The sequence below is a fragment of the Curtobacterium sp. MCBD17_032 genome, assembly GCF_003234855.1.
Classification (GTDB): domain Bacteria; phylum Actinomycetota; class Actinomycetes; order Actinomycetales; family Microbacteriaceae; genus Curtobacterium.
Genome location: NZ_QKTO01000004.1, coordinates 115343 through 171533, shown reverse-complemented (window position 1 = coordinate 171533; position 56191 = coordinate 115343). Strand labels below are relative to the sequence as shown.

56 protein-coding genes and 1 tRNA gene (2 of these 57 cut by a window edge) are annotated in these 56191 nt (G+C 71.7%); 18 read left to right on the top strand and 39 right to left on the bottom strand.

Annotation, left to right across the window (positions count from 1 at the left end; genetic code table 11):
• A protein-coding gene (locus tag DEI91_RS08425) for a bifunctional (p)ppGpp synthetase/guanosine-3',5'-bis(diphosphate) 3'-pyrophosphohydrolase (RefSeq protein ID WP_258374356.1) crosses the window boundary here: on the top strand, window positions 1–301 show its end. It extends 2054 nt beyond the left edge of the window; the window shows 301 of its 2355 coding nt (coding positions 2055–2355); its start codon lies beyond the left edge, outside the window; it ends in the stop codon at window positions 299–301.
• Here DEI91_RS08425 and DEI91_RS08420 read toward each other — a convergent pair.
• The 3 genes from DEI91_RS08420 to deoC form a co-directional block, all read right to left on the bottom strand.
• Window positions 280–855 carry a type IV toxin-antitoxin system AbiEi family antitoxin gene (locus DEI91_RS08420; protein ID WP_181439535.1) on the bottom strand — a complete coding sequence of 192 codons (576 nt, stop codon included), beginning with the start codon at window positions 853–855 and terminating at the stop codon, window positions 280–282. The genes DEI91_RS08425 and DEI91_RS08420 overlap by 22 nt on opposite strands.
• 55 nt (window positions 856–910) lie before the next feature.
• Entirely contained in the window at window positions 911–1858 is a 948-nt protein-coding gene (locus DEI91_RS08415) for an ROK family protein (protein WP_111051851.1), read from the bottom strand.
• A 146-nt stretch (window positions 1859–2004) separates the two neighbouring features.
• Window positions 2005–2736: a deoxyribose-phosphate aldolase gene (gene deoC, locus DEI91_RS08410; RefSeq protein WP_111051850.1), complete on the bottom strand. Its 732-nt coding sequence runs from the start codon at window positions 2734–2736 to the stop codon at window positions 2005–2007.
• 42 nt (window positions 2737–2778) lie between these two features.
• On the opposite strand from deoC, the gene DEI91_RS08405 reads away from it, so the two are divergent.
• From DEI91_RS08405 to DEI91_RS08395, 3 genes are all read left to right on the top strand, one after another.
• Complete coding sequence (locus DEI91_RS08405) at window positions 2779–4311, top strand: SDR family oxidoreductase (RefSeq protein WP_111051849.1); 1533 nt, start codon at window positions 2779–2781, stop codon at window positions 4309–4311.
• 25 nt (window positions 4312–4336) lie between these two features.
• A complete protein-coding gene (locus DEI91_RS08400) occupies window positions 4337–4789 on the top strand; it encodes a DUF6804 family protein (RefSeq protein WP_181439534.1) in 453 nt (150 codons plus the stop codon).
• Between the two features lie 93 nt (window positions 4790–4882).
• Complete coding sequence (locus tag DEI91_RS08395) at window positions 4883–6445, top strand: stealth conserved region 3 domain-containing protein (RefSeq protein ID WP_111051931.1); 1563 nt, start codon at window positions 4883–4885, stop codon at window positions 6443–6445.
• A 146-nt stretch (window positions 6446–6591) separates the two neighbouring features.
• On the opposite strand, the gene DEI91_RS08390 is transcribed toward DEI91_RS08395, so the two are convergent.
• The 5 genes from DEI91_RS08390 to DEI91_RS08370 all read right to left on the bottom strand — a co-directional run bounded on the left by DEI91_RS08390 (window position 6592) and on the right by DEI91_RS08370 (window position 12007).
• Window positions 6592–7551: a phosphodiesterase gene (locus DEI91_RS08390; protein WP_111051848.1), complete on the bottom strand. Its 960-nt coding sequence runs from the start codon at window positions 7549–7551 to the stop codon at window positions 6592–6594.
• A gap of 192 nt (window positions 7552–7743) precedes the next feature.
• Window positions 7744–9435: a cytochrome bc complex cytochrome b subunit gene (locus tag DEI91_RS08385; protein ID WP_111051847.1), complete on the bottom strand. Its 1692-nt coding sequence runs from the start codon at window positions 9433–9435 to the stop codon at window positions 7744–7746.
• Window positions 9432–10499, bottom strand: coding sequence for a ubiquinol-cytochrome c reductase iron-sulfur subunit (locus DEI91_RS08380; RefSeq protein ID WP_111051846.1), 1068 nt, complete (start codon window positions 10497–10499; stop codon window positions 9432–9434). The genes DEI91_RS08385 and DEI91_RS08380 overlap by 4 nt, the downstream gene beginning before the upstream one ends.
• A gap of 33 nt (window positions 10500–10532) precedes the next feature.
• A complete protein-coding gene (locus DEI91_RS08375) occupies window positions 10533–11348 on the bottom strand; it encodes a c-type cytochrome (RefSeq protein WP_111051845.1) in 816 nt (271 codons plus the stop codon).
• A gap of 20 nt (window positions 11349–11368) precedes the next feature.
• Entirely contained in the window at window positions 11369–12007 is a 639-nt protein-coding gene (locus DEI91_RS08370) for a heme-copper oxidase subunit III (protein ID WP_110824950.1), read from the bottom strand.
• Window positions 12008–12077: 70 nt separating this feature from the next.
• Between DEI91_RS08370 and trpD the strand changes: the two genes are divergently transcribed.
• Window positions 12078–13142, top strand: a complete 1065-nt coding sequence (trpD, locus tag DEI91_RS08365; RefSeq protein WP_111051844.1) for an anthranilate phosphoribosyltransferase — start codon at window positions 12078–12080, stop codon at window positions 13140–13142.
• A gap of 180 nt (window positions 13143–13322) precedes the next feature.
• Here trpD and glpK read toward each other — a convergent pair whose 3' ends face one another.
• Together glpK and DEI91_RS08355 are read right to left on the bottom strand one after the other, a co-directional pair.
• Window positions 13323–14834: a glycerol kinase GlpK gene (gene glpK / locus DEI91_RS08360; RefSeq protein WP_111051843.1), complete on the bottom strand. Its 1512-nt coding sequence runs from the start codon at window positions 14832–14834 to the stop codon at window positions 13323–13325.
• A 120-nt stretch (window positions 14835–14954) separates the two neighbouring features.
• The gene (locus tag DEI91_RS08355) at window positions 14955–15680 is read right to left on the bottom strand and encodes an MIP/aquaporin family protein (RefSeq protein WP_110824953.1); all 726 of its coding nucleotides are present in this window, start codon (window positions 15678–15680) and stop codon (window positions 14955–14957) included.
• Between the two features lie 344 nt (window positions 15681–16024).
• On the opposite strand from DEI91_RS08355, the gene dhaK reads away from it, so the two are divergent.
• The 3 genes from dhaK to dhaM all read left to right on the top strand — a co-directional run bounded on the left by dhaK (window position 16025) and on the right by dhaM (window position 18477).
• A complete protein-coding gene (gene dhaK / locus DEI91_RS08350; protein ID WP_111051842.1) occupies window positions 16025–17026 on the top strand; it encodes a dihydroxyacetone kinase subunit DhaK in 1002 nt (333 codons plus the stop codon).
• Window positions 17027–17107: 81 nt separating this feature from the next.
• On the top strand, window positions 17108–17734 hold the full coding sequence (dhaL, locus tag DEI91_RS08345) for a dihydroxyacetone kinase subunit DhaL (RefSeq protein WP_111051841.1): 627 nt from the start codon (window positions 17108–17110) through the stop codon (window positions 17732–17734).
• Window positions 17731–18477 (top strand): dihydroxyacetone kinase phosphoryl donor subunit DhaM, encoded by a 747-nt coding sequence (gene dhaM, locus DEI91_RS08340; RefSeq protein WP_111051840.1) that lies wholly within the window; start codon window positions 17731–17733, stop codon window positions 18475–18477. The genes dhaL and dhaM overlap by 4 nt, the downstream gene beginning before the upstream one ends.
• 56 nt (window positions 18478–18533) lie before the next feature.
• Here the strand turns inward: dhaM and DEI91_RS08335 are convergent, their stop codons facing one another.
• Entirely contained in the window at window positions 18534–19370 is an 837-nt protein-coding gene (locus tag DEI91_RS08335) for a helix-turn-helix domain-containing protein (protein ID WP_111051839.1), read from the bottom strand.
• A 117-nt stretch (window positions 19371–19487) separates the two neighbouring features.
• Here DEI91_RS08335 and DEI91_RS08330 point away from each other — a divergent pair, with 117 nt between their 5' ends.
• On the top strand, window positions 19488–20168 hold the full coding sequence (locus DEI91_RS08330) for an SDR family NAD(P)-dependent oxidoreductase (RefSeq protein WP_111051930.1): 681 nt from the start codon (window positions 19488–19490) through the stop codon (window positions 20166–20168).
• Between the two features lie 102 nt (window positions 20169–20270).
• On the opposite strand, the gene DEI91_RS08325 is transcribed toward DEI91_RS08330, so the two are convergent.
• Together DEI91_RS08325 and DEI91_RS08320 are read right to left on the bottom strand one after the other, a co-directional pair.
• Complete coding sequence (locus DEI91_RS08325; RefSeq protein WP_111051838.1) at window positions 20271–21146, bottom strand: pentapeptide repeat-containing protein; 876 nt, start codon at window positions 21144–21146, stop codon at window positions 20271–20273.
• Window positions 21147–21192: 46 nt separating this feature from the next.
• On the bottom strand, window positions 21193–21624 hold the full coding sequence (locus DEI91_RS08320) for a MauE/DoxX family redox-associated membrane protein (protein ID WP_111051929.1): 432 nt from the start codon (window positions 21622–21624) through the stop codon (window positions 21193–21195).
• A gap of 401 nt (window positions 21625–22025) precedes the next feature.
• Here DEI91_RS08320 and DEI91_RS08315 point away from each other — a divergent pair, with 401 nt between their 5' ends.
• Entirely contained in the window at window positions 22026–22439 is a 414-nt protein-coding gene (locus tag DEI91_RS08315; protein WP_111051837.1) for an arsenate reductase ArsC, read from the top strand.
• Between the two features lie 37 nt (window positions 22440–22476).
• Here DEI91_RS08315 and DEI91_RS16245 read toward each other — a convergent pair whose 3' ends face one another.
• From DEI91_RS16245 to DEI91_RS08300, 4 genes are all read right to left on the bottom strand, one after another.
• Complete coding sequence (locus DEI91_RS16245; protein ID WP_181439533.1) at window positions 22477–22638, bottom strand: hypothetical protein; 162 nt, start codon at window positions 22636–22638, stop codon at window positions 22477–22479.
• Between the two features lie 116 nt (window positions 22639–22754).
• Complete coding sequence (locus DEI91_RS08310; RefSeq protein ID WP_146244235.1) at window positions 22755–23033, bottom strand: DUF4190 domain-containing protein; 279 nt, start codon at window positions 23031–23033, stop codon at window positions 22755–22757.
• A 146-nt stretch (window positions 23034–23179) separates the two neighbouring features.
• Window positions 23180–23632, bottom strand: a complete 453-nt coding sequence (locus tag DEI91_RS08305; protein ID WP_111051835.1) for an NUDIX hydrolase — start codon at window positions 23630–23632, stop codon at window positions 23180–23182.
• A gap of 58 nt (window positions 23633–23690) precedes the next feature.
• Window positions 23691–24452, bottom strand: coding sequence for an SDR family oxidoreductase (locus DEI91_RS08300; RefSeq protein WP_111051834.1), 762 nt, complete (start codon window positions 24450–24452; stop codon window positions 23691–23693).
• A gap of 251 nt (window positions 24453–24703) precedes the next feature.
• On the opposite strand from DEI91_RS08300, the gene DEI91_RS08295 reads away from it, so the two are divergent.
• Together DEI91_RS08295 and DEI91_RS08290 are read left to right on the top strand one after the other, a co-directional pair.
• The gene (locus DEI91_RS08295) at window positions 24704–25177 is read left to right on the top strand and encodes an NfeD family protein (RefSeq protein ID WP_258374355.1); all 474 of its coding nucleotides are present in this window, start codon (window positions 24704–24706) and stop codon (window positions 25175–25177) included.
• Entirely contained in the window at window positions 25174–26379 is a 1206-nt protein-coding gene (locus tag DEI91_RS08290; RefSeq protein ID WP_111051832.1) for an SPFH domain-containing protein, read from the top strand. Before DEI91_RS08295 ends, DEI91_RS08290 begins: the two co-directional genes overlap by 4 nt.
• A gap of 65 nt (window positions 26380–26444) precedes the next feature.
• Here DEI91_RS08290 and DEI91_RS08285 read toward each other — a convergent pair whose 3' ends face one another.
• The 9 genes from DEI91_RS08285 to DEI91_RS08245 all read right to left on the bottom strand — a co-directional run bounded on the left by DEI91_RS08285 (window position 26445) and on the right by DEI91_RS08245 (window position 36773).
• Window positions 26445–26795, bottom strand: coding sequence for an RNA polymerase-binding protein RbpA (locus DEI91_RS08285; RefSeq protein ID WP_111051831.1), 351 nt, complete (start codon window positions 26793–26795; stop codon window positions 26445–26447).
• A 159-nt stretch (window positions 26796–26954) separates the two neighbouring features.
• Complete coding sequence (gene lnt / locus DEI91_RS08280; RefSeq protein WP_258374354.1) at window positions 26955–28535, bottom strand: apolipoprotein N-acyltransferase; 1581 nt, start codon at window positions 28533–28535, stop codon at window positions 26955–26957.
• An 11-nt stretch (window positions 28536–28546) separates the two neighbouring features.
• The gene (locus tag DEI91_RS08275) at window positions 28547–30985 is read right to left on the bottom strand and encodes an RNA helicase (protein WP_111051830.1); all 2439 of its coding nucleotides are present in this window, start codon (window positions 30983–30985) and stop codon (window positions 28547–28549) included.
• Window positions 30982–31734, bottom strand: a complete 753-nt coding sequence (gene tatC / locus DEI91_RS08270; protein WP_111051829.1) for a twin-arginine translocase subunit TatC — start codon at window positions 31732–31734, stop codon at window positions 30982–30984. Before tatC ends, DEI91_RS08275 begins: the two co-directional genes overlap by 4 nt.
• A 94-nt stretch (window positions 31735–31828) precedes the next feature.
• Window positions 31829–32800: a YafY family protein gene (locus DEI91_RS08265; RefSeq protein WP_111051927.1), complete on the bottom strand. Its 972-nt coding sequence runs from the start codon at window positions 32798–32800 to the stop codon at window positions 31829–31831.
• A complete protein-coding gene (locus DEI91_RS08260) occupies window positions 32793–33890 on the bottom strand; it encodes a YafY family protein (RefSeq protein WP_111051828.1) in 1098 nt (365 codons plus the stop codon). Before DEI91_RS08260 ends, DEI91_RS08265 begins: the two co-directional genes overlap by 8 nt.
• A gap of 24 nt (window positions 33891–33914) precedes the next feature.
• The gene (locus DEI91_RS08255) at window positions 33915–34829 is read right to left on the bottom strand and encodes an FKBP-type peptidyl-prolyl cis-trans isomerase (protein WP_111051827.1); all 915 of its coding nucleotides are present in this window, start codon (window positions 34827–34829) and stop codon (window positions 33915–33917) included.
• Between the two features lie 43 nt (window positions 34830–34872).
• On the bottom strand, window positions 34873–36003 hold the full coding sequence (locus DEI91_RS08250; RefSeq protein WP_258374353.1) for a tRNA (adenine-N1)-methyltransferase: 1131 nt from the start codon (window positions 36001–36003) through the stop codon (window positions 34873–34875).
• Window positions 36000–36773 (bottom strand): HAD family phosphatase, encoded by a 774-nt coding sequence (locus DEI91_RS08245; protein ID WP_258374352.1) that lies wholly within the window; start codon window positions 36771–36773, stop codon window positions 36000–36002. The genes DEI91_RS08250 and DEI91_RS08245 overlap by 4 nt, the downstream gene beginning before the upstream one ends.
• 155 nt (window positions 36774–36928) lie before the next feature.
• Here DEI91_RS08245 and DEI91_RS08240 point away from each other — a divergent pair, with 155 nt between their 5' ends.
• Window positions 36929–37861, top strand: coding sequence for a proteasome assembly chaperone family protein (locus DEI91_RS08240; protein WP_110825207.1), 933 nt, complete (start codon window positions 36929–36931; stop codon window positions 37859–37861).
• Window positions 37862–38011: 150 nt separating this feature from the next.
• Here the strand turns inward: DEI91_RS08240 and mshC are convergent, their stop codons facing one another.
• The 3 genes from mshC to DEI91_RS08225 form a co-directional block, all read right to left on the bottom strand.
• A complete protein-coding gene (gene mshC, locus DEI91_RS08235; protein ID WP_111051826.1) occupies window positions 38012–39253 on the bottom strand; it encodes a cysteine--1-D-myo-inosityl 2-amino-2-deoxy-alpha-D-glucopyranoside ligase in 1242 nt (413 codons plus the stop codon).
• Window positions 39250–40077 carry an undecaprenyl-diphosphate phosphatase gene (locus DEI91_RS08230; RefSeq protein ID WP_111051924.1) on the bottom strand — a complete coding sequence of 276 codons (828 nt, stop codon included), beginning with the start codon at window positions 40075–40077 and terminating at the stop codon, window positions 39250–39252. The genes mshC and DEI91_RS08230 overlap by 4 nt, the downstream gene beginning before the upstream one ends.
• A gap of 62 nt (window positions 40078–40139) precedes the next feature.
• Window positions 40140–41438 carry a M20/M25/M40 family metallo-hydrolase gene (locus tag DEI91_RS08225; protein ID WP_111051825.1) on the bottom strand — a complete coding sequence of 433 codons (1299 nt, stop codon included), beginning with the start codon at window positions 41436–41438 and terminating at the stop codon, window positions 40140–40142.
• A 165-nt stretch (window positions 41439–41603) separates the two neighbouring features.
• Here DEI91_RS08225 and DEI91_RS08220 point away from each other — a divergent pair.
• Window positions 41604–41689: transfer RNA gene (locus DEI91_RS08220), tRNA-Leu, on the top strand.
• 223 nt (window positions 41690–41912) lie between these two features.
• Here DEI91_RS08220 and DEI91_RS08215 read toward each other — a convergent pair.
• The 7 genes from DEI91_RS08215 to DEI91_RS08185 form a co-directional block, all read right to left on the bottom strand.
• The gene (locus DEI91_RS08215) at window positions 41913–42509 is read right to left on the bottom strand and encodes a hypothetical protein (protein ID WP_258374351.1); all 597 of its coding nucleotides are present in this window, start codon (window positions 42507–42509) and stop codon (window positions 41913–41915) included.
• Between the two features lie 20 nt (window positions 42510–42529).
• Window positions 42530–43669: a zinc-dependent alcohol dehydrogenase gene (locus DEI91_RS08210; protein WP_111051824.1), complete on the bottom strand. Its 1140-nt coding sequence runs from the start codon at window positions 43667–43669 to the stop codon at window positions 42530–42532.
• 158 nt (window positions 43670–43827) lie between these two features.
• The gene (locus DEI91_RS08205; protein WP_111051823.1) at window positions 43828–45156 is read right to left on the bottom strand and encodes an NAD(P)/FAD-dependent oxidoreductase; all 1329 of its coding nucleotides are present in this window, start codon (window positions 45154–45156) and stop codon (window positions 43828–43830) included.
• Between the two features lie 110 nt (window positions 45157–45266).
• Entirely contained in the window at window positions 45267–45473 is a 207-nt protein-coding gene (locus DEI91_RS08200) for a hypothetical protein (protein WP_111051822.1), read from the bottom strand.
• Between the two features lie 7 nt (window positions 45474–45480).
• Complete coding sequence (locus DEI91_RS08195; RefSeq protein ID WP_375537677.1) at window positions 45481–47319, bottom strand: DEAD/DEAH box helicase; 1839 nt, start codon at window positions 47317–47319, stop codon at window positions 45481–45483.
• 87 nt (window positions 47320–47406) lie between these two features.
• On the bottom strand, window positions 47407–48669 hold the full coding sequence (gene dinB / locus DEI91_RS08190; protein WP_111051821.1) for a DNA polymerase IV: 1263 nt from the start codon (window positions 48667–48669) through the stop codon (window positions 47407–47409).
• Window positions 48670–48703: 34 nt separating this feature from the next.
• Window positions 48704–49870, bottom strand: a complete 1167-nt coding sequence (locus tag DEI91_RS08185; protein ID WP_111051820.1) for an acyl-CoA dehydrogenase family protein — start codon at window positions 49868–49870, stop codon at window positions 48704–48706.
• A 24-nt stretch (window positions 49871–49894) separates the two neighbouring features.
• On the opposite strand from DEI91_RS08185, the gene DEI91_RS08180 reads away from it, so the two are divergent.
• Window positions 49895–50680 (top strand): SGNH/GDSL hydrolase family protein, encoded by a 786-nt coding sequence (locus DEI91_RS08180; protein WP_111051819.1) that lies wholly within the window; start codon window positions 49895–49897, stop codon window positions 50678–50680.
• Window positions 50681–50715: 35 nt separating this feature from the next.
• On the opposite strand, the gene DEI91_RS08175 is transcribed toward DEI91_RS08180, so the two are convergent.
• Both DEI91_RS08175 and DEI91_RS08170 read right to left on the bottom strand, forming a co-directional pair.
• Window positions 50716–51975 carry a D-alanyl-D-alanine carboxypeptidase family protein gene (locus DEI91_RS08175; RefSeq protein ID WP_181439532.1) on the bottom strand — a complete coding sequence of 420 codons (1260 nt, stop codon included), beginning with the start codon at window positions 51973–51975 and terminating at the stop codon, window positions 50716–50718.
• A 112-nt stretch (window positions 51976–52087) separates the two neighbouring features.
• On the bottom strand, window positions 52088–52903 hold the full coding sequence (locus DEI91_RS08170; protein WP_111051817.1) for an RNA methyltransferase: 816 nt from the start codon (window positions 52901–52903) through the stop codon (window positions 52088–52090).
• A gap of 129 nt (window positions 52904–53032) precedes the next feature.
• Between DEI91_RS08170 and DEI91_RS08165 the strand changes: the two genes are divergently transcribed.
• From DEI91_RS08165 to DEI91_RS08155, 3 genes are all read left to right on the top strand, one after another.
• On the top strand, window positions 53033–53947 hold the full coding sequence (locus DEI91_RS08165) for an NAD-dependent protein deacetylase (protein ID WP_111051921.1): 915 nt from the start codon (window positions 53033–53035) through the stop codon (window positions 53945–53947).
• Window positions 53944–54582, top strand: a complete 639-nt coding sequence (locus DEI91_RS08160) for a histidine phosphatase family protein (protein WP_111051816.1) — start codon at window positions 53944–53946, stop codon at window positions 54580–54582. The genes DEI91_RS08165 and DEI91_RS08160 overlap by 4 nt, the downstream gene beginning before the upstream one ends.
• Window positions 54583–54673: 91 nt before the next feature.
• Window positions 54674–55438, top strand: coding sequence for a hypothetical protein (locus tag DEI91_RS08155; protein WP_146244234.1), 765 nt, complete (start codon window positions 54674–54676; stop codon window positions 55436–55438).
• Window positions 55439–55636: 198 nt separating this feature from the next.
• Here DEI91_RS08155 and DEI91_RS08150 read toward each other — a convergent pair whose 3' ends face one another.
• Window positions 55637–56191, bottom strand: the 3' portion of a protein-coding gene (locus DEI91_RS08150) for a glycosyltransferase family 1 protein (RefSeq protein WP_111051920.1). The gene runs 528 nt beyond the window's last position; the window shows 555 of its 1083 coding nt (coding positions 529–1083); the start codon falls outside the window, past its right edge; its stop codon occupies window positions 55637–55639.

Here is a 56191-nt window from a genome sequence, read left to right as displayed (position 1 = left end):
GCTCATGAACGAGCCCGATCGGATGATCGAGGTCGAGTGGGCGCCGTCGTCCAAGTCGGTGTTCCTCGTGCAGATCCAGATCGAAGCGCTCGACCGCTCGGGCCTGCTCAGCGACGTGACCCGCGTGCTGACGGACCACCACGTGAACATCCTGTCCGCCACGGTGTCGACGTCGTCGGACCGGCTCGCCCTGTCCCGCTTCGTCTTCGAGATGGGCGACACGACGCACCTGGACCGGGTGCTGAACGCGGTCCGCCGCATCGACGCCGTGTACGACGTCTACCGCGTCAGCGCGGGCTGACCGCCGTCGGCCTCGAGCCCGGCCTCGCGGAACCGCCGCTGCGCCTGCCGCCCCATCGGCAGCCGCCCGGACGCCGCCAGCAGGGTCGAGAGGTGCCGCGGGTCGACGAGCGACGTCGCGACCAGGCCGCGGACGGCGTCCGCGTCCGCCGGGCCGAAGCCGCGGCGGTCGCGGAGCAGGTCGAGGGCGGTCGCATCGGGGCCGAGGACCCGCACCCCTGCCAACAGGACGACGTCCGCCGGACGGAGCGCGATCTCCCGCACCCCGGCCCAGGCTCCGCGTCGGCGGGACCGCTCGCCGGCTGGGACGCAGCTGTCGTGGGGGAGCGGCGGCCGGGAGCACGCGCCCCAGATCCACGCGGCGGTCCGTCCCGCTGCGACGAGCGGCACACCGGAGACCGACCACGCGTAGGACGCCGCGCGCAGCGCCACGTCCTGGGGTTCGGCGACGGAGGCCCAGCACGCACCCACCGGGACGAGTTCCCCGGCGAGGACCGCTGCGTGCAACTCGGCTGCCGGCCAGTCGTCCGTCGTCACGAGGCGGGAGGAGGGCACACGGAGATGATGCCCGATCACACCGCCCGGACGACGCCGGTGTGGAGAAGCCGGATCAGCGCAGCACGTCGGCGCGGTGCACGAGCGCGGCCGCACCGATGAGGGGGCCGTCCTGGGACAACCCCGTGGGGACGATCCGCACCTTCGTCACGAAGGGGAACTCCACGCGCTCGGCGACGGCCTGCCGCGCGTACTCGAACAGGTCGGGGGAGACATGCGAGAAGCCGCCGCCGATGGCCACGACCTCGAGGTCGACCAGGCTCGTCGCCGCGGCGATCGCCTGACCGAGGGCCCGTCCGCTCCGCTGCACCGCTGCGACCGCGATCCCGTCGCCGGCGGCGTAGGCGGCGGCGAGCTCCTCGCCGGTCGTGCCGGCGAACCCCTGCCGTCGCGCCCAGGCGACGGTCTTCGGGCCGCTGGCCACGGCCTCCAGGCAGCCGGTGCCGCCGCAGGCGCACGGGTCGTCGTAGCCTCCGCACTCGACGTGGCCGATGTGCCCGGCGTTCCCGGTGGGACCGCTGACGGTCCGTCCGTGCAGGATGAGGCCGCCGCCGACGCCCGTCGACACGATCATGCCCATCACGTGGTCCGAGCCCTGCGCCGCGCCGACCCAGTGCTCGGCGAGCGTGATCGCGAGTCCGTCCATGCGGAGCGTCACCGGCACGCCGTCCGGCACGTGGACGGCCACGCGGTCGCGGAGCGGGTACCCGCGCCAGACCGGCATGTTGAGCGGTGACACGAGCCCGTTCACCTCGTCGACCGGTCCAGCAGACCCGATGCCGACGCCGACCAGGGTCGCGTCGGTGGGGAGCGCCGCGAGCGCGGCGACCACGACCTCGTCGACCGCGGCCTGCAGCTCGTCCGAGGTCCGTCCGGGCCCGGTCGGGCTGCGGTGTCGTGTGCCCGGCAGGACGACGCCCTGGTCGGTGACGAGCGCTGCTTCGACCTTGGTGCCACCGAGGTCGACGGCGAGGGCGAGGGACGAGGACGTGGTGCTGGACATGCGCACTCCGGTGTGGCGGTCGGGAGGCCCGGCAGCGGTCCGCGACGCTGACGTCGCGTCCGGCGCAGCCGACCCGGGGAGGGGATCGGGTGGGAGGTCAGGGGACGGAGCCCCGGAGCCGTGGCCCCTACCGGGGCCGACGGCCGTCAGTAGGACGAGGTGTCGTCGCCGCGGTCGGAGGAGGAGCCGGTCGCGGCGCGGTGGGCGACCTCGTCGAGGATGCGTGCCGAGGCGCTCGTGCCGATCCGGTCCGCGCCCGCCTCGACCATCTCGAGCAGGGTGTCGAGACCGCGGACGCCGCCCGACGCCTTGACGCCGGTGTCGGGGCCGACGGTTCCGCGCATGAGGCGGATGTGCTCGGCCGTGGCACCGCCACCCGCGAAGCCCGTCGAGGTCTTCACGAACGACGCTCCGCCGGCGACCGCAGCGCGGCTGGCGGCGACGATCTCGTCCTCCGTGAGGTAGGCCGTCTCGAGGATGACCTTCACCACCGTGTCGCCGGCTGCCTCGACCACGGCGCGGACGTCCCGCTCGACCCGCTCCCAGTCGCCGGACTTCGCGGCGCCGATGTCCTGGACCATGTCGAGTTCGAAGGCGCCGTCGGCCAGGGCCTGCAGCGACTCGGCGACCTTCGTGGCGGTCGTCGTGGTGCCGTGCGGGAAGCCGATCACGGTGCCGACGCCGACACCGGTGCCCTGGAGGCGCTCGACCGCGTGGCGGACGTCGCTCGGACGGACGCACACGCTGAACACGCGGTACGTGGCGGCCTCGTCGAGCTGTGCGTCGACGGCTGCGCGGTCCAGCTCCGGCTTGAGGATGGCGTGGTCGATGAGCCGACGGACGGCCTCGGCGGTGACGGGGAACGATGCGTTGTCCACCCGGCAAGCCTACTGGCAGGCGCACGGCGTACCGTTCCGGCCATGCGCGTCCTCGTCACCGGAGCCACCGGGTACATCGGTGGCCGACTGGTCCCCAGACTCCTCGACGCCGGACACGACGTCCGGGTCCTCGTCCGCAACCCGCAGAAGCTGCAGGACGTCCCGTGGAACGACCGTGTTGCGGTGTCCGAGGGGGACCTGCAGGACGCCGACGCCGTCCGGTCGGCGGTGGACGGGATCGAGGCCGTCTACTACCTGGCGCACGCCATGGGCGCCGACGGCGACTTCGAGCAGGCCGAGCGCGAGGCCGCCCGGACGATGGCGCGCGTGGCTCACGAGTCAGGAGTGCAGCGGTTCGTCTACCTGGGCGGCCTGCACCCGGACGGCGAGCTCAGCAAGCACCTGCGCAGCCGGAAGGAGGTCGGGGACATCCTCCTCGGCTCCGGCGTGCCGACGGTCGCGCTGCAGGCCGGCGTCGTCATCGGCAGCGGGAGCACCTCGTTCGAGATGATCCGGCACCTCACCGACGTCCTGCCGTGGATGCCGGCGCCACGGTGGGTCCGGAACCGGATCCAGCCGATCGCCGTCCGCGACGTCCTGTACTACCTGGTCGAGGCCCTGACCATCCCCGCGGACGTCAACCGCACCTTCGACATCGGCGGGCCCGACGTGCTCCGGTACGGCCAGATGATCAACGGGTACGCGGTCGAGGCGAAGCTGCCGCAGCGTCCGATCTCCGTCCTGCCCGTGCTGACGCCCCGCCTGGCAGCGCACTGGTTCAACGTCGTCACGCCGATCCCGCGCAAGCTCGCGACACCGATCATCGAGTCGCTGCAGTTCGAGTGCGTGCAGCGCGAGCACGACATCGACGACGTCGTGCCGCGGCCCGAGGGCGGTCTCACGTCCTACCGGCGCGCGGTCCGTCTCGCCCTCGCGAAGATGCGGTCGGGCGAGGTCGAGACGAGCTGGCGCAACGCCACCCTGTCGAGCGGCTCGGCCGACCCGCTGCCGAGCGACCCCGACTGGGCCGGACACACGGTGTACGTCGACGACCGCAAGCGGCACTCCTCGGCGCCGCCGGAAGCCGTCTGGAGCGTCGTCGAGTCGATCGGCGGCGAGAACGGCTGGTATTCGTTCCCCCTGGCCTGGGTCGCGCGCGGGTGGCTCGACAAGATCGCCGGCGGTGTCGGGCTGAATCGCGGCCGCCGAGACCCGAAACGCCTGGAACAGGGGGACGCCCTCGACTGGTGGCGGGTCGAACGGCTCGTCCGCGGCCGCTACCTCCGGCTCCGCGCCGAGTTCAAGTCGCCCGGTCGGGCCTGGCTCGAGATGACCGTCACGCCCGCGGACGACGGCGGCAGCGACTACCACCAGCGCGCGATCTACTTCCCGCAGGGGCTCGCCGGACGCCTGTACTGGTACGGGATCCTGCCTTTCCACGGTGTGATCTTCCCCGGCATGGTGGAGCGCATCACGGCCCGTGCCGAGCGGGAGGCGCACCGCACCGATTCGACGCAGCGCAACTCCACGTACCAGGATGACGTCGCGCAGCCCGCGCACGAGGAGACGGCATGATCGACGACGGCACGGCACGGGGACGATGACGGCACGCAGGGGGCGACCGCCCATCGGGTCGTCGCAGCAGCGGGGCGGCGCTCGTCCGCAGACCGCAGCGCGAGCGACGGATCCTCGCCGCGCCTCGGCGTCCGGGTCCGGTCGGGGCACGGGCGCGCTGCCCGACTTCACCCGTCCCGCGTTGGCCCCGTCGCTGCTCGCGGCCGTGGTGCTGCTCGCGTGCGTGGCGTTCATCGACTCGTCGGCGTTCGTGTTCGCCCGCTGGGGCGTCACCGTGTTGGCGCTCATCGTGCTCGTCTTCGCCATCCGCGGACGTGCCTGGTGGGCGGCGGTCCTGACCGCCGCCGTGGCGGTCTGCTGGAACCCCGTCCTCACGCTGCCGCTGCCCGGCCAGCTCTGGGCGGGCCTCCAGCTCGTCGCCGCTGCGCTCTTCATCGTCGTCGGCATCGCCGTGAAGGTCCCGCGCCCGGCGGAGTGAGCGCCGACGGCGGCCGCGGGCTGACCGGCCGCGCGGACGGTAGGATCGCAGGTGCTGTGCACGGAGCACGGCAGTGCGACCTGGAAGGCGTGGATGAGCGACGAGACCGAGCCGGTGACCGAGAGTCCTCTGCTGACCCCTCGACCGTCCTCCGGCGGTCTCGACCGACCGGACGTCGTGCTCCGCAAGGGACGTCTGACGCTCATCAACGGACACCTGACGCCGCAGCAGTCGATGATCGAGGACCTCCTGTTCCTCGACGACGCGCTCACCGCGGGTGACGTCGACCACCTGCTCATCCGGGGGAACGACCAGCGCCCGGTGATCGCGGTCGACGAGCGAGACCGGCAGCGTGCCGAGAGCGCCGTCATGGCGGCCGGCGCCGGTGAGCCCTTCTACGCGAAGCCGCCGGGCAAGCCCGCCGTGCTCGTCCTCGACGACGGCTTCGGCTCGGTCGACGAACCGGTGCTCCGGCTGTTCCGTCCGCGCCTCGAACCGATGGGCCGACTCCGCTACGGTGCGGAGACGAGCGTGCAGCTCGAGTTCTGGCGTGTCACCGAGACCGAGGTGCTCGCGCCGGTCGAGAACGCCCTGATGCGACGCTCCCTGCCGATCGAGGAGTTCGTCCTCGTCGACATCGACCGCTACGGACGGTCGTGGAGCACCGTCGAGCACATGTTCGACGACCACGTGTCGGACATCCGCTTCCCGATCGACATCGTCTTCTCGTGGGTGGACGGGAACGCGGTCGAGTACCAGCGCGCCCGTCAGGCCGCGCAAGCCGACGCGGTCCTGGGGGAGGGGGACGACGCCCCCGCCCGGTTCCGTCAGATCAACGAGCTCAAGTACGCGCTCCGGTCGGTGCACATCTTCGCGCCGTGGATCCGCACCATCTACATCGCAACCGACTCGCCGGCTCCGGCCTGGCTCGCCGACCACCCGAAGGTCCGGATCGTCCGCAGCGAGGAGTTCTTCGCCGACCCGTCCGTCCTGCCGACGCACAACTCGCAGGCCGTCGAGTCGCAGCTGCACCACATCCCCGGGCTCAGCGAGCACTTCATCTACTCGAACGACGACATGTTCTTCGGCCGGCTCATCGACCCGTCGGTGTTCTTCAGCCCGGGGTCGGTCACGAAGTTCATCCTCGCCGACACCCGGATCGGCCTCGGCGTGAACAACGCGGCGCGGAGCGGGTTCGAGAACTCGGCGCGGGTGAACCGGCGGCTCCTGCAGCAGCGCTTCGGCGCGGTGACGACGCGGCACCTCGAGCACGCGGCCACCCCGCTGCGGAAGAGCATCATGACCGAGATGGAGCACGAGTTCGCCGACGAGTTCGCGTCCACCGCCGCGTCGCGCTTCCGTGCCGCGGACAACATCTCCGTTACGAACTCGCTGTACCACTACTACGCACTGCTCACGGGACGGGCGATCATCCAGGAGAACGCGTCGGTCAGCTACATCGACACGACGATGCAGGCCGGGCTCCGGACGCTCGACGAGCTGCTCAAGAAGCGCAACGTCGACTTCTTCTGCCTGAACGACGGCAGCTTCCCGGAGGTCAGCGACGAGGAACGCACCCGTCGGGTGACGGACTTCCTCGAGCGCTACTTCCCGTTCCCGGCGCCGTGGGAGCGCCCGGACGGCCAGGACGCGTAGCGGGCCCAACGGCCCGTAACGGCCCATAACGGCCCGTAACGGCCCGGCGAGTCCGGCGCCGAGACCGGCCCGCGCCGTGCCGGACCCGCGCCGTGGCGGACGGGACGCCCGGTGTCAGCTGGCACCGGGCCTCCCGTCCGTCGCGGTCACCGTCTGATCGGCGAGACCGGGACCGTGTCGAGGGTGAAGACGGGCATCGAGGCGGTGACGGGCGCCGGCTCGACCGCCGGTGGGATGACGACTCCGGCGGCGGCGAGGCGTGCCTCGGTCTCCACGGACGACACAGGTTCGCCGACCGTCGCGTACGTCCCGATGGGGACGACCGAGTGCACGACCTGGTTGCCGTACACGTGCATGAGGTTGAACGACTGCGCGCCGTCACGACCGCGGGTACCGCGCTGGAACTCGTTGAGGTCCTGCGTGTAGCACGTGGCGCTCGCGACCGAGACGGGGACACCGGCGAACACCGCGCTGGTCGAGTAGTGCAGGTGCCCGGCGATGATCGAGATGACGTCGCTGCCTTCGACAACCTCCGCGAGGGCTGCCTGGTCGCGGAGCTCGACGAGGACGGTGAGGTCCTGCACGCTCGGGACGGGCGGGTGGTGCATCGCGAGGATCGTGCCGTGCGGCGCCGCCTCGGACAGGACCTCCGCGAGCCAGTCCAGCTGCTCGGGGGAGACCTCGCCGTGGTGGTGGCCCGGCACGCTCGTGTCGAGGGTGATGACCCGGAGCCCGTTGACGTCGTAGACGAAGTCCACCGGGCGGTCGGTCGGCTGGAGCCCGAACAGCTCCTGGCGGAAGGCACCGCGTTCGTCGTGGTTGCCCATCGCCCAGATCACCTGCGCACCGATGCGCTCGGCCGCCGGCTCGATGATCGCGCGGACACGCGTGTAGGCGCCCGGTTCACCCTTGTCCGCGACGTCGCCGGTCACGACGATCGCTTCGGGTCGGGCACCTGACGCCTCGATCTCGGCGATGATCTGGCCGAGGCGTTCCGCCGAGTCGACGGCCCCGTACAAGGGTCCGTCGCCGGCGAGGAGGTGGGTGTCGCTGAGGTGGAGCAGGAAGTGGTTCGGCCTGGGGTGTTCAGCCGTCCGGGCGTCCATCGGGTCTCTTCTTCCGTTGGCAGCGAGTGCGTGGTGCAACACGATGCCACACCGACTTCGACGATTCCAACACCGCGATGTGAACCCCCCGTGAACTGGGGCGCCCTGTCCGGTGTCCGCGGCATGAGGCGAACGCGAACACCCCCCGACCACGAAGTGGACGAGGGGTGTTCGCGTTCTTGCCGAGCGGTGTTACTTGGTGCCGGCGCCGACCTGCGGGGCCTGGTGGGTGCCTTCGAGGTCCGGACCGTGGTGCGCGGCGTGGGCAGCCTCGAGCTCCGACTTCGACACCGGCTCGATGCGGTCCTCGAAGAAGAAGCGGGACACACGGGCCCGGGCCTTCTGCGCGGCGCTGATGCGACCACGGGCGTCGGGACGGATCATCAGCGGCTTGTAGTCGTTGAACTCCAGGAGACGCCAGCGCTCGTACTCGTCGAGCTGCTCGTGCACCTCGATGAACTCACCGTGCGGCAGGCGCACGATACGACCGGACTCGTACCCGTGCAGGACGATCTCGCGGTCCTTCTTCTGCAGGGCGAGGCACACGCGCTTCGTGATCCAGAACGCCACGAACGGGCCGAGGACCGTCGCCGCCTGGAGCACGTGGATCACGTGGTTGATCGACACCATGAAGTGCGTCGCGATGAGGTCGGACGACGCCGCCGTGAAGAGCGCGCCGTACAGCGTGATGCCGGCGACACCGATCGCGGTGCGGGTCGGGGCGTTCCGCGGACGGTCGGCGATGTGGTGCTCGCGCTGGTCCCCGGTGACCCACGCCTCGATGAACGGGTAGACGAAGATCGCGATGATGAGGCCCATGAGGACCGCGATCGGCACGAGGATGTTGAAGGACACCGTGTAGCCGAACCAGACGACCTCCCAGTGCGGCGGCACCAGACGGAGCGCACCGTCCGCGAAGCCGATGTACCAGTCGGGCTGGGTTCCGGCGGACACGGGGGACGGGTCGTACGGGCCGTAGTTCCAGATCGGGTTGATCGTGAACAGCGACGCGATCGCGGCCAGGATGCCGGCGACGATGAAGAAGAACCCGCCACCCTTCGCGGCGAACGCCGGGAGGATCGGGACACCGACGACGTTCTCGTTCGTCTTGCCCGGACCCGCGTACTGCGTGTGCTTGTTGACCACGACGAGCACGAGGTGGACGCCGAGCACCGCGACCAGGATCGCCGGCAGCAGCAGGATGTGGAGCGTGTAGAGGCGGCCGACGATGTCGGTGCCCGGGAACTCGCCACCGAACAGCAGGTAGGCGATCCACACACCGATGACCGGGACACCCTCGATCATGCCGACGATGATGCGGAGACCGTTGCCGGAGAGCAGGTCGTCGGGGAGCGAGTAGCCGGTGAAGCCCTCTGCCATGGCGAGGACCCAGAGCACGAAGCCGAAGACCCAGTTGAGCTCGCGGGGCTTGCGGAACGCACCGGTGAAGAAGACGCGCGCCATGTGCAGCATGACCGAGGCCACGAACAGCAGGGCGGCCCAGTGGTGGATCTGTCGGACGAACAGGCCACCGCGGATCTCGAAGGAGATGTCGAGCGTGGACTGCAGGGCGACCGACATCTCGACGCCCTTCATGGGGACGTACGAACCGTCGTAGACGACCTCGGTCATCGACGCCTGGTAGAAGAACGTCAGGAAGGTCCCCGAGAGCAGGACGACGACGAAGCTGTAGAGCGCGACCTCACCGAGCATGAAGCTCCAGTGGTCGGGGAAGATCTTGCGCCCGACCTCCTTCACCAGTCCGGAGAGGCTCGTGCGCTCGTCGATGTAGTTCGCGGTGTAGTTGATCAGCCGCGACCCACGGTCAGGAGTCGGCTTGTTCGACGACTCGGTGTTGGGGGTGGTTGTCGTTGTGCTGCTCATGAGCGGGCACGCTCCCAGAAGGACGGGCCGACCGGCTCGTGGAAGTCGCTCTGTGCGACCAGGTAGCCGTCGTCATCGACCGAGATCGGAAGTTGGGGGAGGGGGCGGGCCGCCGGTCCGAAGATGACCTCGCAGTTGTTCGAGACATCGAAGGTGGACTGGTGGCACGGGCACAGCAGGTGGTGCGTCTGCTGCTCGTAGAGCGCGACCGGGCATCCGACGTGGGTGCAGATCTTGGAGTACGCGACGATGCCGTCGTAGCCCCAGTTCTCCTGGCCCTTGCCGGGGTTGAGGTCCTTCGGGTCGAGGCGCATCAGGAGGACGGCGGCCTTCGCCTTCTCCTCGAGCATGTGCTCGGAGTCGAGCATGCCCTCGGGGATGACGTGGAACACCGATCCGATGGTGACGTCGGACGCCTTGATCGGCAGGCCCGTCGGGTCCTTCGTCAGGCGCAGGCCCGACTTCCAGAACGTGTGACGGAGCAGCTCGTTCGGGTCTTCCTTGGGCGCGAGGTCACGGACCAGGACGATGCCGGGCAGCGGGAACGCGACCAGGGCACCGATGAGGGAGTTGCGGATCAGCTTGCGACGGCTGAAGCCCGACTCCTTGTCGGCGAGCTGGAAGGCCTCGACCGCCTTGGCGCGGGTCTCGTCCGAGCCGCGCGTGGTGTGGCGCATCTCGGTGAGCTCGCGGTCGGAGACCAGGGTCTTCGACCAGTAGACGGCGCCGATGCCCAGCGCGAGCAGGGCGAGCGTGATGGAGAGACCGAGGAAGAGGTTCGCCGAGCGGACCGAACCGAAGTCGTTCGCGTCGATCGGGAAGGCGATGTACGCCGCGATCGACAGGACGCTGCCGATGATCGACAGGTAGAAGAACGTGGCGACCTGACGCTCGGCGAGGCGCTGCTTCTTCGGGTCGACGTCGGTGCGCCGAGCGCGGTGCGGCGGCTCACCCGGGTTCTCGAACCGGTCCGTCGGCAGGACGGCCGTCCCGGCCGGCTGCGTCGCGCCGTACTGCTCGACAGCCGAGGACGAGTTCAGCGCCTCGTCATCGTGCTCTGCCATGGTGTTCCCTTCAGTGTCGTGCGACACGGACGATCAGTTCTGCTTCGCGGTCAGCCAGACGGTCATCGCAACGACCGCGCCGAGCCCGAAGATCCAGATGAACAGCCCCTCGGCGACCGGGCCGAGGTCCCCGAGGCCGAAGCCGCCGGGCGACCGGTTGTCCTGCACGTACTTGAGGTACGTGATGATGTCGGCCTTCTGGTCCGGGGTGAGGTTCAGGTCGTTGAAGACCGGCATGTTCTGCGGGCCGGTCAGCATGGCCTCGTAGATGTGCTTGCCCGAGACGTCGCGCAGGTTGGGTGCGTACTTGCCCTCGGTCAGGGCACCACCGGCACCGGCGACGTTGTGGCACATCGCACAGTTGATGCGGAACAGCTCCGCACCTTCGGCTGCGTCACCCTCGGAACCGTCGGTGAGCTCCTTGCCGGGGACCGACGGGCCGGGGCCGAGCGAGGCGACGTAGGCGGCCATCGCGTCGACCTGCTGGTCGGTGAACTGCTCGGGCTTCTCTTCACCCTGCGGGCCCTGGGCGGCGAGCGGCATGCGGCCGGTGCCCACCTGGAAGTCGACCGACGCGGCGCCGACACCGATGAGGGACGGGCCCTCGCTCGTGCCCTGCGCGGACAGCCCGTGGCAGGTGGCGCAGTTCGAGGCGAAGAGCTTCTCGCCCTCGTTCACCTGGGACTGGCTGGACTCGGCGACCGTGCTCGACGTGCTGGACTCGGCGTTGGCCGAGGTGCTGAAGAGCGCGTAGGCGCCGCCCGTCGTCATGAGTGCGACGGCGAGGAGGGACACGGTCGCCAGGGGAGAGCGCCGGCCCTTCTTGTTCTGCTTCGTTGTGTTGAACATGCTGTGGGGCTGCCTGATTCTCACTTGAGGAGGTAGATGACGGCGAAGAGACCGATCCACACGACGTCGACGAAGTGCCAGTAGTAGGACACGACGATCGCGGTGGTGGCTTCCTTGTGCCCGAAGTTCTTCGCGGCGAACCCACGGCCGAGCGTGAGGAGGAAGGCGATGAGGCCACCAGTCACGTGCAGGCCGTGGAAGCCGGTGGTCATGTAGAACGCGGAGCCGTAGGCGCTCGAGGAGAGCGTCATGCCCTCGTGCCAGAGGTTGGCGTACTCGAAGATCTGCCCGCACACGAAGATCGCGCCCATGCAGTAGGTGACGAAGAACCACTCCGTCATGCCCCAGTCCTTCGGGTTCCAGCTGGTGCGGTGCACCTGGAACCGCTCAGCGGCGAAGACGGCGAACTGGCAGGCGAAGCTCGACAGCACCAGGATGATCGTGTTCACCGACGCGAACGGCACCTCGAGCTTGGCGGTCTCGGTCGCCCAGAGCTCGGGAGAGGTGCTGCGCAGCGTGAAGTAGATCGCGAACAGGCCGGCGAAGAACATGACCTCGCTGCCCAGCCACACGATCGTCCCCACGGCAACGGGGTTCGGCCTGTTCAGGACCGGACCGCTGACGGATCTGGAGAGAGGGGTGCTTGTCACGTCCTCCATTATGGCGGAATCCACCGACAGTGTTTTCGCAGGCAACTGGCGGGTCTTCGAGAATCAGTACGATCGAGCCATGTCTGACGCTCTCTCCTGGCCTGCGGTGATCAGCGCGCTCATGGTGCGCGAAGACCTCTCGATCAGGCAGTCCACATGGGCCATGGAGCAGATCGTGCAGGGCCGCGCCACCGACGCGCAGATCGCCGCGTTCGCCGTCGCCCTCCGCGCGAAGGGCGAGACGGTCGACGAGGTCGTCGGGTTCCGGGACGCCGTCCTCGACGCGGCGGTCCCACTCGACGTCGACCCGATGGCCCTCGACATCGTCGGGACCGGTGGGGACGTCGTCGGCACGGTGAACGTCTCGACGATGGCCGCGATCGTCATCGCGGCCGCGGGCGTCCCCGTGGTGAAGCACGGCAACCGTGCGAGCTCGTCGAAGTCGGGGTCGAGCGACGTGCTCGCCGCGCTGGGCCTCGACCTCACGATGGACGCCGCGCGTGTCGCCGAGACCTTCCGGCGTGTCGGGCTGACCTTCGCGTTCGCGAGCGCCTTCCACCCCGGATTCGCCAACGCAGCGGCGGTCCGGCGGGAGATCGGCGTCCCCACGGTGTTCAACTTCCTCGGCCCGCTCGTGAACCCGGCGCGGTGCGAAGCGAACGCCGTCGGGGTCGCCCAGCTCGACCTCGTGCCGATCATCACGGGGGTGTTCCAGACGCGCGGGGCGACGGCGCTCGTCTTCCGCGGTGACGACGGGCTCGACGAGCTCACGACGACCGGACACAGTCACATCTGGCAGGTCACCGGTGGCCGCGTCACCGAGCACGACCTCGACCCGCGCGACCTCGGCATCGCCCGGGCCGCCACCTCGGACCTGCTCGGCGGCGAGCCGGCCGACAACGCCGCGATCGTCCGCCGGGTGCTCGCGGGGGAGACCGGACCGGTCCGCGACATCGTCCTGTTGAACGCGGCGGCGGGTCTCGTCGCCTTCCGCTTGGCGCAGGACCCGGACCAGGTCGACCGACCGATCCTGCAGCGCTTCCGCGAGCAACTCGTGGTCGCCGCGGACTCCGTCGACTCCGGCGCTGCCATGCGCAAATTGGACGAGTGGGTCGGCGTGGCCCCCGCCTCCCACCCGGCCTGAGACGCCGGCGTCGTCGCGGGACGCCGCCGAGTGCCCGGGACGCCGCCGGAACCGGCGGCGTCTCACGGACACCGAAGTGTCTCGCCGGAAGGCACACACGCAGGCACACGCGACGACGGGAGGCCCGTGCCGGTTCCGTGGAACCGGCACGGGCCTCCCGTCCGTGTCAGCCGTTCCGTGTCAGCGGACGTCCTCGTCGACCCAGTCGAAGGTCTTCGTGACGGCCTTCTTCCAGAGGCGGAGGGTGCGCTCACGCTCGGCGGCGTCGAGCTGCGGTTCCCAGCGCTTGTCCTCCTGCCAGTTGGCACGGAGCTCGTCGAGGTTCGCCCAGAAGCCGACCGCGAGACCGGCCGCGTAGGCGGCACCGAGCGCGGTGGTCTCCGCGACGACCGGACGGACGACCGGAACGTCGAGGATGTCGGCCTGGAACTGCATGAGCGCGTCGTTCGCGGTCATGCCGCCGTCGACCTTGAGCTCGGTGAGCTCGACACCCGAGTCGGCGTTGACGGCGTCGAGGACCTCGCGGGTCTGCAGCGCCGTCGCCTCGAGGGCCGCGCGCGCGATGTGGCCCTTGTTGACGAAGCGGGTGAGACCGACGAGGGCGCCGCGGGCATCCGGGCGCCAGTACGGCGCGAAGAGGCCGGAGAACGCCGGGACGAAGTACACGCCGCCGTTGTCCTCGACGGTCGTCGCGAGCGTCTCGACCTCCGGCGCGCTGCCGATGATGCCGAGGTTGTCGCGGAGCCACTGGATGAGCGACCCCGTGACGGCGATCGATCCCTCGAGGGCGTAGTGGGTCTCCTGGTCGCCGAGCTTGTAGCCGACGGTGGTGAGCAGGCCGTTCTCCGAGCGGACGATGTCGGTGCCCGTGTTGAAGATGAGGAAGTTGCCGGTGCCGTAGGTGTTCTTCGACTCGCCCTGGTCGAACGCGGCCTGACCGAAGGTGGCGGCCTGCTGGTCGCCGAGGATGCCGGCGATCGGGACCTCGCGGAGGAGGCTCGAGGACTCGACGTGGCCGTACACCTCGGAGGAGCTGACGATCTCCGGCAGCATCGACTTCGGCACACCGAAGTCGCCGAGGATGTCGTCGCGCCACTGCAGCGTCTCGAGGTCCATGAACAGCGTGCGGGACGCGTTCGTGACGTCGGTCTTGTGCACGCCGCCGTCGGTGCCGCCGGTCAGGTTCCAGAGGACCCAGGTGTCGGTGGTGCCGAAGAGCAGGTCGCCCGCCTCGGCCTTCTCGCGCGCCCCCTCGACGTTCTCGAGGATCCAGGCGATCTTCGTACCGGAGAAGTACGTGGCCAGGGGGAGACCGACGATCGCCTTGTAGCGGTCGGTGTCGCCGTCGGCGAGCTTGTCGACGATCGACTGCGTACGGGTGTCCTGCCACACGATGGCGTTGTAGACGGCCTTGCCGGTCGTCTTGTCCCACACGACCGCGGTCTCGCGCTGGTTCGTGATGCCGACCGCCGCGACGTCGTGGCGGGTGATGTCGGCGCGGGACAGGGCCTGCCCGATGACCTCGCGGGTGTTGTCCCAGATCTCGGCCGGGTCGTGCTCGACCCACCCGGCGCGCGGGAAGATCTGCTCGTGTTCCTTCTGCCCGACGGAGACGATCGAACCGGCGTGGTCGAAGACGATCGCTCGCGTGCTGGTGGTTCCCTGGTCGATGGCGACGATGTAGTCGGCCATTGGTGCTCCTTACGACGGTGTTCGGTGCTGCGGCCGGGCCGGGTCGACCCGGCCGCGAGGGTGGTGCAGGTGGTGGGGAGCGCGTCGGACGCGCTGGTGGAGCGCGGGTTCCCTGCGGTGCTAGGACACCATCGGGAGGAGCGCGCCGGAGACGACGGCGGCGAGGGCTCCACCGACGAGCGGGCCGACGACCGGGACCCAGGCGTAGGACCAGTCGCTCGTGCCCTTGCCCTTGATCGGCAGGATGGCGTGCGCGATGCGCGGGCCGAGGTCACGGGCCGGGTTGATCGCGTAGCCGGTCGGGCCACCGAGCGAGACACCGATCGCGATCACGAGGAAGGCGACGGGGATCGCACCGAGCTCGGCCGGGGTCTGGCCGTTCGTGAAGGCGATGACCACGAAGACGAGGACGAACGTGCCGATGATCTCCGTGACGACGTTCCAGCCGTAGCTGCGGATCGCCGGACCGGTCGAGAACACGCCGAGCTTGGCGGCGGCGTCGGGCTCGGCGTCGAAGTGCTGCTTGTAGGCGAGCCAGACGATCACGGCACCGATCACCGCGCCGATGAGCTGGGCGAGCCAGTAGAGGAACATCTCGCCGACCGTGATGTTGCCGAGGATCGCCTGCGCGAGGCTGACCGCCGGGTTGAGCTGACCGCCGGACTTGTAGGAGACCGTGACACCGGCGAAGACCGCGAAGCCCCAACCGATCGTCACCATCAGGAAGCCGGCCCCGAAGCCCTTGGACTTCGTGAGCGAGACCGCGGCGACGACACCGCCACCCAGGATGATGAGCATCGCCGTCCCGACGAGCTCAGACATGAAATTGACGCCGATGCCGTCCATCGGTACCTCCGATTAGCTGTGTTCGGGGGCCCGGCCTGAGCACCGGCACTCCCCGTCGAGTGATTGAGCCCGAGCATAGTGCTGGGCGTTTCCCCGATGCGGGGGACACCGGAGTCCGCACGGCGAAAGTGAACGGACGTGCACTCCGCGTGGTCATCAGGCTCCGCGCGCGCCACCGGCAGCACCCGGAGCGCTGCACGGATGTGCACGCAGATGCGATGCGGACGTCCCGGTACCCCTGGTGCGACGGCCGTCCGGCGGTACAGTGAGCCGACTCCGGACGACGTCGGCGGTGGACGGCTGCGGACCGGTGTCCCATCCGAGCCACACCGTGGAGGCGCAGCATGAAGAAGCTCATCAACGACCCGCAGGCCGTCGTCATCGAGACCGTGCGCGGGTTCGCCCTCGCGCACGCCGAGCACGTCGTGCTCGTCGAGGAACCGCTCCACCTGGTCCGCCGCGACGCTCCCGTGCGCGGCAAGGTGGGCATCGTCAGCGGCGGCGGCAGCGGTCACGAGCCACTGCACGCGGGCTTCGTCGGCCCCGGCATGCTCGACGCGGCCGTGCCGGGACCGGTGTTCACGAGCCCGACCCCGGACCCGATCGTCGCGGCGACCAAGGCCGTCGACGGGGGAGCGGGCGTGCTGCACATCGTGAAGAACTACACGGGGGACGTCCTCAACTTCGAGACCGCAGCCGAGCTCGCCGGGATGGACGACGTCCGCGTCGAGAGCGTGGTCGTCGACGACGACGTGGCGTTGCAGGACTCGCTGTTCACGGCTGGGCGACGCGGGGTGGCCGGCACGGTCGTGGTCGAGAAGTGCGCCGGCGCGGCCGCGGAGCGCGGGGACGACCTGGACGCCGTCGCGGCCGTGGCCCGACACGTCAACGAGGTCACGCGCTCCATGGGTCTCGCGCTCGCATCGGGCACGGTCCCGCACGCGGGCGAGCCGTCGTTCACCCTGGCGGACGACGAGGTCGAGCTCGGTATCGGCATCCACGGCGAGCCCGGCCGGGAGCGCATCGCGATGGCCCCCGCCGACGAGCTGGTCGACCGCGTGCTCGAGCCCGTCCTCACCGACCTCGACGCGCCCTCTGGTTCGCAGCTGCTGCTCTTCGTGAACGGCATGGGCGGGACGCCGGAGTCGGAGCTGTACATCGCGTACCGCCGCGCGGCCGAGGTCCTCTCCGATCGTGGCCACACGGTCGCGCGTAGCTTGGTCGGCAACTACGTCACGTCCCTGGAGATGCAGGGTCTCTCGATCACCGTCACGGTGCTCGACGACGACCTCCTCGCACTCTGGGACGCGCCCGTCGAGACCCCGGCACTCCGCTGGGGTCGCTGACACCGGGACCGCACGACGCACCACCAGCACGACGACACCGCTCACGACGCCGACCCGCTCGGCCGCACGAAGGGACACACCTTGTCGCTCGACACCGCATGGGCCATCGACTGGGTCCGCCGCACCGCCGCCACGATCGACCAGCACCGCGCGGAGCTCGTGACGCTCGACCGCGAGATCGGCGACGGCGACCACGGCGAGAACCTCGACCGTGGGTTCCGCGCGGTGGTCGGGTCCCTGGACGAAGCGGCTCCGGAGACGCCCGGCGCCGTGTTCAAGCTGGTCGCCACGAAGCTCATCTCGACCGTCGGCGGCGCCGCCGGTCCGCTGTTCGGCACGGCGTACCTCAAGGCGGCCCAGGCGGCCGGGGACGCGTCGGAACTCGACGCCGACACCCTGGTGGCGGTGCTCACGGCAGCCCGCGACGGCGTGGTGTCCCGTGGCAAGGCCGAGGTGGGCGACAAGACGATGGTGGACGCCTGGACCCCCGCCGTCGACGCTGCCGCCGCGGCCGCAGCGGCAGGGGAGACGCCCGAACAGGTCCTCGCGGCAGCCGCCGACGCCGCGGCGACCGGCGCCGAGTCGACCGACGCCCTCGTCGCACGGAAGGGGCGTGCGAGCTACCTCGGCGAGCGTGCGATCGGACACCGTGACCCGGGTGCCCAGTCGAGCGCCTACGTCCTGCGCGCCGCGGTTGACGCGGCATGAGCGTCGGGATCCTGGTCGTCTCGCACAGTGCCGCCGTCGCGCAGGGCACGGTCGACATCGCCCGGCAGATGGCCGGGGACGTCCGGCTCGTCGCGGCGGGCGGCACCGACGCCGGCGGGATCGGCACCTCGTTCGAGGCGATCTCGGCCGGGATCGAGGAACTCGCCGCCGCCGACGCCGTCGTGGTCCTGTGCGACCTCGGCTCCGCCTACCTGACGACCGACACGGCTCTCGACTTCCTCGACGACGACCTCCGGGCCCGCGTGCACGTCTCCGACGCGCCACTGGTGGAGGGGACCGTGGCCGCGGCCGTCGCAGCGCAGACCGGTGGCGACGTCACGGCCGTGCTCGATGCGGCGTCCACCGCCGGTGGTACCGGGACGGCTGGTCCTGCCGACCGCACCGACGCAGCGGGCGGCGGGGGAGCCTCCCGTCCGGACCAGCCGGGAGGCGCGGGACAGGTGGCCGACAGCGGCGACGCGGACGGGGCGGTCGCCACCGCCACCGCCGAGCTCGTCAACGAGTCCGGACTGCACGCGCGCCCCGCCGCCGAGTTCGTGAAGGCGGCCGCTCGGCACGAAGCCGTGGTCCGGGTGAACGGCGTCGACGCGAAGAGCCTCCTCGCGATCATGGCGCTCGCGCTGCCGAAGGGCGCGTCGGTCACGGTCGAGGCGTCCGGAGCGGACGCGCAGGACGCGGTCGACGAACTCATCGCCCTCGTCCGCTCGGGCTTCGGCGAGTAGCCCCGACCGGCCGGTGCGGCGGCGGGACCGGCCGGTGCAGCGGCACGGCGAGTCGGTCAGGCGCTCGTGACGACCGACTGCAGTCCGGTGACGCGCAGCAGGTCGAGCCGCGACGCGTCCTCGCTGCCGGGCACGACCGTGTAGACGACGATCCGCAGATCGCTGCCCGGCACCGAGAGCGTGTCGCAGTCGACCTCGATCGGGCCGACCGGCGTCCGCAGGGTCTTCCGGCTCGTCCGGTGCTCGGCGATCCGGGCCTCGCCCCAGCGGCGCTCGAACTCCGGGCTCGTCGCCCGCAGGTCCCGGACGAGTCCGGCGAGGCGCCGGTCGTCCGGGTACCGCCCGAGGGCACCGCGCAGGTCGGCGGCCAGGTCGGACGCGAAGGCCTCGCCGTGCTCGTCGTCGAAGTCGACGCCCTCGTGGCCGTCGGTGAAGAACTGCCAGACGAGGTTCGCCGACCGCCCCTGCCACCGGTCGCCGTCACCGGAGGCCGCGACCCAGAGGTCGTTCCGGTACAGCAGGTCGTGGCTCGCGGTGAAGACGGCGAGCGGCACGTCGGACAGCCGGTCGACGATCCGCTGCACACCGGGCGTGATGTGCCGGGGCACGACACCGCGCGACGGGGGAGCTGCACCGGCGACGCGGAACAGGTGGTCGCGCTCCTGCTCGGTGAGCCGGAGCGCGGTGGCCAGCGCGGAGAGGAGCTGCGGCGACGGGTTGAGCGCCCGCCCCTGCTCGAGCCGCACGACGTAGTCGACGCTGACCCCCGCGAGCGCCGCGAGTTCCTCACGCCGCAGACCGGCCGTGCGCCGTCCGGGGCCGGCTGGGAGGCCCACCTCGGCGGGGGTCACCCGCTCGCGCCAGGACCGCAGGACGTCCGCGAACTCACTCATGTGGCAATCCTCGCGCGGTTCCACGGCCGGACGGTGGTACTCGCAGTCCTCCCGTCCGCCGGGCAGCACGACGAGGGGTGCCTGGGGGAGCGGACCGGGTACGAGCACGATGGACGCATGACCACCACACTCATCACCGGGGCGAACCGCAGCCTCGGACTCGAGACCGCCCGCCGCCTCATCGACGCCGGCCACACCGTGATCGCCGGCGTCCGCGACCCCGACGACGCCGACGCCGTCCGCTCCCTCGGCGCCTCCGTCGTCCAGCTCGACGTCACCGACCAGGCGAGCGTCGACGCCGCGTTCGCGTCCGTCCCCGCCCTCGACGTCCTCGTCAACAACGCCGGGATCAGCGGCACCTCGTACGGGGTCGACGACCTGACCGCCGAGGCGATGACGACCGTCCTCGAGGCGAACGTCACCGGCATCGTCCGCGTCACCCAGGCCGCCCTGCCGCTGCTCCACGCGTCTGAGCACCCCGTCGTCGTCAACGTCGCCTCCGGGGTCGGCTGGCCGCGGTTCCTCAGCACGCCCGGCCACGACGAGTTCCCGGTGCCGATGATCCCGTACGCGGCCTCGAAGGCAGCCGTCATCGCCCTGACCGTGCAGTACGCGAAGAACCTGCCGACCTTCCGCGTCAACGTCAGCGACCCGGGCTACACGGCGACCGACTTCAACGGCCACTCGGGCCACCAGACGGTCACCGAGGGCACCGACGCGACCGTCGCGCTGGCGCTCGTCGGCCCGGACGGCCCGACGGGGGAGTTCCACAACCGGCACGGGCGCATCGACTACTGACGTCGACGCTGGGTTGGACGGACGGGAGGCGCGTGGCGGGCTCGCCGCGCGCCTCCCGTCCGTTGTCGGTCCAGCGGGGACGTGTCGGACCGGACGGCGGCCTCAGCCGCCCCAGTGGGACGGCCGCTGGAAGCCGTCGTCGAGCCGGGTGTCGGCGTCACCTCGTGCCGCGTTCACCTGCATCTGAGTGAGGAAGACCGCCCCGCGGAGGTCCGCACCGGACAGGTCGGCGTCGCGGAGGTCGGCACCGATGCACTCGCACGAGCGGAGCTCCGCGCCGGTGAGGTCGGCCCCGATGAGCAACGCGCCGCGGAGGCTCGCGCCCCGGAGGTCCGCCCGCCGCAGGTCGGCGCCCACCAGGTCGGCGCCGGGGCCGACCCGGAGGCGGCCGACGCGACGCTCGTCGGCCCGGGTGTCGCGGCTGTCCCCGCCGCGGACCAGGGCCCGCGCGTTCCGGCTCGCCTCGAGCAACAGCGGTCGTGCGGCGTCGTACTCCGCGTCGACGTCGATGCCGAGGATCGTGTCCGGGTCGGCGTCACTGAATGCACGGACGCGCTCGAAGTCCCGCGTCAGCCGTTCGGCGTCCGTGTCGGCGGGGGTGATCGTGATGGCCTCGTCGAGGTACCGGAGCAGTTCGTGCAGCCGCCGCACGACCGGGAACGTCGCGGCCATCGCCTGGCGGGTGGCGTCGTCGTCCCGCCAGGACCGACCCGCGAAGGTGTGGCGCGAGACCTTCTGCCCGGCGCCGGAGCATTCGAAGACCGTGCAGCCGCGGAACCCCTCGGCCCGGAGGCGCGGATGGATCGTGCAGGCGTCGGCGCCGTCGGGGTTCGTGCACGGGTCGCCGGCGGACTTGTCGACGGGGAAGTCGACGGACCGGGTGAAGGCCAGCGCGACGCAGCAGAGGCCGAAGCAGTTCGCGCAGTCGGCACCGAGGTCCTCGCGGCGGCCGAGGGTCACCCGGGTGCGTGTCGTCATCAGGGGTGAGGCTCCACATCGACGTGAGCGGCGCCGTCCGCGGTGGTCAGCGCCGCGTCCGGAGGGCGTTCGTCGCCCAGAGCGCGACGGCGATCAGCACGGGCTGGAAGAGGAGTCGGACGAACCGCTTCGTGTCGGTGTCGAGCCCGAAGCCGTCCCGGTGGTGCAGCCACTGCGCGATGTTGCCGGGGAAGATCGCGGTGAAGAAGACCGCGGCCACCCAGCCGACGGTCGCCTGCCGGCGGACGAGCAGCATGAGCGCGGCGCCGAGGGAGATCTCCGCGACGCCGGACGCCAGGACGGTGACGTCCGGGTCGAGCGGCACGAACTCCGGGACCTGCGCCCGGAACTCCTCGCGGGCGACGGTGAGGTGACTGATGCCCGCCCACGCCATGGCCGCACCGAGCAGGATGCGGACGATCGTGCGAGGCACGGAGGAGTGAACGGGACGGCGGCGGTCGATCTCTCGGACAGTCATGTTGTGCACAACCTAACACGGAGCTCCGAACGGCAGGGGAGCCGAGGCGCGAACGCCGGACCTGCGATGCGGTGGGGTGGATCGACGAGCCGTGGATGCCGACGGGATCATCCGGTCAGGAGCTGTGGGATCGCCCGCCAGCACCCACGTATCTCCTCCGCCGGCGAGGATCGCCCTGCAGCGGAAGGACGTTGGCCCGTCCCGCACATCGCGCCGGCGGCCGGCGGGACCGCGCCGCGACGGCGAGAGTGCTGCGGGATCTGCGGGCATGAGGGCTCGGCGTCGTGAGGGCCGTGGAGGGAGCGTCCAACCGTCACCCTCCAGCCTCCGTCGACACGAATTGACATAATATGCATTATCGGCGCGCAGCACTGACTCGTCGGTTGCGGGAAGATCGTCGCATGAGCATCGACCCGTCCGCCCAGAAGCCCGCCGTCCTCTTCGTCTGTGTGCACAACGCCGGACGGTCCCAGATGGCCGCCGGGTTCCTCCGCGCGATCGCCGGTGACCGCGTCGACGTCTTCTCCGCCGGGTCCGAGCCGGCCGATCAGGTGAACCAGGTCGCCGTCGCCGCCATGCGCGAGGTCGACATCGACATCGTCGGCCAGGCCCCGGCGATCCTGACGACCGACGCGGTCCGGAACGCCGACGTGGTCATCACGATGGGCTGTGGCGACGCCTGCCCGGTGTTCCCCGGCAAGCGCTACGAGGACTGGGAGCTCCGCGACCCGGCCGGCCTGCCGCTCGAAGACGTCCGCCCGATCCGCGACGACGTCCGCGGACGTGTCGAACGCCTGGTCGCGACGCTCGTCTGAGCGCCGCTCCCAGGCGTCCGGGTCGAGTTCGTGGCCCTCAGTTCGCCGAGTCGTCGGACGTGGTGGGCACGTCCGAGCTGTCGATCTCGAGGGCTGCGTCCTCCTCGCCCTGCTCCTCGACGGTGTTGTCCGTGTCGGGCTGCTGGGGGTCGTCGGCCTGCGTGGTCTCTTCTGCCGGGTCCGGCTGGCTGTACGTCATGCCGTCGACGCTACGCCGCGGTCCCTCGACGGGCGCAGGGACGGCTCGTCACCGGACAGACGGGAGGCCCGTGGCGACGTCCGCCACGGGCCTCCCGTCCGTCCGACCGCAGGAGGTCAGAAGCCGAGCGCGGTGTTCATGTTGGCCGCCGCGTTGAACAACGCGATCGACGAGAAGACGCCGATGACGAGCGACAGGACGGAGATGATCACGCCAGCGATCGCGAGGCCACGGCCGCGCTCCCCCGTGCGCTTGATCTGCGACAGCGCGATGAGGCTGACGACGAGGCCCGCGATGTTGATGACGAAGGCGAGCACGAAGCCGACGATCGCGAGCGTGCTGAACTTCTGGCTGCTCTGCGCGGTGCTCTGGTACGGGTTGGTGGTGTTGGTCATGGTCACTCCGGTGCGAGGATGACGTCAGGTCGCTGACGATTGGTCGACTCTGAACGTACTGACACGGTGATCCGGTGTCCGGAGAGCGGTACGGCCACCCACGAACTGGGGGCAGAACGGCCGTGCGAGGGCTGGTGTGTACCGCGTCAGCGCCCGTGCCGGCGCACGAGCTCCGGCAGCTCGTCCGGCTCGAACGGGTCGTCCGTGGCGTCGAGCTCGTCCGCCGTCCACCACCGCGCCGCCAGGATGTCGACCCGCTCGTCGTCCGTCCAGCCGGCGTCGGACAACGCGAACCCCGGTGTCCGGACGACGTAGAACTCGGCGTGTCCGCGGTCGTGGTCGGCCTGGTCCCAGGTGACCGGGAAGTCCCACGACCACACCGGCTCCCCCGGGTCCGTGATGACGATGCCGGTCTCCTCGTGGAGCTCCCGGATCGCCGCGTCCCGGTGCGACTCCCCCGGGTCGACACCACCGCCCGGGGTGATCCACCGGTGCGCGCCGTCCGAGGACGGCGCCTTCGTGTCCATGAGGAACACGCGTCCGTCGGGGTCGAGCAGGAGGATCCGGGAGGTCCGGCGCAGGCCGTGTGCAGCAGTCACGACACCGACGCTAGCGGCCCGGCGTGCCGGTTGCGGCGGGCCGGTGCGGTCCTGCCGGTCAGTTCGTGAAGGAGCTGACGTCGCCGACGAGCTTCGTGTGGTCCGCGGGGATCGGCTCCACCGCGGCGAGGGCGATCTCGGCCGCGAACTCGGAGACGCTGTAGAGCTTGCCGACGGCCTCGCGACGGCCCTCGATGGCGCCGGGGTTGATGCGGTTGAGCAGGGTCGCCGTGATGGTGCCCTCGATCATGTCGCCCGAGACGGTGACGAACTCGATGCCCGCGGCCTCGAGCTGCGGCAGGAGTTCGCGCAGGGCGAGTTCACCGGCGCGCTTGCTCTTCGCGACGGGGACGTACTCGGGCAGCGTCTCGGCGGTCTCGACGAAGTGGGCCTGGTGGCTCGTGACGAACACGACGCGGGACCCGGCGGGCATGTGCGGCACGGCGGTCTGCAGCATGTCGACCTGGGCGTCGCGGTTGAGACGCAGGGCGTAGTCCTCGCCCATGCCGGACTCCATGCCGCCCGAGGCGTTGAGGACGAGGAGGTCGATGCCGCCCCACTCGCGCACGACGGTGTCGACCATCGCCTGCACGGAGTCGTGGTCGGTGAGGTCTGCTCCGACCGCGAGGGCCGCTCCCCCGTCGGCGACGATCTTCTCGGCGATCTGCTCGGCGCGGCGGGCCTTGTTGCGGTAGTTCACGACGACCTTCGCGCCGGCCTCCGCCAGGTACCCGACCGTGTCCGCTCCGATGCCACGGGAGGACCCGGTGACGAGGGCGCGCGTGCCGTCGAGGGATCCGGGGGCGAGGGGGCTGCTCACAGTGGTGTCTCCTGTCGTGGGGCGGCGCCGGTCCTGGTCGTCCCGGGCGGCATCGAGCCTACCAAGGCGCGGAACGTGACCGACCTCTCGCCGGGGACGGCCCGCCCGGCACCGGCCGGGCCGGGGACGGCCCGCCCTGCACCGGCCGGGCCACCAGGGGGTGCGCCAGCGGGCGCTGGTACGTTGGTCGGACGAGACCGGACGTCGCGACGCAGCGACCGCCGCGCGCGATGGACGGGGAGGGAGATCGCGTGGACGTCACGGAATGGACACAGGTGATCGTGTGGATCGCACTGGTGCTCGTCCTGGGGGTGGTCGAGGTGTTCACCCTCGACTTCGTCTTCATCATGCTCGCTGCCGGAGCAGCCGGCGGCCTGGTCGCCGCCCTGCTCGGTGCCGAGTGGTGGCTGTCGACGCTCATCGCCGCGGTGCTCGCGCTGCTGCTGCTCGCCGTCGTGCGCCCCCGGGTGCTCCGGGCGCTGAACCGCGGCGCCGACCCCCACCGGACCGGGGTCGACGGTCTCGTCGGCATGACCGGGACGGTCGCCCTCGCCTTCACGTCTTCCGCTCCCGGCCAGGTCCGCCTGGCCAACGGTGAGACCTGGAGCGCGCGCTTCGCCCCGGGCACCACCGACCGCACACCACCGCTCGGCACCCGCGTGGTCGTCGAGTCCATCGAGGGCTCCACAGCCGTCGTCCGCACCGAACAGAAGGCTGGCACATGACCCTGTCCACCGGGACGGTCGTCCTGATCGTCCTCATCGCCGTCGTCGTCGTCTTCGTGATCGTCGTCCTCGCGAAGGCCATCCGGATCGTCCCCCAGGCCACCGCCGGGATCGTCGAACGACTCGGCAAGTACCACAAGACACTCAACCCCGGGTTGAACCTGCTCGTGCCGTTCATCGACCGTCTCCGGCCGTTGCTCGACATGCGCGAGCAGGTCGTCTCGTTCCCGCCGCAGCCCGTCATCACCGAGGACAACCTCGTGGTCTCGATCGACACCGTCGTGTACTTCCAGGTCACCGACGCCCGCGCCGCGACCTACGAGATCGCGAACTACCTCGGCGCCGTCGAGCAGCTCACGACGACGACGCTCCGCAACGTCGTCGGTGGGCTCAACCTCGAAGAGGCCCTGACGAGCCGCGACAACATCAACGGGCAGCTTCGCGTCGTGCTCGACGAAGCGACCGGGAAGTGGGGCATCCGCGTCGGTCGCGTCGAGCTCAAGGCGATCGAGCCGCCCGTGTCGATCCAGGACGCCATGGAGCAGCAGCTCCGCGCCGAGCGGAGCCGTCGTGCCGCGATCCTGCAGGCCGAGGGGACCAAGCAGTCCCAGATCCTCGAGGCCGAGGGACAGCGGCAGGCCGCGATCCTCGCGGCCGAGGGTGACGCGAAGGCGCAGGTCCTCCGGGCCGAGGGTGAAGCCCAGGCGATCGCGACCGTCTTCGACGCGATCCACACGGGCGACCCGGACGAGAAGCTGCTGTCCTACCAGTACCTCCAGATGCTCCCGAAGATCGCTGAGGGCACCTCGAACAAGCTCTGGATGATCCCGAGCGAGTTCACCGAGGCACTCTCCGGCGTCGCGAAGGGCTTCAGCGCTCCGCGCACCGGCGGCGCTCCCGCGGCCGGCCCGGCCGGCAGTGGGGACTTCCTCGAGAAGATCTCCAAGCTCGCGGGCGAGAGCCTGACCACCACCACCGCCACGACGACCGGGAGCAGCGCCGCCGCCGGGAACGCGGACGCCACCGCGGCGGACATCGTGCCGGAGTCCACCCTGACGGGACCCTCGTCCGGGTCGGGCCGGACCGTCGAGGAGAAGCTGGCGGCCGCCGCTGAGGCCTCCCGCGCTCAGCTCCGGACGGACGAGCGTCCGGGAGCGACCGACGGACAGGCGTCCAGTGCGGATCCCGCCCCCGGCTCCTGACCCGACACACGACGACGGCCCACCCCCGAGGGAGCGGGCCGTCGTCGTGTGTGCCGCTTCGACGCCTAGGCGCCGCGGCGGGCGCGGAGTACCTGCAGGCGTTCCTGCAGCAGCTCCTCGAGTTCTTCCCGTGACCGCCGTTCGAGCAGCATGTCCCAGTGGGTCCGCGGCGCCTTGACGTCCTCCGCAGCCACTTCGACCGGCGTGCCGTCCTCGCCGAGCAGTCGTCCTTCCATCCCGGTGCGCGGGTCCGACCAGATCGCCGGGACCTCTGCCTCGGCGGAGAAGACCACGTCGAAGGTCTCTCCCGAGACCGCCTGGTAGACGGCACGCTTCCGCTCGGAGAGCTCGACACCGTCCTCGCTCTGGAGGCTCTGGCTCCCGAGCCGCATGCCTCGGAGACTCCGATCAGCCATGTCCGACTCCTCTCGCTCGTTCCTCCGGTCCAACCCACACCACCCGCCTTTCGTTCCGGAGGGGTGGCATTCACAGTCGGTTCCCAGTGCACGGCGCGGCCCCCGCGCGCGGTGGTCAGCGACCTGGCACGGCGACGCCGGTGGCCCGGCGGAGGACGGTCAGCGGCGCCGGCGCCCCCACGGCGCGCAGGCGAGCAGCACGAGGAGACCGCCGAGCGACAGCGCGAGCGTGATGCTGCCGGACGCGACGGTCGCAGGCGTCGTCGACGTGCCGAGCGGGACGTCCGTCACCATCGAACTCGCCGTGTACGCCGGGACGCGGTCGATCGTCCGGCCGCTCGGGTCGATCACCTGCGACGCACCGACCGTGGAGATGTTGACGAGCGACCGCCCGGTCTCGACGGCCCGCATCCGTGCGATCTCGAGCTGCTGGAGGTTCTCGTCGGTCCCGTCGAAGTCGGCGTTGTTCGTCTGCGCCAGGATCACCTGCGCTCCCCCGCGCGCCAGGTCCGCGGTCAGACCGTCGTCGACGACGTCGAAGCAGATCATCACGCCGGCCCGGATGCCGGCGACCGGCAGCACGTTCGGCTTCGTCCCGGGGGTGTAGTCGCGCTGCAGCAGCCCGATGAGCGAGGGTGCGAGCTTCGAGTAGAACCAGCGGTCGGGGACGTACTCCCCGAACGGGACCGGCCTCTTCTTGTCGTACGAGGCCCCCCATCCGTCGGCGTCCCACACGAACGAGGTGTTGTGCAGGACCCCGGACGCGGTCTGTGTCACGCCGCCGGCGACGAGCGGGGCGCCGACGCTCCGGACGACGGCGTCGAGCGTGGACGCGATGACCGCCTCCCGGCGGGGGTCGTACTCCGCCGCCGCCTCCGGCCACACGACGAGGTCGACACCGCGGGCGTCGACGTCGGTGGCGGCGACCTGCGACCGGAGGACGTCGCCCGGCTCGGCGCCGTCGAAGTAGCCGGCTGGGCCGTTGCCCTGCACGGCCTCGACGCGCACCGTGCCGTCGACCGCGGTCGGCCACGCGGGCACCGCCAGGACCGCCGACACGAGCAGACCGGCGGTCGCGATGCGGACCGGCAGGCGGAGCCCGCCGACGAGGCCGAGCGACACCACGACGGCGACGCAGTAGACGACGACGAAGCTCAGCCCGAGGACGCCGACGTACGCGGCGAGGTGTGTGAACGGGCCTTCCGACTGGGACAGACCCACCCGACCCCAGGCGAAGCCGCCGTACGGCCAGCTCCCCGAGAACCACTCGCGTCCGGTCCACAGGGCCGCGATGACGGCCGGGAGGCCCCACACACGTCCCGCGGTCGAGGTCACGACCCCGCCGACCCACCGGTAGGCGAGCGCGATCGCGACCGTGCCGAGGGCGGTGAGCGCCGCCTCGAGGAGCGCGAGTGCGAACCACGGCACCGGTCCGAGGTACCGTCCGGCCCACGAGATCACCGGCACCCAGAACGCCACGCCGGCGACGAACCCGAGCCAGGACGCGCGGCGGACCCGCTGCCCCTTCGCGGCGAGCAGGAGACACCCGACGGCGGGGTACGCGAGGAACCACCACCCCGGTGACGGGAACGACAGCGCGAACAGCACGCCGCCGACGACCGACAGCGGCAGCGCCTGTGCGAGGGGCAGGGCCGCCGTCAGCATGCCGTCGTCCGCGCTCGGTCGCCACCGTCCCACGGCGGCGCGCACCGGACGTACGGGTGTGTCGAGGACCGTCACCGGGCCTCCCGTCAGACCGTCGCGTAGGCGACGATGCCGCGGCGCACCGCGTCCGTCGCCCGGCGGGCCGTCCGGGCGAGGTCCTCGTCGCCCGCGTTCCGGATCTGGTCGAGCAGGTCGATGACCTGTTTCGACCACCGGACGAAGTCACCGGCTGCCAGGTCGAGGGACCGGAGGACGTCGTCGAGCGGCGAGCCGGAGGCCCACCGGAACATGCCGAGGGCGATCGCCGGGGTGGGCGGTTCCGAGCCGGCGAGCCGGGCGTCGCGCTCGACGTCGTCGAGGCGGGCCCAGATGGAGAGCGTCTCGTCGAGGGCCGGTCGGAAGGCGCCGCGGGGCACGGCGTGCTCGGTGCCGGGCGCGTCCTCGCGACGGGGCTGGTAGACGATGGTCGCGGCCATCCCGGCGAGCTGTGCGGGGGTCAGCTCCTTCCACACGCCGGCCTCGAGGCACTCGGCGACCAGGAGGTCGCGGTCCCCGTAGATGCGCTGCAGACGCCGGCCACCGGCGGCCACCGTGACGTCGCCGGCGTCGTCCTGCACCAGGTACCCGAGCGTCAGGAGCACGTCGGTCACGCGGTCGAACGTCGTCGCCACCGCTCCCGTGCGGGACCGGATCTGCTGCACGAGCTTGTCGTTGGCGCGCTTGAGCTTGTACCAGCGCTCCGCCCAGCGGGCGTGCGCCTCACGGTCCGGACACGCGTGGCATGGGTGGCGCTGGAGCTGTCGGCGGACCTCGGTGATCGCGGACTGGCGGTCCTGACGCGCACCGTGCGATGCCTCGCGTCCGCCGGGCACGTTCGACCGCTCGAGGTCCGACAGCTGTCGGCGGAGTGCGGCGTACTCGGTGAAGTCGCCGAGATGGCACTGCATGGCGTTCTGGTAGCCGTCCAGGGACTCCTGCTGCGACCGCACCTTGCGCGCGAGGTCGACCACCGAGCGGTCCGCCTGGAACTGCGCGAACGAGGTCTCGAGGACCTCACGCGTGCGGTCCCGACCGAACTGTTCGATGAGGTTCACGGCCATGTTGTACGTCGGCTTGAACGACGAGTTGAGCGGGTAGGTGCGACGGCTCGCGAGCGACGCCACGGCCTGCGGCTCGAGACCGTCGGACCACTGCACGACCGAGTGCCCCTCGACGTCGATCCCCCGACGCCCGGCACGACCGGTGAGCTGCGTGTACTCCCCCGGCGTGATCGGGACCCGGGCCTCGCCGTTGAACTTCTCGAGCTTCTCGAGCACGACCGTGCGCGCCGGCATGTTCACCCCGAGGGCCAGGGTCTCGGTCGCGAAGACGACCTTGAGGAGCTTGCGCTGGAAGAGGTCCTCGACGACCTCCTTGAACGCGGGCAACAGTCCGGCGTGGTGTGCGGCGACCCCGCGCTCGAGCCCCTCCAGCCACTCCCAGTAGCCGAGGACGGCGAGGTCCTCGTCGAGCAGGGTGCGGCAGTGGTACTCGGCGGTCTCGCGGATCTCCCGGCGCTCGTCGGCGGTGGTCAGCGACAGCCCGGAGCGCACGACGTGCCGGACGCCCTGGTCGCACCCGTTCCGGCTGAAGACGAAGAAGATCGCGGGCAGGAGCATGCGCTCGTCGAGCATCTTCGCGATCTGCTCGCGGTGCGCCTTCTCCGCACGGGGCCCCCGGCGGTCCGGGTACACCGGGCGTCCCCGGCGGCCGCGGGGTCCGTTCGTGCCGTGCCGGTTGGCGCCGCCCACGAGCCGGAGCAGTTCCGGGTTGACGCGGTTCGTCGCCGCGGCCCCGGACGAGTCGAAGAGGTCGACCATCTTGTTCCCGACGAGCACGTGCTGCTCGAGCGGGACCGGGCGGTCCTCGGACACGATGACGTCGGTGTCGCCGCGGACCGTCTGCAGCCAGTCGCCGAACTCCTCGGCGTTGCTCACGGTGGCGGAGAGCGACACCAGCCGGACCTCGGTCGGGAGGTGCAGGATGACCTCTTCCCAGACGGCCCCGCGGAACCGGTCGGCGAGGTAGTGCACCTCGTCGAGCACCACCCACGCCAGGTCGTCGAGCAGGTCCGAGTCGGCGTAGATCATGTTCCGCAGGACCTCGGTCGTCATCACGACGACGCGGGCCCGGGGGTTGACGTTCGTGTCGCCGGTGAGGAGCCCGACCTCGGTCTCGCCGTACGCCTGCACGAGCTCGGCGTACTTCTGGTTGCTCAGCGCCTTCATCGGCGTCGTGTAGAAGACCTTCGCGGTGGGCTGCCGCATCGCCAGCCAGATGGCGAACTCCGCGACGATCGTCTTGCCCGCTCCGGTCGGCGCGGCCACGAGCACGCTGTTGCCGCGGTCGACCGCGTCGCAGGCCGCGAACTGGAACGGGTCGAGGTCGAACCGCAGGTCCGTCCGGAACAGCTCGAGGTTCCGCGACCGACGGCGGACCTTCGCGGCGGCGAAGCGTTCGGCGGGGCTCAGGCTGGTCTCGGTCACAGGCCGTACTCCTCGTCGAGCTTCGCCTGGCGCTTCGCGACCCGGCGGTCGTGCACCCACGTCACCAGGCAGGCGGCGAAGTAGAGCACGACCATCGGGATGGCCAGGATGAACATGGACAGCACGTCCGCCGACGGCGTGACGAGCGCGGTGAAGACGAGGATCAGCACGATCGCGATCCGCCACGACCGCACGATCGCCGCGGCCGTCAGGACCCCGACGAAGTTGAGCAGGACGAGGAAGACCGGCAGGACGAACGCGATGCCGACCGCGACGATGAGCTTGATGACGAAGTCGTAGTACGCCTTCGCATCGACGATCGACGTGTCCTGCGCCGAGACGAAGCTGCCGAGGATCCCGACGACGTGCGGCAGGACGTACCAGCCGAACGCGCAGCCGGCGAAGAACAGCGGGATCGCCGAACCGAGGAAGCCCCAGACGTACTGCTTCTCGCGGCGCACCAGGGCCGGGACGATGAAGGCCCAGATCTGGTACAGCCAGACCGGACTCGCGATGACGACACCGATTGTGATCGCGATCTGCAGACGGAGGTCGAACGCGCCCGTGATCATGGGGAAGTTCAGCTCGGCGGTGTGTCCGCCGACCCGGGCGAGCTGGGTGACCGGTGACCGGAGCGCGTCGAGCACGAACGGGGTGAGGAACCAGCCGCCGATCGCCGCCACCAGGACCGCGACGACGGCCTTGAACAGGCGGTTGCGCAGCTCGATCAGGTGCTGACCGAGGGACATGCGGCCTTCGGGTTCCTTCGGTCGGCGCCCGTGCCGCTTCTCTCGCCCGCCGGCGGTCGTCGAAGCCATGCACCGATCCTACGGCAGCGGTCTCTCAGTGGACGTCGAGCGCGGCGGCGGCGAACGCGCGCACGGCCTCCCGGGCGGCCGGCGGGTCGATCACCACGGCGCGACCGGGCAGCCCGGCGACGAGCCGGACGACGCCGTCGAACCCGGCCGACGCGGCCAACCGGATGCGCACCCGTCCGTCGTCGTCCGGCGCGTCGGCGGTGTCGGCGAGGAAGTCCGCGACGAGCGGCAGGGACGAGGCGTCGAGCTCGACCGTGACGATGACGTCCTGGGCGCTCTGTTGGAAGAGCGTGTCGGGCAGGACGACGTCGTCGATCGTGCGTTCGGCGGCGCGGTCGTCCACGCGCACGCCGGACATCCGGTCGAGGCGGAACGTGCGGATGGCAGCACGGTCGAGGTCCCAGGCGCGGAGGTACCAGTCGGCGTCGATCGACTCGACGCGGAGCGGGTCGACCCGGCGCGTGCTGCCCTGCGTGCGTGGTCCCGCGTACTCGAACCGGAGCCCGCGCCGGCCGGACATGGCTTCGCGGATGACGGTGAGGGACGCGTCGTGCAGGTCCTGCCCGACGGCGACGTTCCCCGCTGCTCCCCCGGCGCCGCGGGACAGCTTCGCCATCAGCGCGCGGATCGCGTCCGTGTCGGCGGCCTCGGGCAGGGCGGAGAGGTACTGGAGACCCGCGATGAGTGCCGACGCCTCGCGCGCCGACAGCCGGGGCGCGTCGTCGATGGCGACGAGGTTCGTCAGCACGATCATGTCGTTCTGGTCGAAGTCGTCCCAGGCGATGTCGAACAGGTCGCCGTGCTGGTACTGCATGGTCTCGCCCGGGACGCCGGACACCGCGATGAGCTCGACGGCGCGGCGGATGCGGGACTCCGGGACCCCGAAGTGCCGCGCGGCCTCGGCGACCGAGACACGCTCGCGGTCGATGAGGTACGGCACGAGGGCGAGGAGGAACGCGAGCTTGTCCTGCGCCTGCAGGGGCTGGGCGTCAGCCACGGGGCGCTCCTTCCTCGGCGGGACGGCCGGCACCGGCACCGCGGTGGTCGACGGTCCGCTCCGGGGACCCGGTGTGGTCGGCGACGAGCACGCGGAGGCGGTCGACCACGCGCTGACGGAGGTCCTCCGGCTCGACGACCCGGACCTCGGGGCCGAACGCCGCGAGCTCCTCAGCCAGGATCTGCGGGTCGACGTGGTGGATGACCAGTCGACCGTCCGACGTCGACGTGGTGTCCCGGCGCCGGGTCAGGCGGCGCTCGGCATCCGAGTCCGGGGCGACCTGTACCGTCGCGGTGCGCTCGGCCCACACCCGGTCCAGGCCCGCCAGCGCGCGCTCCCCCGCGTCCGCGGGTGCGGGGTGCCGGCCGACCTCGAACAGGGTCACGGGACCGACGATCCGGGACAACAGGTAGTTCTTCTCGGACCCCGTGGCGAACTCGTGCGCGGCGAGCATCCACCGGCCGCCGTGCTGGACGAGCGCGAGCGGCGCGAGCTCGCGGACCCGGGCCTCGTGGTGGCCAGGCGTGATGTACGCGAACCGGACGGCGGCGCCCCGGTCGAGGGCTGACCGCAGGGGTTCGAACGCGGTGTCCCGGGTGCGCAACCGCGGGGCGTAGGCACCGATCGCGGTCGCACCGTCGCCGCTCTCGTGCTCCGAGCAGTCGTCCTCCGACCCGGCCGACCGCACCTTGAGCAGTCCGCGCCTGGAGTCGGCCGACAGGGCGCCCTCGCGCCACGCCATCGCGGCGAGCGACAGCAGGGCGGACTCGTCGGGCGTGAACCGGACGTCGAGCGGCAGGTCGTACTCGCCCTTCGGGATCCGGTAGCGCAGCGTCTGGTTGTTCCCCGCGGCACCCGGCGTCTCGATCGTCTCGAGCGGGATCCCGAGCTCGCGGACGTCGTCCTTGTCGCGCTCGAACTGCCGCTCGAGCGAGGCGTTGTCACCGCCGGGCGCGTACCGCTGCCGGTACCCCTGGACGTTCGCCAGGATCTCGGACTTCGTCAGCCCGGACTCCGTCGAGAGCAGTGCGAGCACGAGGCTGAACAGCCGTTCCTCGGCGGGCACACGGGGAGCACGGGTGGTGGGCACGTGCCGATCCTACGCAGCCGCGGGTCAGCGCGGCATCGCGCCGAGCACGTCGATGACGTACGCGTACGCGGCACCCTGCTGGTGGACGATCGCCAGGACCTGGTCCCCGACGTGTCGGCCGATCAGGGCGTTCCGGATGCCGTCGACGACCTGGCCCTCGGCCAGCGGGAGCGGCTGCGCGCCGGACCCGTCGGTCCAGCTCGAGCCCGCGACGGTGGAGTCGGTCGTGCTGCTCCCCCACGTGACGGCGGTGTACTTGACGACCGCGGTGTCCTCCGCGGTCAGCGTCGCGCCGTCGCCCTTGCGGAGCAGGTGCTGCTCGTCCTTCTCCGGCGCCGACCACGAGGGGATGGTGATGCCGGGTGCGCCGTCCGGGGCGAGCACGACGGCGGGCATGCCGTCGCCCGCGAGCTGCGGCGTGCCGGTGGCCCGGGACGGGAACGCGCGCTGTACGTCGACGACGAAGACGGCCGCGTCCTCGGCCTTCCCCGACGACGAGGTGGCGGTGCCGGAGAGTGCCGACTTCGGCAGCGCGACGGCGAGCCGGTCGCCGACCTGGGCGCACTCCAGGGCTTCGCCGAGTGCGCCGGCGTTGGTCGAGCCGGCCGTGATCGGGTTCGAGGCGCCGGTGTAGCCGCTGGTCTGGGCGACCTCGCCGGTGGTGCCGTCGACGAGCGTGTACTCGAGGACGACCGGGGTTCCGTCCCCGATCGTGCGGCCGTCGCCCTGTCGGAGGACCGAGACCTGGGTGCCCCTGGCGGTGAGGCCGGCGGGCACCGTGACGTCCGGCTGCGACCCGAAGGCGCCCGTGGCCGAGACGGCTTCCGACGCCGCTCCGGACGGGGCGCACGTGCCGGCCGATCCCGCACCGGGAGCGGCGCACGCCGTCAGTGACGCGACGAGACCGATGGTGACCACGAGTGCGGGGATGGTGCGCACGGATCCTCTTTCCGTTCGATGCAGGACGGGCACGCAGGTCAGCTTAGTGGGCGTCGTCGACGGGTCCGGACGTCGCCGGGCCACCGTCCGGGGCACCGTCCTCGCCCGCTTCGGCAGCCGCCACCTTGCGTGCCTGGGCGGCCGCCTGGCGCGCGACCTTGCGGAGCTTCTTGTCGCTCGCGCCTCGCTCACCCACGGCTCCGGGGGTCCAGGCCTCGACGTCCTCGTCCGAGAACTCCGCCTTGCCGGCCCGACGCTTCAGGTTCGGCAGGACGACCCCGTCCGCCAGGCGACGTGCGGTGATCAGGAAGCCGGTGTGCGCCACCATCCGGTGGTCAGGTCGCACGGCGAGCCCCTCCACGTGCCACGTGCGCACGAGCGTCTCGCTCGACTGCGGGTCCGTGAAGCGCCCGGTGTCACGGAGCGCCTCGGCCGTGCGCGACAGCTGCGTGACCGTCGCGACGTAGCAGACGATGAGCCCGCCGGGCACGAGGGCGTCGGCGGCCTCGTCGACGCACTCCCACGGAGCCAGCATGTCGAGCACCACGCGGTCGATGCTCTGCGGCTCGACGGCCTGCGGGAGCTCCTCGACGAGGTCCCCGACGGTCACCGACCAGTTGTCCGGGACCGCCCCGAGGAAGGTGCCGACGTTGCCGCGGGCGATCGCGGCGAACTCGTCGCGGCGCTCGAACGACTGCAGGCTGCCGGTCGGGCCGATCGCCCGGAGGAGCCACAGCGAGAGTGCGCCGGAACCGACCCCGGCCTCGACGACGCGTGCGCCGGGGAAGACGTCCGCGAACGCGACGATCTGGGCCGCGTCCTTCGGGTACACGATCGCGGCACCGCGCGGCATCGACATGACGTAGTCGTTGAGCAGGGGACGCAGCGCCAGGTACTCGTCCCCGGAGCTCGCCCGGATGACCGAGCCGTCCGGCTGCCCGATGACGTCGTCGTGCGCGAGCATGCCGCGGTGCGTGTGGTAGACCACGCCGCGCTCGAGCGACAGCGTGGTGAGCTTCCCCTTCGGGCCCGTGAGCTGGACGCGGTCGCCGGCACGGAACGGTCCGCGCGGCGGGGTGTGCGGCGCACCCCCGACCGTGTGCGGCAGCTCCACCGCGTCCTGCGTGGTCGGCTCGCCGGGGGTGGTGGGCTCGTCGGTCGTGGCGTCGCTCATCGCGCGTCCCCTTCGGTGACGGGGGCCGACGCCGGGACGGAGGCCGGGCCTCCCTGGCGGTCGGTGGCGCGGGCCGCCAGGGCCGGGCCGGTGAGTTCGAGCAGGCGGTCGACGGTCACGCCGTCCAGGGTGTCGAGGAGGACGTCGCAGGCACCCTCGGCGAGCGGGACGATGTGCTCGACGCCCACCGTCACCGCGCCGGACGCGACCGCCGAGGCGACGCCGGTCGCGGAGTCCTCGATCGCGATGCACGTGGTCGGGTCGACGCCGAGCTGCGCGGCCGCGCTCAGGTAGGCGTCCGGGTGCGGCTTCGGGCGCTCGACGTCGTCACCGGCGACGACGACCCGGAAGCCGCGTGCGCCGAACGCCTCGGCGGTGACGAGGGCCATCGTGCGGCGCGACATCGTGACGAGTGCGGTCGGCACCCCGCGGTCGTGCAGTTCCTCGACGAGCTCACGGGCACCGGGTCGCCACGGCAGGTCGTCCCCGTGCAGGCGCTGGACCACGAAGTCGGTCATCCACTCGACGATCTGCTCGACCTCCAGGTCGACGCCCTTGGCGCGGAGGATCTCGCCGGACCGCTCGAGCCCGCTGCCGACGAGCGACAGGCCGTCCTCGTGGGTCCACTCGGCTCCGAAGCGGGCGGTGAGCACGACCTGGGACTCCTGCCAGATGGGTTCGGTGTCGATGATCGTGCCGTCCATGTCCCAGAGGACGGCTGCGGGCAGCGCGGTCTCGTGCTGGGCGGAGGCAGGGGGTTGCGCGGTCACGGGCGACGAGTCTACCGGCGGTGTCGGCGGCGCCCGGGCCGCGGATGCCCGCCCGGTGGCAGCGGGTCTATCGTGGATGCCTGATCGTGCTCCGGTCCCGACGCGCGCGCGACCGCGGGCGCGTCGACCCGCTCCACAACCAGGAGGCCCCTGCCGTGCCACAGCACTCCCCCTTCAGCGACGGACGACTCCTCGTCGTCGCGTTCGAGGGCTGGAACGACGCCGGCGAGGCCGCGAGCGGACTCGCTCGCCGCATCGTCGACGCCCTCGAGCTCGACGAACTCCGCGAGATCGACGGGGAGCGGTACGTCGACTACCAGTTCAACCGCCCTGAGGTCGGATTCGACGACGAGGGCGAACGGGCCGTGACCTGGCCGCGCATCGTCCTGCACGGCCCGAGCGCCGAGGGACGTCCGGTGATCGGGGCGACCGGCGCGCCGACGGAGCGCGACGTGTTCGTCCTGGTCGGCCCGGAGCCGTCCCGGACCTGGCGTGCCTTCTGCGCCGAGGTCATCGACCTGGCCGACGTGTACTCGATCGACGCCGTCGTCTTCGTCGGGGCCATGCTCGCCGACGTCCCGCACACCCGGCCCATCTCGGTCTTCGTGTCGAGTGAGAACGCCGGCGTGCGTGCGGCGTTCGACGTGGACAAGTCGACGTACGAGGGACCGACGGGCATCCTCGGGGTCCTCGCGGACGCGATGGACAAGGCCGGCCTGACGACCCTGTCGCTCTGGGCGTCCGTGCCGCACTACGTGCACAACGCCCCGTCGCCGAAGGCCACCCTGTCGCTGCTCGACAAGATGGAGGAGCTGACGGACGTCACCGTGCCGCGCGGCACCCTGCTCGACGACGCCGCGCAGTGGGAGGAGGGCATCGACGCCCTCGCCGCGGACGACGAGGACATGGCGTCCTACATCGGCCAGCTGGAACAGGCGCGCGACACGGTCGACTCCCCCGAGGCGTCCGGCGACGCCATCGCGCAGGAGTTCGAGCAGTACCTGCGGCGCCGGGAGCACAAGGACGGCAAGGACGGCGGCGGGGCGGCGGGCGAGGGCCCGTGGCGGCCGCCGCAGCCGCCGCAGTAGCCGCGGGCGTGTGCCGGACGGGAGGCTCCCCACCAGCACGGCCGATCCGCCGCTGGCGCGTCGGCTCGGAACCGGCGGCGAGGGCACAGGTACCGGCTGGTACCGGGCCTCCCGTCCGACACGGGGTGGCGGCGACCGTCGCCGCTCCCGTCAGGCGATGCGGATGCCGAGCAGGGCGTCGACGAGGTCGACGAGCCCGGGGGTGGCTGCCGTGCCGCCGGCGATCGCGGTGTCGACCACCGCGACGGCGCCCGGCGTGTCGAGGTCGTCCGCGACCCGGGCGCGGAGCCGTGCCGCGACGGCGTCGGCGTCCTGCTCGGAGCCGGAGCCGGAGCGCACCCAGGTGTCCCAGGCTGCGAGACGACGGTCGGCGTCCTCGAGGTCGCCGTCGGTCCACTCCCAGTCGTCGGAGTACCGGTGCGAGAGCAGGGCCAGGCGGATCGCCCGCGGATCGGCGCCACCGTCGAGGAGCCCGCGCACCGTCACCAGGTTGCCGAGCGACTTCGAGATCTTCGCCCCCTGGTAGGCGACCATCCCGGTGTGCACGAAGGCGTTCGCCAGTGGCTGGGAGGCCAGGGCCGCGGCGTGCCCGGCGCTCATCTCGTGGTGCGGGAAGACGAGGTCACTGCCGCCGCCCTGCACGCTGATCGGCAGGCCGAGCCGGTCGCCGGCGATGACGCTGCACTCGATGTGCCACCCCGGGCGGCCGGGGCCGATCTCGGTCTCCCAGCTCGGCTCGCCCTCGCGTTCGGCACGCCACAGCAACGGGTCGAGCGGGTCGCGCTTGCCGGGGCGGTCGGGGTCGCCGCCACGCTCGGCGGAGAGGGCCAGCATGGTCTCGCGGTCGAGTCGGCTCTCGTCGCCGAGCGCCCACGTCTCGGTGGGACGGTTGACGTCGAAGTAGAGGTCCTCGCCGTCCGAGTCGGCTGTCGGCACCGTGTAGGCGTACCCGGTCTCCTCGAGGTACGCGACGGCCTCGGCGACCCGCTCGACCTCGTCGGTGACCGCCACGTAGTCGTCCGGCGGCAGGACGCGCAGGGCCTCCATGTCGCGGCGGAACAGGTCGATCTGCGAGGCGGCGAGCTCCCGCCAGTCCACGCCGTCGCGGGTCGCGCGCTCGAGGAGCGGGTCGTCGACGTCCGTCGTGTTCTGCGCGTACCGCACCGGCAACCCGGCGTCCCGCCACGCCCGGCCGAGCGTGTCGAACGCCAGGTACGTCGCGGCGTGCCCGAGGTGCGTGGCGTCGTACGGGGTGATCCCGCAGACGTAGAGCGATGCGTCGTCGGTGCCGCGCGTCGGGTCGACGGGCTTGCCGGTCGCGGTGTCGTGGACGAGCGGACGGGGGCCGGACCCCGGGACCTCGGGGACGCTCGGTGCCTGCCAGGCCCTCACGGCTCGACCACCCCGAGGGAGAGCAGCACGATGAGGACGACACCGAGGACGATGCGGTAGACGACGAACGGCATGAAGCTCCGCTTGCTGATGTAGTTCATGAACGCGGCGATGACCACGAACCCGACGACGAAGGCGACCACGGTCGCGATGAGGGTGTCCGCCACGCCGAACGGCGCTCCGGTGTCGCCGAGGCTCGTCGCGGCCTCGTACAGCCCGGACAGGAACACCGCGGGGATCGCCAGGAGGAACGCGAACCGTGCGGCCGCCGGTCGGGTGTAGCCGAGCGCGAGCCCCATCGAGACCGTCGCCCCGGACCGGGAGACGCCGGGGACGAGCGCGAGGACCTGCGCGAGCCCGATGAGGATGCCGCCCTTGAAGGTCATGTGCTCGATCCGCCGGACCTTCCGCCCGACCCGGTCGAGCACCCCCAGGACGACGCCGAAGACGATGAGCACGATCGCGACGATCCAGAGCGACCGGAAGGTGGTCTCGATGCTGTCCTGGAGGAGCAGGCCGACCACGCCGATCGGGATGGTGCCGAGGATGACGAGCCAACCGAGGCGGACGTCCGGGTCGTTCCGCGGGACCGTGCCGCCGAGCGCGCGGAACCACCGCCCGATGATCCGGGTGATGTCCTTCCAGAAGTAGATGAGCACTGCGGTCTCGGTGCCGAGCTGCGTCACCGCGGTGAAGGCCGCGCCGGGGTCCTCGGCATCCGGCAGGAACAGCCCGACGATGCGCAGGTGCGCGCTGGAGGAGACCGGCAGGAACTCGGTCAGACCCTGGACGAAGCCGAGGAAGATCGCCTCGAAGATGTGCACGTGTGCGGCCTTTCGCCGGTGCTGGACTCGGTCGCCGTTCCCGACGACGACCATGCACGGTATCAGTAGGTCGCGAAGAGGTCTCCGAGGACGCGGCGGCCGAACGCCAGCGACGCGAGCGGGACCCGCTCGTCGACGCCGTGGAACATCGCGGGGAAGTCCACCCCGGCGGGCAGCTGCAGCGGCACGAACCCGTACCCGGCGATGCCGAGACGGGACAGCGCCTTGTTGTCCGTGCCGCCGGACAGCAGGTAGGGCAGGACCGGGGCGCCGGGGTCGTGCCGCTCGAGCACGTCACGGACGGCGTCGACGAGCGGGCCGCCGAAGTCCTGCTCGAGGCCGACGTCCTGGTGCGTCATGGTGACCTCGACGTCCTCGCCGGCGAGTTCCCGCACGCGGGCCAGCACGGTCTCCTCGTCCCCGGGCAGGCATCGGATGTCGACGAGCGCGGTGGCCTCGTCTGGGATCACGTTGTGCTTGTACCCGGCGCTGAGGACGGTCGGGTTCGTGGTGGTGTGCAGTGCCGCGTGGATGAAGCGCGCCGCCGAGCCGGTGGCCAGGGCGACCTCGTCCGGGCCGGTGGCGACCGGGTCGACACCGAGGAAGCGGGCGACCTCGGCGACCATCGCCTCGGTGGTCGCCGACAGCCGGACCGGCCACTCCTCGCCACCGATGCGGGCGACGGCTGCGGCGACCTTCGTCACGGCGTTGTCCCGGATGACGTGCGAGCCGTGCGCAGCGGTCCCCCGGGCGGTGAGCTTCACCCACATGAGGGCCTTCTCACCGGTCTGGAGCAGGTAGGCGCGCCGGTCGCCGAGCGTGATCGAGTAGCCACCGACCTCGCTGATCGCCGCGGTCGCGCCGTCGAAGACCTCGGGGTGGGTGTCGACGACGTGGTGGGCGCCGAGGACGCCACCGGCCTCCTCGTCCGCGAAGTAGGCGATCACGAGGTCCCGTTCCGGTGCCCCCTGACGGTCGATGACGTCCGCCAACGCGGTGAGCATCATCGCGTCCATGTTCTTCATGTCGACGGCGCCGCGCCCCCAGAGCGAGCCGTCGCGCACCTCGCCGCCGAACGGGTCGACGGACCAGTTCGCCGCGTCGGCGGGGACGACGTCGAGGTGCCCGTGCACGACGAGCCCCGGCTTGCTCCGGTCCCGACCGGGGACGCGGGCGACGACGCTGACCCGGTCCGGCTCGGACTCGAACAGCTGGGGGCTGAGGCCGAGGTCCTGCAACGCGGCCTCGACGTAGTGTGCCGCCTCGGTCTCGCCGCGCGACTTCCCTTCACCCCAGTTCGTGGTGTCGATCCGGATGAGGTCCCGCGCGATCGCCGCGGTGCGTTCCAGCTCGGACGTCATGCGCCAACGCTACCGGCGCCGGCGACGGCGACCGGGCTCCGACCGCGCCGCGCCCGGGATGCGCGCCCGTGTTCGGCGTGCGTCCGCGGCCGTGCTAGTGTCTTCTCTCGGCAGGAACGCCGGGGAAACCCGGTCGGACAGCCCGGTGCGAGAGCACCACACCCAGTCCGGGTGGCGGAATTGGTAGACGCGCTAGCTTGAGGTGCTAGTGCCCGTATTAGGGCGTGGGGGTTCAAGTCCCCCCTCGGACACGCAGTACCTGGTCTCCGGACCACGTGCTCGGACACTTGTGTTGAGACAAGCGGCGAACGGCCCTCCTTCGGGAGGGCCGTTCGTTTTCGCGTGCCCGGCGTCCGGGCCGAGCCTCTGGCCGGGCGCGGCACCGTCGGGGCGGGTCCGAGCCTCGGGCCGGCGGACACCGTGCGGCACTCGGCACGCGAGTGGTGTCCGCCGAGCCGAGCCTCGGCGTGGCCGTCAGCGTCGAGCGCGCCGGACCACCCACACCGCCACGCCGCCGATGAGCAGGTACGGCCAGGTCGCGATGACGGGATCGAGCACGCCGTGCCGCCAGTCCCGCCGGGTCGAGCCGAGCCGGGCGCCGACCGGGTCGTCCGCGCCCTCGGCCGCGATGCCGGTCTCCTGGATCAACCGGTCGGGTCGGCCACGCAGCGCGTCGGTGACCCGGTGCGTGGCGACGTCGAGGCGGTCCCCGACGACCAGGAGCATCCAGTGCGCCAGGCGTCCCTCGCTGAAGCGACGGTAGGCGTAGCGCTTCACGATCCCGGCGACGCCGGACAGCGGCTGCGCGGTGCCGAACACGGGCGTCACGTGCGCGTGTTCGATGGACCGTTCGCGGCCCTCGGCGCCGGACTGCTGCTCGGGGCGCTCCCAGTGCGCGTTCGTCGCCGAGCCGGCCTCCCGGGACAACTTCGGGACGCTCGGGCGGTCGGCGAGGTCGAGGTCGCTCCCCCACCCGGGGATCCGCGCCCGGAGCTCGTCCGCCGAGGGCAGGTCCCGCGGCTTGTCGGCGACGTACGCGATGTGGTCGTCTGCCCCTGGGGTGGTGCTCATGCTCTCGTCTCCGTTCCCGCTCACGGCACGATCACCGGCTTGATGCAGCCGTCGAGCTTCGCCGAGAACAGGTGGTACGCCTCGTCGATGTGCTCGAGCGGGATCCGGTGCGTGATGATGTCGCTCGGCTTCAGGTGTCCGGCCTGGATGTGCTCGAGCAGCCGCGGCCACTGTCGCTTCACCGGTGCCTGGTTCATGTGGATGGTGACGCCCTTGTTCAGTGCGTCGCCGAACTTGACGGCGCTCGGGATCGGGCCGTACGCGCCCATCACCGACACCGTGCCGCCCTTGCGGACGCCGTCGATGGCCCAGTTCAGCGCGATCGGCGAGCCGCCCTGCAGCTTGAGCTTGGAGCTCGTCACGTGCTGCAGGTAGTTGCCGTCGGCCTCCGCCCCGACCGCGTCGATGACGCTGTCGGCACCGAGGAAGTCCGTCTGCTTCTTCATCTCGACGACGATGTCGTCCACCTCGGCGAAGTTGATCGTCTCGGCGTGCGCGAACTCGCGGGCCTTCGCCAACCGGTACTCGAGCTGGTCGACGACGATCACGCGGCCGGCGCCCATGAACCACGCCGACTTCGCCGCGTACAGCCCGACAGGCCCGGCGCCGAGCACCACGACGGTGTCGCCCTCGCGGATCGATGCGAGCTGGGCCCCGAAGTACCCGGTGCCGAGCGCATCGGTCATCATCAGGGCGTCCTCGGCGTCGAGCCAGTCCGGGATCACCTGCGGGCCGACGTCGGCGAACGGCACGCGCACGCGCTCCGCCTGCCCGCCGTCATACCCGCCGGTGGTGTGCGAGTACCCGAAGATGCCGCCGACCGCGGTGGCGTTCGGATTGACGTTGTGGCAGTTCGTGAACAGGCCGCGGGCGCAGAACCAGCACGTCCCGCAGGAGATGTGGAAGGGGACCATCACCCGGTCGCCCACGCTGAGGGTCTCGACGGACGACCCGATCTGCTCGACGACCCCGATGAACTCGTGGCCGAAGGTGTGGCCGACGCGGGTGTCCGGCATCATCCCGTGGTACAGGTGCAGGTCCGACCCGCAGATCGCCGCGCGTTCCACGCGGATGACCGCGTCGTTCGGGTGCTCGATCCGGGGGTCGGGCTTGTCCTCGACGCGGACCCGGTAGGGGCCGCGGTAGGTCATGGCGCGCATGGCGCTCCTCTCGCTCGTCCGGTCCACGGTGACCGTCGGCGGGTGGGAGGCGGTCCAGGCTCGCGCTCGGCGCACAAGCGCCACCGCGAACGGACGGGAGGCCCGGTACCAGCTGGTACCGGGCCTCCCGTCCGCAGGCAGTCGCGTCGCGACGCGGGCTAGTGCTTCGCGGCCTCGACGAAGGTACGGCGCGGGTCGGTCTCCTTGATGAGGGAGGTCGCGTCGCGGCCGGACACGGCGCCGGTGACCCAGCCGATGATGATGCGTGCCTTGCGGTTCAGCGTCGGCATCGCGTACACGTGGTACGAGCGGTGCGCCATCCACGCCAGCAGGTTCGTCATCTTGATGCCCTTGATGTTCGCCGCGCCCTTGGCGACACCGTACGAGGCGACCGTGCCGATGGACGGGTGGCGGTACTCCACGAGGGGCTTGCCGGTGATCGAGGCGACGATGTTGTCCGCGACGACGACGGCCTGACGGACGGCGTTCTGGGCGTTCGGCGGGTAGTACGCCGGCTGCTTCTCGGCCGTCAGGTCCGGAACCTGGGCGACGTCGCCGAGGCCCCAGACACCCGGGACGACCTCGTGCGTGTCCTCGGACTCCACCTGGAGCTTCGCGTTGGCGGCGAGGTGCCCCTTCGGCCCGCGCGGCAGGTCGGTGGCGTCGAGGAGCGGGTTCGGCTTGACGCCGGCCGTCCAGACGAGCAGGCCGGTGGCGAACTCGTCACCGTCGGAGAGCTTGACGATCCCGCCCTCGCAGCTCGGCATGGTCGTCTTCAGGCGGACGTCGATGCCGCGGGCGCGGAGGGACTCGAGGGTCCACTTCGACAGCTCGGGGCCGACCTCGGGTGCGACGCGGTCGAGGGCGTCGATGAGCACCCAGCGCGGCTGCTCGCCGGCGAGCGACGGGTACGTGGCGATCGCGGCCTGGGACACGTCGAACAGCTCACCGATCGCCTCGACGCCGGTGTAGCCACCGCCGATGAAGATGCTCGTGAGCAGGCGACGACGCTCGTCCTCGTCCCGCGTGGCGGCGGCCTTCGCGATGTTGTCGAGGAGCTTCGCGCGGACGTACGCGGCCTCCTCCACGGTCTTGAAGCCGACGCCGACCTCGTCGAGGCCCGGCGTCGGGAAGGTGCGGGTGACCGAACCGAGCGCCACGACGAGGTGGTCGTACTCGAAGGACCGGTCGTCGCCGCCTGCCGTCGCGACCGAGACCGTCTTGTCGGCCGAGGAGATCCCGGTGACCTTGCCCTGGATGACCCGGGTCTTGCGGAGCGCACGTCGGAGTTCGACGGTGACGTCCTTCGGGGCGATGTGCCCGCCGGCGACCTCGGGCAGGAACGGCAGGTACGTGTAGTACGTGTTCTGGTCCACGAGGGTGATGCGCATCGGCACCGAGGCGGCGTGCTTCTGGAGCTGCTTGACCGCGGTGTAGCCGGCCGAGCCGCCGCCGAGGACGAGGACGTGGGGGATGGAGTCTGCCATTCCTCCGGTCTACCCGATCCGGCCCCTCCTCGTCATCAGCGCCGCACCTGTGCGGCCGATCCGTTCCCGATCCGGACCACGATCTGCATCGTCCGCCGTCCGTGCGGGGGTCAGCCGCGACCGTCGCGGAGGCGCCACCACGCGGTCTCGGCGATCTCGCGGCCGGTGTACACGCCGTACTGCGTGCGTCGGGATTCGTGCAGGGAGAACCGCCGGAGCCGGTAGCCCCCGCCGAAGCGGTCGATGATCGCCTCGGGTGAGGAGTCCGCGTCGCGCTTGACGTACCACGTGCGGTCGTCGTCGACGGGCTCGATCACGAGTGCGTCACCGTCGACCGCCGATGCGGGAACGGAGGATGTCGATCCGCTTCTGGATCTGCTCGATGCTCGCCTGCGCGACGGCCGGTCCGCCGCTGATCCGGCGGAGTTCGGCGTGGATCGCTCCGTGCGGTTCGTTCGCGTGGCGCGACCAGATCGAGACGAGGCGCTGGAGTTCCGAGCGCTGCTCCTTGATCGTCATGTACATCGGCCGGTCCACCGGCTCGGGCGCCTTCGGCATGCCGTCCTTCGGGACGCGCCCCTTGGACCGCTTGGCCTGGGTCGCCTGCCGCGCGCGGAGGAGGTCCCGCACCTGGTCGGGTTCGAGCAGACCCGGGATGCCGATGAAGTCGAGCTCCTCGAGCGACCCGACCTCGCCGCCGGTGCCGAACTCACCGCCGTCGTAGAGGACCCGGTCGAACGACGCCTGCGAGTCGAGCGCCTCGAACGGCTGGACGTCGAGCAGGCTCTCGGAGGCCCGGTCCTCCTTGTTCGCCTCGGCCACCATGGCGTCTTCCGGGTTGTACATGCCGTCCTCGGCGTCCTTCGGACGGTCGAGGGCGTGGTCGCGCTCCAGCTCGAGACTGGCGGCCAGCGCCATCAGGCCGGGGACGCTCGGCAGGAACACCGACGCGGTCTCACCACGACGCCGGGCGCGCACGAACCGACCGATGACCTGCGCGAAGAACAGCGGCGTGCTCGCGCTCGTGGCGTAGACGCCGACGCAGAGCCGCGGCACGTCGACGCCCTCGGACACCATGCGGACGGCGACCATCCACCGCGAGGTGTCCTCGGCGAAGGACTGGATCCGGCTCGACCCCGCGGCCTCGTCGGACAGGACCACGGTCGGCCGCTCCCCCGTGATGCGCTGCAGGATCCTGGCGTACGCGCGGGCCGTCGTGGTGTCGGTCGCGATGACCAGTCCGCCGGCGTCGGGCACACCGCGGCGGACCTCGGTGAGGCGCTTGTCCGCCGCGGAGAGCACGGCGGGCATCCACTCGCCCTCCGGGGACAGCGCGGTGCGCCACGCCTGCGCGGTGATGTCCTTCGTGACGGGGTCACCGAGCGAGGCGGCCATCTCGTCGCCCATCCGGGTCTTCCACCGCATCTGTCCGGCGTAGGCCATGAACAGCACCGGGCGGACGACGCCGTCCTTGAGTGCCCGGCCGTACCCGTAGTTGTAGTCCGAGATCGAGGTGCGGATGCCCTGCTCGTCGGGGGCGTACTGGACGAACGGGATCGGCGCGGTGTCCGAGCGGAACGGCGTGCCGGACAGCGACAGGCGCCGGGTGGCCTTGGTGAACGCCTGCCGGATGCCGTCGCCCCAGGTCAGGGCGTCACCGCCGTGGTGCACCTCGTCGAGGATCACGAGCGTCCTGCCGCCAGCGGTGATGCGCTCGTGCACCTCGGGGTTCATGCCGACCTGCGCGTAGGTGATCGCGACGCCCTGGTAGTGCCGGCCGAACATGCCGTCGCCGTTCTTGAACATCGGGTCGAGCCGGATGTTCACGCGGTCCGCGGCGTCCGCCCACTGCCGCTTGAGGTGCTCGGTGGGGGCGACGACGACCAGGCGGTCGACGGTCCCGCGGGCGAGGAGCTCGGTCGCCAGCCGCAGCGCGAAGGTGGTCTTGCCGGCGCCGGGGGTCGCGGCGGCGAGGAAGTCGCGCGGCTCCTTCTCGAAGTACTTCGTGAGCGCTTCGACCTGCCAGGCGCGGAGTTTCGAGGCGGTCCCCCACGCGGCCCGCTCGGGGAAGGCGGGCGAGAGGTGCTCGGCCGCCGCGTTGCCCGCGACCTCGGCGATGGCGGCCGGTGCGGTCGGTCGGTGGTCGTCGGACGGCCCGTCGATCGGGAGTTCGGCGGGTTCCTGGTGCTCGATGTTCTCCGCTGCGCTCACTCCACCCGAGTGTACCGGCACGCGGTCCCCCGCCACGTCTCAGTCCTGCCGGGCGTGCGGGGCTCGCGGCGCGGTGGGGCCGGAGCCACCGCCGGCGCCACGGACGAGCGACGCCGGGCGGAGGACGCCGGCGCCGAAGCGCGCGGTGACCGCGTCGACGGTCGTCTCCGTGTCCCGCCACGGCGCGTCGTCGTCCCAGAGTGCGTTGCTCGCGGCCGCCGGCACGAGGTTCTCGCCGCGCACACCGATGAGCCGGATCCGGTTGCCGGGGCGGTGCAGGACGTCGTACAGCTCGACGGCTTCCCGGTGGATCCGCTTGGCGACGTCGCTCGGCTCGGCGAGCGTGCGGGACCGGGTGAGCGTCGTGAAGTCCGTGTACCGCACCTTGAGCGCGACGGTGCGGGCCTGGACCTCGGCACGCCGGAGTCGGACGGCGACCTTCTCGGCGAGCCGGAGGAGCTCCCGCGCGACGTCGTCCCGCTCGGTGAGGTCGCGACCGAACGTGACCTCGTGCCCGATCGACTTCTCGCCGACGCCGGACTCCACGCTGCGGGGGTCCCGCCCCCACGACAGGTCGTGCAGGCGCTGCCCGCCCGACGGGCCGAGCAGCGCGACCAGCGACGGCAGCGGGGTCGTCGCGAGGTCCCGCACGGTGTGGATCCCCCGGCGCTCGAGGGTCTCCTGCGTCTTGCCGCCGACACCCCACAGGGCCGAGACCGGCTGCGGGTGCAGGAAGGCGACGGTGTCGGCGTGCGGGACGACGAGCAGCCCGTCCGGCTTGGCGCGGCTCGAGGCGAGCTTCGCGACGAACTTCGTCGATGCGGCCCCCACCGAGCAGTGCAGACCGGTCTCGGCGAACACGGTGCGGCGGATCTCGGCGCCGATCTGCCACGGCGTGCCGTAGAGGCGGAGCGCACCCGCGACGTCGAGGAACGCCTCGTCGATGCCGAGCCGTTCGACGCGCGGGGTGAAGCGGTCGAAGACACGCATGACCTGTGCGGACCGGGCGCTGTACTTCTCGAAGTGCGGTTCGACGATGACCGCGGCCGGGCACCGGCGTTTCGCGATCGCCATCGGCATCGCGGAGTTGACCCCGTACTTGCGGGCCTCGTACGTGGCGGCCGTCACGACGGAACGGTCCGAGTCGTGACCGACGATGACCGGCAGACCGACGAGGTCCGGGCGGTCGAGCAGTTCGACGGAGGCGAAGAAGGCGTCCATGTCGACGTGCAGGACCGTCGCGGTGCGGTCGTCGACGGGCGTGTCGGAGACGACCCGGTTGCGTCCGTCCTGCTTGCTCACCGGGTCATGGTCGCACGGGCCGCCGACACGGGCGTCACGACGGGAGCGGCCCGAACTCGGCCAGCGCGATCGTGCGCATCGCCGAGTCCCGCGTCGACGGGTGGTACTGACCGGCGCGGACGTCCCGGGCCAGGCGCGCGAGTTCGTCGGTCGACCGGAAGGCCGACCCGCCGACGACCCGCATGGCCTCGTCCACGACGTGCTGCGCCGTGTCCACCGCACGGGCCTTCGTGCCCACGAGGAGCGGGGACCACCGGTCGGAGTCCACCAGGTCGTCGACGTCCCGCGCGAGCGCGTCCACCTGCAGGTGCACGGCGTCGGTGGCGCTCCGCATCGCGGCCACGGCACGACGGACGTCCGGGTCGGCGGAGCGGGTCGTGCCGTCCATCGCGGTGCGCCCGGCGGTCCGCTCGACCGCCAGCGTCACGGCGCGCGAGGCGATGCCGACGTACACCGAGGCGACGAGCAGCTCGAACGCGGCGAACACCCCGAACACGAGCGGGTCGGCGACGGGCCCGACGGGCAGGACGCGGACGATCCGGTCCGCGGGGACGTGGAGTCCCTCGAGCACCGTCGTCCGGCTCTGCGTGGCCCGCATCCCGAGGGTGTCCCAGTCGTCGAGGTGCCGGACGCCGCCGTCGCTGCGCAGGGCGAAACCGTGCACGAGCCGCGGTTCGGTTCCCGAGGTGTCCTTGCCGAACACGCTCAGCACGTCCCACGCCGGCGCCAGGGACGTCGAGACCTTCGTCCCGGTGAAGCGGTAGCCGCCGGAGCCGTCGGGCTCGGCCTCGGTGCGCGAGTCGAACAGGACGGCGTCGTTCCCGGGCTCGCTCACGCCGAACGCGAGCAGCCGGTCCGCCGCGGCGGCGTCGGTGACGGTCTGGAGGAAGGACCCGCCCCGGGCTGCCACGGTACGGGCCGCCTGCACCCACACCTGGTGCATCCCGAGGCCGAGGGCCGTGGCCGGCGCCGCCTCGGCGAGTGTCCGCTGGACGGCTGCGGTCGCCCGGAGACCCAGCCCCGAGCCTCCGTCCCGGACCGGTACGCCGATCCGGAGGTAGCCGGTCCGACGGAGTTCGTCGAGGTCCTCGGCGCAGAAGGCGTTGTCCGCGTCGTACCCGGGAGCACGTGCGGCGATGCGGGCGAGGAGCTCCTCGGGGACGGCCCATGGACGCTGCTCGAGCGGAGTGGACGGGGTCATGGGACGAGAGTACGGTCGCGAGGCGTGTCAGACCGTCATCCCTTCACCAAGTACGTCGCGATCGGGGACTCCTTCACGGAGGGGATCGGTGACCCGGACCCGGCGTCGGTCGGTGGGCACCGCGGATGGGCAGACCGCGTGGCGGAGACGCTCGCGGACGGCACCGACGCCGACTTCACGTACGCCAACCTCGCGGTCCGCGGGCGACTGCTGCGGCAGATCGTGGACGGACAGGTCGAGGCAGCCCTCGCCCTCGGGCCGGACCTCGTCACCGTCTCCGCTGGCGGGAACGACGTCATCCGCCCCGGGTCCGACCCGGACGAGCTCGCGGAACGGTACGACCGGATGGTCGAGCGCCTCCGACGCGACGGCGCCACGGTCGTGCTCTTCACCGGACCGGACGTCGGGATGACCCCGGTGCTCGGCATGGTGCGCGGGAAGACGGCCGTCTACAACGAGCACCTGCATGCGATCGCCCTGAAGCACGGCGCCCTGGTGGCGGACCTCTGGGCGCTCCGGGTCCTCCGGGACCCGCGGATGTGGGCGCCGGACCGGCTGCACCACTCACCGCTCGGACACGCGACCGTCGCGGCCGCCGTGCTCGACACGCTCGGGGTCCCGCACACGCTCGAGACGTCCGCGCCGGAGCCGCTCGCGGCCCGTCCGTGGCGGGAGGCGCGGGTCGAGGACCTGGGCTGGGCGAAGGAGTACCTCGTCCCGTGGGTCGTGCGCCGCGTCCGCGGGACGTCCTCCGGCGACGGCGTGACGGCGAAGCGGCGCACGCTGCAGCCGGTCGAGCGTCGCGGCTGAGGTCCGGTCGACGCCGCACTGCCGACGGTCGCGCGCTAGCCCGTCAGCGCGGCCGGATCGAGCTCCACCCCACGGAACGGGTTCGCCCACCGCCACCAGACGCCCGGGTCCTCGATCGCCCCGTCGAGCTCGAGCGGCACCGTCACGGGGTCGTGGTGCTCGACGGTGAAGCGGACCCGTCCGACCCGTTCCCCGGCCGTGCCGAGCGTCACCGGCTCGAGCGTCGTCTCCGCGCGCACGGTCGTGCTCCCCCACACCAGGACCGACGCCGCCCGACCCGCGGTCGCGTCGACCTCGTCCTGCCACGGCGCCGTGTAGGTGCCGAACGTCTGCCCTTCGTTCGTCAGGGTCACCACGTGGAAGCCGTCCGCGACCGAGTGCAGCAACCGCCGGACGTCGGCGTCGAGGGACTCGTGGTCGACGCCGCCGAGCATCGCGCCGACGACCGTCACCGGCCGGCCGCCGCGCTCGTAGGTCGCCGCGAAGAGCAGACACGCGCCGGCCTCGTCGAGCGTGCCCGTCTTGATCCCCTCGACGCCGTCCATGCCGAGCAGCTTGTTCGAGTTCTCGATCTCGCCGAGCCCCGGGATGGTCACCGACGCCGTGCCGACGACCTCCTCGACCACCGGCTCCGCGAGCGCGAGCTGCCCGAGGTCCACCAGGTCGGTCGCCGTCGACCGGTTCCGCGGATCGAGGCCGGTCGGTTCCACGATCGTCGTGTCGTCCAGGCCGTGGTCGTTCAGCCACGCGGCGGCTGCGGTGCGGTAGGCGTCCATCGAGCCGAACGCCCAGAGCGCCAGGGACCCGGCGTAGTTGTTCGCCGACTCCATGAGCGTCACCTGCAGCACCCGGTACTCGGACATCCGCTTGTCGGACGGCAGCGGCGCGACCTCCCCGTTCTGTGCCGCGTACTCGGCGTAGAGGGCCTCCATCGCCGGCGTGAACCGCACCGACGGTCCCTGCTCGCCGACGGGCAGGGGCTTCCGCTCGAGCACGACGAGCGCCGTCACGATCTTCGAGATGCTCGCGATCGACCGCTGCTGCCGGTCACCGCTGGTGGTCAGGCTCTCCGGGAACCCCTCGGCCTCGACCGCCGTGGCACCGTAGCCGGGGAACCGCAGTTCCGGCGCTGTCGCCGTCGGCGCCCGGTAGGTCGCGGTGCTCGCGGTCGCCGGGGCGAACGGGACGAGCGCGGCCGCGGCCAGGAACGCGACGACCAGCAGGAGGACCGCGACCACGGCGACCGTCGCGGGCCTCCGGAGCGCGGAGCGGGGGCGGCGGACGACGTTCGGCACGAGACCGGATGGTACTGGAGGCCCGGGGCGCGTCGCTGGGACCGGCACCCGTGGACGCGGAGCCGGGACGGGCCTCCCGTCGTCCGACCGGACCGACCGGCGGCCGTGCCGGTCAGCGGGCGCGCTGCGCGTGGGCGACCGCCCAGAGGCCGACGGCGCTCGCCGCCGCCACGTTCAGCGAGTCCACCCCGTGGTGCATCGGGATGCGGACCGTCGTGTCGGCGGCGGCGACCGCTGCCGGGGTCAGACCCTGCCCCTCCGTGCCCATCACGAGCGCGACGCGCTCGGGGACGTCCGCGACGAACGCCTCCAGGTCGACCGAGCGGTCGGTGAGCGCCATCGCTGCCACGTGGAAGCCCTGGGCGCGGAGGTCCTCGCCCGCGGCCGGCCACTCGCCGATGCGCGTCCACGGCACCTGCAGCACCGTGCCCATGCTCACCCGGACGCTCCGCCGGTACAGGGGGTCGGCGCACCGCGGACTGACGAGCACCGCGTCGGCACCGAGCCCGGCGACGCTGCGGAACACCGCCCCGACGTTCGTGTGGTCGACGACGTCCTCGAGGACGACCACGAGGCGCGCGTCGCGGACGACCTCGGCCACGGTGGGCAGCACGGGGCGGTGCATCGCGGCGATCGCTCCGCGGTGCATCCGGAAACCGGTCAGCTCCTCGAGGAGCGCGTCGGACCCGACGAACACCGGGCCGTCGTGTCCGGCGACGAGCGGCAGGACGCTGTCGAGCCACTTCTCCTGCACGAGCACGCTCCGCGGCACGTGTCCCGCCCGGACCGCGCGCTCGATGACGGTGTTCGACTCGGCGATGTACAGACCGCCCTCGGGCTCGGTGACCCGTCGGAGGGCGACGTCGGTCAGCCGGGCGTAGTCGTCGAGGCGCGGGTCGTCGAGGGAGTCGATGCGGACGGGGTGCACGGTGCTCGTTCCGGTCGGGAGGTCGGTGGTCGGGTCGGTCCGGGGGCCCGACAGCGCGGGTCCCGGGCCGAAGGCGGCGGCCCGGGGAAGGCCCGGGGACGGTCGGCGGTTGAGGGTACCGTGGACACGATGGCGACGAGCGACGGCACTGCGACGGACGGTCCGGCGACGGGCGTGCCCACGACCGACCGACAGGCTGCGGCCGGAGGCTCCGCCGCGGAGTTCGAACAGGCCGTCGCGGTGCTGGAGGGCAAGCGGATCGCGGTGCTCACCGGCGCCGGGGTCAGCACCGACTCCGGGATCCCCGACTACCGCGGGGCGGGTCGCGTGGTGCGCAAGCCGATGACCTTCCAGGAGTTCCTCGCAGACCCCGCCAAGCGGCAGCGCTACTGGGCCGGGTCGCACCTGGGATGGCGGACCTTCGCCGCGGCACGACCGAACGACGGACACCGTGCGCTCGCCGCGCTCGAGCAGGCCGGTGTGGTGAGCGGCATCGTGACGCAGAACGTCGACGGCCTGCACCTGCGGGCCGGCTCGCGCCGCGTCGTCGAGGTCCACGGCTCGATGGACCGCGCGGTGTGCCTGACGTGCGGGCAGGTGTTCTCCCGCGCGGACCTCGCCGCGGTGCTCGACCGCGACAACCCCTGGATCGACGAACCCGGCACCGTCCAGCTGCAGCCGGACGGCGACGTCGAGATCACCGACGTCGAGCGCTTCCGGGTGCCGGACTGCACGGTGTGCGGCGGCGTGCTCAAGCCCGACGTGGTCTTCTTCGGGGAGTTCGTGCCCGCCGAGAAGTTCCGCGAGGCCGTGTCGCTCGTCGCCGAGGCCGACGCGCTCCTCGTCGTCGGGTCCTCGCTCACCGTGAACTCCGGAGTGCGGCTCCTCGACCACGCCACCCGGCGGAAGCGCCCGGTCGTCATCGTCAACCGGGGTACCACCCGGAGCGACCGTCGTGCCGCGGTGAAGCTCGACGCCGGCACGACCGAGACGCTCGTCGCGCTCGCGGCCCGACTCACCTCGTCTGCGATGATCGACCGGTGACGACCCTCCTCTGCCTGGTCCGACACGGCGAGACCGACTGGAACCGGCAACGGCGCATCCAGGGGTCCACGGACGTGCCCCTCAACGACACCGGGCGACGGCAGGCCGCCGAGACCGCCGTCCTGCTGGCGCGTCGGTCCTTCGACGCCGTCGTGTCGTCCCCCCTGTCGCGGGCCCTGGAGACGGGGACGATCATCGCCGACCACCTCGGACTGCCCGCTCCGACCAGCCACGACGGCCTCAGGGAACGCTCCTACGGCGAGGCCGAGGGCCTCACCCACGTCGAGATCGCCGAACGCTGGCCGCACGACGCCGTCCCCGGGCGGGAGTCCCGCGCCGCGCTCCTCGACCGCGTGACCGAGACCCTCGCCGAGATCGCGGTGCGGTACGACGCCGGCGCGGTAGTCGTCGCGACCCATGGCGCGGTGATCCGGACCGTGGTCGACGCCGCGGCCCCGGGCACGGTCGAGCGGTCGACGGTCCCGATCCGCAACGGGTCGGTGCACACCTTCCGGTGGGACCCGGACCGCTTCCGTGCCGAACTCGTGCGCTCCGACGACCCGATCGACGACCTCTCGGACGCTCCCGGCCGGTACGCCTTCGAGTACCAGAACCCGCTCGAACGCCGAGGCTGACACCGCCTCCCCAGGGGCGCGCCCGGCCCGGGCGGACTACCCTCCGGTGCACGGCGACCCGACGACCGGACCGCCGCTGCGAGGTGAGGCAGTGAACGCAGGCGGACGACACACCGACGACCGCTCCCGGGAGCGCGACGCATTCCGGCGCGACCCGTGGGACGACGGCGACGACCTCGACGCCGCGTTCGGTCCCGACACGGCATCCGTACGGACCCGGACCGGTGCCGAGCGACTCCGGGCCGGGACGCTCGTGCTCCTCGGCGTCGCCGTGGTGGCAGCGGTCCTCGTCCTGGTGCTCGGTGTCATCCTGAGCCAGGTCCAGCACGGGGTGGGCGGGGTCTTCCCGCAGCCGGACGCCGACGGCCGCCGCTTCGCGACCGCTGCCGCCGCGCTGCCCGGCGTCGCGACCGTGGACGCACCCCGCACCGAGAAGACCTCGTTCGCGGGCTACGACGTCACCGCGGTGGTGCACGCCGAACCCGACCTCCCCGCCGCCGACCGACGAGCGCTCGTGACCGCGGTGAGCACCGCGTCCGCTGACTCCTCCGGCTCCGGCGTCCGCATCTGGGTGACCCTGGACCTCGGCACCGTCCAGGTCGGGGTGTCGGACTCCCCCGAGACGAGCCAGCGGCGACTCGCACTCGCGGACCGCCTCGACGCGATCGGCGGTGTGGACGCCGTCACCTGCGGGTTCGCGGACGACTCCGGCGCTCGCTCGGACGACGCCGGCGCGCAACGGGCGGTCGTCACGACGCACGGCGAGGGCGCGGGGTTCGCCGCCGTGGCCGCCGCAGCCGAGGCACTCGGCGCCGACGTGTTCCCCGGCGTCCAGGTCCAGACGCGGCGCCCCTGACCGACGAGCACGCGGACCGGCGAGCACGCGGACCGACGAGCTCCCGGACCGACGAGCTCCCGGACCGACGAGCTCCCGGACCGACGAGCACCCGCGCCGACGAGCACCCGCGCCGACGAGCACGCGGACCGGCGAGCCACCCTGGTCGACGCGTCGCCCGTGAGCGACGAGCCACCCGACCGCGGTCCGGCCGGTGCCTCAGCTCCGGCGGCCTGCCGCCCGGTCGGCAACGGCCCGCTCGACCGCCTGCGTGACGCGCTCGGCGGAGTCCTGCCAGCGGAACCGTGCCGCCTGCACGACGGAGGCCGACGAGGCGGCGTCCCAGCGGGCCTCCAGACGGCGGACGGCGGCCGCGACGGCCGACGGTGACGACGGGTCGAAGTACTCGGCCGCGTCGCCGCCGATCTCCCGGAAGATCGGGATGTCGCTGACCACGACCGGCGTCCCCACACCCATCGCCTCGACGAGCGGGATGCCGAACCCCTCGTCGAGGGAGGCGCTCGCGAGCGCCGTGGCGGAGCGGAGCACGGCGAGGTACTCGTCGTCGGACGCACCGTCGTGGAAGACGAGCGCGCCGGTCGGGGCGAGCCGCTGCAACCGCGCACGGTCGGCCGCGGTCACGCGGGACATGCAGTGCAGCGTCCAGTCCGGTCCGAGCAGGGGCAGCGCCGCGGCGAGCGTCTCGACGTTCTTGTACGGCATGAACGAGCCCATGTACACGAGCGACTTCTCGCGCGCGCCGCCCTCTGGTCG

Excerpts from the sequence above, each read along its gene's own strand:
- dhaM (WP_111051840.1), top strand. The coding sequence starts at position 17,731 with ATGAGCGTCGGGATCCTGGTCGTCTCGCACAGTGCCGCCGTCGCGCAG.
- dhaK (WP_111051842.1), top strand. The coding sequence starts at position 16,025 with ATGAAGAAGCTCATCAACGACCCGCAGGCCGTCGTCATCGAGACCGTG.
- trpD (WP_111051844.1), top strand. The coding sequence starts at position 12,078 with ATGTCTGACGCTCTCTCCTGGCCTGCGGTGATCAGCGCGCTCATGGTG.
- tatC (WP_111051829.1), bottom strand. The coding sequence starts at position 31,734 with ATGTCCCTCGGTCAGCACCTGATCGAGCTGCGCAACCGCCTGTTCAAG.
- DEI91_RS08405 (WP_111051849.1), top strand. The coding sequence starts at position 2,779 with ATGCGCGTCCTCGTCACCGGAGCCACCGGGTACATCGGTGGCCGACTG.
- DEI91_RS08325 (WP_111051838.1), bottom strand. The coding sequence starts at position 21,146 with ATGACGACACGCACCCGGGTGACCCTCGGCCGCCGCGAGGACCTCGGT.
- DEI91_RS08250 (WP_258374353.1), bottom strand. The coding sequence starts at position 36,003 with ATGAGCGACGCCACGACCGACGAGCCCACCACCCCCGGCGAGCCGACC.
- DEI91_RS08285 (WP_111051831.1), bottom strand. The coding sequence starts at position 26,795 with ATGGCTGATCGGAGTCTCCGAGGCATGCGGCTCGGGAGCCAGAGCCTC.
- DEI91_RS08395 (WP_111051931.1), top strand. The coding sequence starts at position 4,883 with ATGAGCGACGAGACCGAGCCGGTGACCGAGAGTCCTCTGCTGACCCCT.
- glpK (WP_111051843.1), bottom strand. The coding sequence starts at position 14,834 with ATGGCCGACTACATCGTCGCCATCGACCAGGGAACCACCAGCACGCGA.
- DEI91_RS08385 (WP_111051847.1), bottom strand. The coding sequence starts at position 9,435 with ATGAGCAGCACAACGACAACCACCCCCAACACCGAGTCGTCGAACAAG.
- DEI91_RS08205 (WP_111051823.1), bottom strand. The coding sequence starts at position 45,156 with ATGGCAGACTCCATCCCCCACGTCCTCGTCCTCGGCGGCGGCTCGGCC.
- DEI91_RS08315 (WP_111051837.1), top strand. The coding sequence starts at position 22,026 with ATGAGCATCGACCCGTCCGCCCAGAAGCCCGCCGTCCTCTTCGTCTGT.
- DEI91_RS08370 (WP_110824950.1), bottom strand. The coding sequence starts at position 12,007 with ATGGAGGACGTGACAAGCACCCCTCTCTCCAGATCCGTCAGCGGTCCG.
- DEI91_RS08215 (WP_258374351.1), bottom strand. The coding sequence starts at position 42,509 with ATGAGCACCACCCCAGGGGCAGACGACCACATCGCGTACGTCGCCGAC.
- DEI91_RS08380 (WP_111051846.1), bottom strand. The coding sequence starts at position 10,499 with ATGGCAGAGCACGATGACGAGGCGCTGAACTCGTCCTCGGCTGTCGAG.
- DEI91_RS08310 (WP_146244235.1), bottom strand. The coding sequence starts at position 23,033 with ATGACCAACACCACCAACCCGTACCAGAGCACCGCGCAGAGCAGCCAG.
- DEI91_RS08390 (WP_111051848.1), bottom strand. The coding sequence starts at position 7,551 with ATGGACGCCCGGACGGCTGAACACCCCAGGCCGAACCACTTCCTGCTC.
- DEI91_RS08185 (WP_111051820.1), bottom strand. The coding sequence starts at position 49,870 with ATGACCCCGTCCACTCCGCTCGAGCAGCGTCCATGGGCCGTCCCCGAG.
- DEI91_RS08320 (WP_111051929.1), bottom strand. The coding sequence starts at position 21,624 with ATGACTGTCCGAGAGATCGACCGCCGCCGTCCCGTTCACTCCTCCGTG.
- DEI91_RS08225 (WP_111051825.1), bottom strand. The coding sequence starts at position 41,438 with ATGACGTCCGAGCTGGAACGCACCGCGGCGATCGCGCGGGACCTCATC.
- DEI91_RS08165 (WP_111051921.1), top strand. The coding sequence starts at position 53,033 with ATGGCGACGAGCGACGGCACTGCGACGGACGGTCCGGCGACGGGCGTG.
- DEI91_RS08290 (WP_111051832.1), top strand. The coding sequence starts at position 25,174 with ATGACCCTGTCCACCGGGACGGTCGTCCTGATCGTCCTCATCGCCGTC.
- DEI91_RS08330 (WP_111051930.1), top strand. The coding sequence starts at position 19,488 with ATGACCACCACACTCATCACCGGGGCGAACCGCAGCCTCGGACTCGAG.
- DEI91_RS08400 (WP_181439534.1), top strand. The coding sequence starts at position 4,337 with ATGACGGCACGCAGGGGGCGACCGCCCATCGGGTCGTCGCAGCAGCGG.
- DEI91_RS16245 (WP_181439533.1), bottom strand. The coding sequence starts at position 22,638 with ATGACGTACAGCCAGCCGGACCCGGCAGAAGAGACCACGCAGGCCGAC.
- DEI91_RS08355 (WP_110824953.1), bottom strand. The coding sequence starts at position 15,680 with ATGGACGGCATCGGCGTCAATTTCATGTCTGAGCTCGTCGGGACGGCG.
- DEI91_RS08335 (WP_111051839.1), bottom strand. The coding sequence starts at position 19,370 with ATGAGTGAGTTCGCGGACGTCCTGCGGTCCTGGCGCGAGCGGGTGACC.
- DEI91_RS08415 (WP_111051851.1), bottom strand. The coding sequence starts at position 1,858 with ATGTCCAGCACCACGTCCTCGTCCCTCGCCCTCGCCGTCGACCTCGGT.
- DEI91_RS08210 (WP_111051824.1), bottom strand. The coding sequence starts at position 43,669 with ATGCGCGCCATGACCTACCGCGGCCCCTACCGGGTCCGCGTCGAGGAC.
- DEI91_RS08375 (WP_111051845.1), bottom strand. The coding sequence starts at position 11,348 with ATGTTCAACACAACGAAGCAGAACAAGAAGGGCCGGCGCTCTCCCCTG.